This window comes from Desulfitobacterium dichloroeliminans LMG P-21439 (assembly GCF_000243135.2).
Classification (GTDB): Bacteria; Bacillota; Desulfitobacteriia; order Desulfitobacteriales; family Desulfitobacteriaceae; genus Desulfitobacterium; species Desulfitobacterium dichloroeliminans.
This window is the reverse complement of sequence record NC_019903.1, coordinates 1,424,045-1,481,715: the sequence shown is the minus strand read 5'-3', so window position 1 is coordinate 1,481,715 and position 57,671 is coordinate 1,424,045. Positions and strand designations below refer to the sequence as shown.

Below are 57,671 nucleotides of genomic sequence, written 5' to 3'. Positions count from 1 at the left end.
AAGCCAAAATATAGTTCTTGTATTCTGCGGCGTCCATGTTTCCCCTAAGCTCGTTCGCCATCGCCCACAGTTTTGTCGTAATGGTTTGTAGATTATTACTCATGCTGTTATTTTCCTCCTAGACAAACATTTGTTGTAGTAAAGCTTTCTTCTGTTTTTGCAGGTGTTCCAGCTTACGCTGATGAAGGGTGATAAGGTTGTCGAGACTTTCTAAATAAGTTGAAATACGCTCTTGTTCTTCAAACTTTGGAACTAAAATATTAATATTCCGGCAGACTTCCTGATTCAACTTTGGCTGTGCAGTACCAGTATTATATTGAACATAATCAAGTCGTTCCAAAGATTCACATATGAACCCATTGCAATAATTATCTTTGCTTTTTAGGACATGTGCATGGTTGTTAACCCAGTATTTTCCCCGTGCCATGAAGCATACACGATAATTTCTATCTATAATATTTGCACCATCTTCACTAAATAAAATCAATTCTTCATCAAACAAATAATCTTTCACATAGTCGATAATACCAGATGCTCCATAATACGGATATGGGCCTGACTCTCTTAGCCCAGACTCTAATGGTTTTCTTTGCTCATCAAAAAAATTAACAACCTCACTTAACTTACGCTGTTCCCAAGCGTCAGTGAATCCGGGGAAACGAACTTCCGGATAATCTTCGCCATCTTTCGGGAACATTTTTTGAAGCAGTCCAGCCTTCAAATTTTGCACGTTATTTAAGTTACGCTGATGAAGGGTGATGAGGTGGTCAAGGTTTTGGAAAAACCGTCCAATTTGTAGTTGTTCCTTTTCTGAATCTGGGTAAATGATGTCCGTGTTCTGTAGTGCCGACTTTGAGATAGATGAAATTTTTGCACCCTGTATTAGTGGTAATAACTGATCATGATAAGCGCTTGAATTTAAATAATATCCAAGATAACCAGTCGCAAATGTCTTGCTAGGTCTACATGGTAACGTATGTAATCCTGAGACAACACTCATACCATCTACTCCTTTGATTTCACTGCATTTCCCGACAGTTTCATCTTCCGCAGCATCAGCAATTATGACATCTCCGTTCTGTAATAATGATGCACTACTAGTTTTAAATTCATTGTTAGAAATGAACGGTATTTCCTCTGTTTCTACATCCAAAACTTCGCCAAACTTTATCAGCACATCCCCATAATGAATATTTTTTACTAAGCCTCTCTCATAATTTAAATCCGCTCTTGACAATGAATTGTTCTGTAAAAAAATAAAAATTTCAGAGAACTTCCGCTGTTCCCAAGCATCAATAAATCCAGGGAACCTTATCTTAGGCACATTTTCTTTGCTTCCACTCATTTCTGCTCTCCCTGTATCTTCTTAATTACTTTATCAAAATCCGATACTACTTTTTGATGCTTATCGAATTCTTTATATTCACCAATCGCCTTTTTCTTAGCTGTGCTATGGGAAATATGCCCATGCCCTTCCAGAATTTCATAGCGGTTGAACTTCAAGAATTCATCAATACTTGCCGCAAAATCCTGCATCCCCAATAAAGTTTCGTCTTCAAGCAGCCGCTCTACATAGTCAAAGTAAGCGGATACGTTACGCTCCAAACTCCGGATTTCTTTTTCTGATAGGTAATTCTTTGCCACTACAACATCCGACTGTAAGATTCGTCCGTCAGGTGAGTTCTTCCAAGAAGTAAGCCCCATATGTTCTTTGTCTTTATTGGCGCTATCATGAACAATTTCCGCAGCAGTTTTCCCTGTAATGGCATAATGAAACTTGTTTTGAATTGTCGCATAAAACTTCTTGGTGATATCCGAGTTCTTATCATAATCGAATGAAATTTCCGCAAAAACATCGGTTATCTGTTGCCATATCCGTCGTTCGCTTGCTCGAATGGAACGAACGGTCTCAATCAACTCACGGAAGTAATCCTTACCAAAAACAGCATTTCCTTGTTTCATACGTTCAACATCAATCTTAAAACCTTTTTGGATGTATTCTCTTAAGATATCCGTTGCCCAGATACGGAACTTCGTGGCTTTTTGCGAATTTACACGGTAGCCAATTGAGATAATCGCATCTAAGTTGTAATATTTTACTGGCTTTGTTTGTGTTTTTCCTTCCATTGCACCATGTTGAGTGGTATGTGCAATTTCTGCACTAACCACTTTTTCATCGAGCTCACCTGTCTCAAAAACATTTTTCAAATGGCGTGAAATTGATGTTCTATCCACGTCAAACAATTCTGCGATTGATTTTTGGGTCGCCCAAATCGTTTCATCCTGAACAAGAACTTCCACCTTTTCATCGGCATCATACATTAAAAATTGGATCTCGTTCATGATATCCCCCCTGTAATTCCTTCACCGTTTTAACTTTCCGCCAATTCATCGGCTAATTCGTAAATTGCATCACGCAAACCGTTTCGGTATTTTATCTTAGACAATGACTGTACTTCTTTATCATGTGCAAGAGTCTTATAGTCAGAACTTGCTTGAGCGATGATGTCGCGGATTTGGCCAGTATCATCTAAGTCTTGCAAGCCGTAGCGATGGCGACTAAATAACTCTCGCATCTCTGCACTGGTGATAATATCCGTGATTCCCCACTTCACCCGGAAGTCAAGAAACATTCGATCAAGGCTAACATTATTCGCCTGCTGGATGATTTGTTCACTGTCACTCAGTTTTGCAGGATATTTAAAATCAGAACCCGCCGGTGGGAAGTGACCTTTGATGATGGCCACTGCCGCATTCATAATCTTCGTCGCATAGTTGCGATCATCCAACCCATTGGCAAATTGGTTGATTCTCTCTTGGGTCTCTTTGGCCTCAACAGCTTTACCTTCGTGAACTTGGTTCAATAATTGTTCCACCAGTTCTGTAAGATAATCATAATCTACTTTAACATCCTTCACATGGGTCATCCGCAGTTCGATCTGATAAAAGGGGATTTTTTTCTCTTTAGCAATATGTGACTTAAGCTCATTGGTTAAGACTGTTGTCAACATGACTTCTTGCTCTGAGGTCATCCCTAACTTCTCTACTAACTCATCTGGATTTTCGTAGTTAAATCCGATTTTCTCACCCTCAACTTCTTCGGGATCATATTGCTTTAACTTTGCCATTCCTCTGTTATATTCACGAAGCAAATCAAGCATATTGTCCTTTTGTTTTTCAGAGGGTGGTAACTGTTGAAATTCAGTCGTCAAGCTACTCAGTTTACCAACTACTTCTTTCACTTCGCTAAACACATCTTCAAATGGTTTAGCGATGATACCGTCTTTTTGGTTAGACTCACGTTGTTCATCTTCAGATAAAATAGCTGAGTCTTTATTGGCATAAATGGCAAGGGCTTTATTCATCAACTTCTCGTTTTGTGCAGGCCAGCGGTAATTGACCACACGTCCCCAAGGCTTCTCTTGCATATCCGCAATACGGTTCGTTCTTGAATAGGCTTGGATTAACACAGCCCCTTTCAAGGTTCTATCCACATAAAGGGTGTTCAGTTCAGGGGCATCAAAGCCCGTTAATAATTGGTCTACCACAATAACCAAATCCAGGAATCTTCTGTCCGTCGCAGATTTATTTAAGCGTGAAGTCACGTCTTGGGTATATCCCGAAACATCATCCATCCCGAAAGATGTGCCAAATTCAGCATTATAAGCTTTAATGGCATCGTGCAACCCTTGATTTGTGGCAAGCATGCTATCATTATTCGATGTATTTTGACTGAAAGTAACGGCAACTTTTAAAGTCTGCGCGCCCTTCTTCCTATTTACTTCGTTGACACGCTTAAACTCATGAAAATACATCATCGCCATGGGCGTACTTGCTTTACCACCGCCTACATGAGTTGTGAACAGAGCATTATACTTGCCTTCATTAGAACGATTACGCCAATTTTTGAAAACATCTTCCACTACTAGCTTGACGTGATCCAGATTTTCATCATAGAAACTGGGTTCAATAGCATCATCCATATCTTCTTGTGAGAGATGGCTGATCTTCTCGTGAATTTGTTCTTCGCTCCATTTACGATAACGTTCACGGTAAAAGTCAGGAAGATAGTTTTCTTTCATTTGTTTTTCATCTATTGTTGTCTCAAAATCCACTTTGAAGCCCAAAACGTTGCGGTCGGCAATCGCTTCACGAATGGTATATGCGTGTAATAGTGGACCAAAAACTTCTTCTGTTCGCAGCCCAGTGGTTGTTTCATCAAACATGGGGGTTCCAGTATAACCAACCCACGCGGATTTCTTAAAGGCTTTTTGAATAGTTTTGAATGAGTCACCGCCTGTTGAACGGTGGGCTTCATCCACGATAAATACAATATTCTTATCAGGAGCTTTAAAGGATTTACGTTTCACCAAAGTATCCAACTTTTGAACGGAAGTCACAATAATACTATTGTCTTTACTTTTGAGCTTACGGCTCAAATCAGTCGTATTATTAGTGTTTTGAACGCTGCCCAAGGTGTCTTCTGTCGCATCAGGGTCATAGGCTTTGTAATTTTCATTGGTTTGCTTGGTTAAAGCGATCCGATCCACCACAAAGACAACCTTGTCCACTTTAGGCATACGGCTGGCCAGCCATGCGGTTTTAAAACTTGTAATGGTTTTTCCCGAGCCGGTTGTGTGCCAGATGTAACCGACTTTATTCATACCGAATTCAAAATCGACACGCTTAAGACTCTCGATAACATTTTGTGTGGCATACACTTGATAAGGACGCATCACCTTTAACATTTGTTTATTCTTTGTTCCGTCCAAAATCATGTAGTTGGTAGCCATTTGATGCGCCATGGGGATGGAAAGCATAGAATCCGCAAATTCCTTCCAGTTGCGTACAATGGTGTTATCGCTCTTACGTTGCCAGTTAAAAGCGAAGTCCTTATTAAACTTATCTGACGTAGTATTGGCCATATACTTTACGTTGTTTGGTGTGATTGCCACTAAAATTTGCAAGGTTGAAAAAATATCGCGATACTGGTTTTCATCAGCATATTGATGCATTTGATTGAGAGCATCATTGACATCCCGAGTGTCACGCTTTTCCTCAATTTGGATAATCGGCAGACCGTTAATCAAGAGAGTCGTGTCGAAATAGCAATTCCTTTTTCCAGTGATAACCGCTGGTCGATAAATCTGATTGACCACTTGATAAACTGTATCCCCTGCACCTATTTGTTTTTGATCAAAAACAGTAAGAAATACATGACGTCCATCGTCTAAATCAATCTCGATTTGGGATACACCATTTAATCCATACAAGAACTGCCCCGCTTTGTAAGGTGTCTGAATGTCCGAGATGATCTTCTTAACTTGATTAAATTCCACAGCACTTAAAGGATGATCAAGGGTGTTTTGATTGTGTTGTTCCAAGATCGCCTTAAAGTTATCCCAGAGTTGTGCTGTCGTTTTAATATTGGGTTCATATTTCCACAGTTTGGTTTTCACTACATAATCAACATGTGATTCTTTAGTAACAAAGTCACCGATGCCTTCCAGATGCTCCGGTTTGGTAATTGCGCCACTCGTAATGTATTGAATAAGTTCTGTTTCAAATTGATTCTCGTTCATTCACTAACCTCCCTTAGCTTTTCTAATACTATGGTGGTTTCTAAATTTGCCGCTCTATTTCTCAATGCTTCCAGCCGCAGTTGGTTGAAATAAAGTTCACCGATAATCCGCTGCTTTTCTAATGTTGGCAAATCCGGTAATTCAAGTTCTTTCAATTGTTTCAAAGTATATTTTAGAACTTGAGAACCCTGCAATCCCATTTGAAGCTGTTTCTTAATGGATTTATCTTCATTAAGTAAGTACACAAGAAATTTTGAATCGATATTTTTAACCGTTACTAATCTAACGTAGTTTTGCGTGTATAAATACCCTTTATGATTCGCGGCAACTGTAGTGGATTTTCCCGATATCAAACTAAAAACAACATCGCCTTTACATAGCGTATTTACCTTATTAAATGTTCTTACTCGTTTGCTGTCACTACCATTAGAAGCAATACCAACCAAATCTTCTTCAATATCCAGTTGTCCATAATAGGTGTAAAGTGGCGCTTTATCATCAAACGCTTCTTCAATCCTAAATTGCGGCGAACCACTCATGAATTCCACCACATCTTCTAATTTCTTCATGCAGATCCGTGCCTTTCTAAAATTAACCTATCTGCATTTTAGTACGCCTGCCTTAAATAGGCAAGTCTCATTCTTTATGAAATCACAATTGAAACTGTTGCTTATATTTTTATACAAAAATGGGCTATTGCTCAGCGAACTTTTCTGTTCGTTTTGCAATAGCCCCAGCTGCCTCATTTTCTCGATTCTCAACTTCTGAAAATCTTCTCCATTGGCTTGCCTTTTGCCAATTCGTCAACCAGTTTGTCAAGCCATCTGATTTTCTGCATAAGAGGGTCTTCGATTTCCTCGACGCGATGCCCGCAAATCACGCCTGTAATTTTGGTGGCGTTCGGGTTTATCTGCGGGGCTTCCTTAAAGAAGGTTTCGTAATCATTGTTCTTGGCAATTTGTGTTTCCAAACTTGAATCATTATATCCTGTCAACCAGCAAATTACAGCATCAACCTCGGATTTGGTGCGCCCTTTGCGCTCCGCCTTCCATTACTCTCCATCGCACGATGTCGGTGATAAGTTCATAATCAATCGGCTTGCCAAGGGGTAGCTGGATCGCACCCTTACTGGTCTTGTATCCAGCGAGCCGCTCCCCAAAATGGGATGTAGCTTCACCGCCAGGGTACAGCCCGATGTGTTTTTTGAAGGCTGCGAAGTGGATGAGATTCTCACCCTGCCAGAATGTCGGCATCTGCCACGAGATTTTCTCAGTAGCCTCTGGCGCAGCTGCGCGGATGGTTTCGCGAATACTTTGCAACAGAGGTCGCAGATCCTCCTGTTGTGCAGCTATGTATTCGTCAATGTTGTTCGGCTTCCCGCAAAAGTGACCTTGGTCCATGCTTTTGAATACACGACTGCATTTAGGGCATTTCCACATTTCATTCACGCTCCTTGTTATCGTGACGACACATAGCATCAATACTACCTACTATTGCCTTTGGCCGCTAACGTTTTAAAATTCTCCGGTACTTCCGTTTCAAAAAATAGTAATTGATTAGAAAATGGATGCCTAAGTTCCAGTTTGTGTGCATGCAACCCTAATCGCTTCAAGGGATTGGTTTTAGCACCATATTTGGTATCGCCCACGACGGAATGCCCTAGTTCCTTCATATGTACGCGGATTTGATTCTTACGACCTGTTTCCAGCTGTATATTCAACAGCGAATAGTTCGGGGTCTCATCGACTACCTGATAATTTGTAATAGCCTCCAAACCGCCCCCCGCCTTTTGGCTGGAATACACAAGCAGAGTCTTTGTTTCTTTGAGCCAGGAGTGAATTCTCCCGCTTTTTTCTCTTAAGCGTCCCTCCACCATTGCCACATAACCCCGTAGCGAGACAAGGCTTCCCCAATTATCTTGTAACGCCCGTTTTAGCTTTTCATTTTTTGCAAACATCAGCACCCCGGAGGTGTCCCGGTCCAAACGATGAACAATAAAAATACGGGCTTTCGGATTCGTCCGGCGCACATAATCTGTCAGCAGATGGTAAGCGGAAAGCCCATTTTTATGATCAGCTATAGCCAACAAGCCAGCGGGCTTATTGATTACGATCAAATCAGTATCCTCATAGATAATTTGCAGTTGCTCATTCTCTTTTTGCCCCCGAATGACCGAGCGAACAATCCCTACCCTCTGTTTTTCTTTCAGCGGGAAATCGTGCTGGGTAACAACACCCCCATCCACCGTAACCTGTTTGTGGATAAGCAACGACTTTATGTTATTTCTTGATTGATGGATTAATTTAAGTGTTAAAAAATCAAATAGATCGCTGGACTCTGTTACCACAAATTCTGCATTAGCTATCGTTTTACTTTTCTTGTTATCTTCATCTTGTGTCAATTAGCTTGCCAACTTTCTTCTTGAAAAAGTAAGGGGTTTACGAGCGAATGCGCACTACCCTTCATAGTGTTTTCTCTCCTTGTGTCGATAATACAAGTAGCGGTTAATATCTTCTATTCGCTCCTTACCATAATAAGTAATATGAATTACTTGATTATCTAGACGGGCAAAGATCTGTTTACTCTTTTCCCCCAATCAGCCGTTAAGGGGATGAACATCTCATCATGCAATTATTAGGATACCGTCATGATACCTTTCTCGATTCTTTCTCCCCTAAGTGCTCGCTTTATAGGAATGTTCTCGGGAGTAATTTACTTTAGGTTATTTCTTGACTGATTGATTGATCAACTTTAGTGTTTACGCGAGGATTTATAAAGATAAAACTTTAGCTTCCAGATATTCCTTTAAGATAATAGCATGGTTAACTTGAGGATCTTTTGCACCATACAACAGAGTAACCTTATTTTCCTTGCTTTGCAAAATGACCTGCCGGGCGGCTGCTTGCGCCTCGGTAGTGGCATCCAGTTCTTCCTGATAAAGCATGGCGAATTTCTCAAAATTTTCCGCTCTATGACCAAACCATATCCGAAGCTGATGGCTGGGGGCAAGTTCTTTCACCCATCCATCCAGGTGTGCGTTTTCTTTGGTAATACCACGTGGCCACAGACGGTCCACTAGCAAACGCATCCCATCACTTTCCTGAAAAGAATCATAAACCCTCTTTATTTGCAAGGCCATAGAAGTGCTCACCTCACTATCTTCCACAGAGGAACTGCTATGTTAATAGCATTATACCACGATATCTTGTGGAGCCCCGAATCCTCTACTCCGACGACATTGTTTATACCGCGTCAACTTAATCATTTATCACAATTGGCTATTCATTCTGGATATTTTTCTCTTACTAATTTGATAGAGAGTGTAATAAGCTTTTTTAATATTTCCGTATCAATATCTGATAATTTATTAACATAAACACACGATTTACCTTTAGTATGTTTGCCCAACTCATTTAACAATATTTCACTTTCGCGATCCCATAAGTCAAGGTATAAACTAATCTTTGCTTTTCGCGGAGAAAATCCTACAAGAAAAGCGTCTCCCTCATGACCCGAAGCATACTTGTAGTGATAGGAACCAAATCCAATCATGCTATCTCCCCACATTTTAGCTTCTAATCCCGTAGTTTCGGAAAAAACATCTAATAAGCGATATGCATCTTCTCTTTTCTTTGGATTCTCAACTTTTTCAATATATTCACTGACACTATTATCATTTACTTTTGTTTTTGCCTCATACATTGGAAATCCCTCCTTATACTTCTTCCACACCAATGCTTTGCTCTGAATAAACTTTAGTTTTGATCAGCGAATCTCCACCATAATAGAGTCCCTATTAGCCCACCAAAGCTTGTTAATAGTACAATTATAACACTTATATATTCCAACTTTATATTAAAACCACCGGCACTTTGGCTTACAATTGCAGGTATAGACCATGGAAATAAGTGGCCATATCCAGTTGATGCTACGATCTGGGCAATCACTAGGGTAAATATCATAAAGCCAAGGGGCGATAGGTATCCTCGGCCAAAACTTGCAAAGAAGGCTACCGGAGTAGACAGCAGTATTGTAAGCAAAGAACATATAACAAAAATAGTTAAGCCTTGGGATACGATACTAGGTGACCAGCCTGGGATATCAACACTATTACCAACAAGCATCCCAATCATAAATATGAATACCGAGAGTAATGAACACCATAAAAAAACAACAATAAATTTGGATAATACAATAATGTTTCTGGATATGGGCAACGCAAGTAGATCCTTAATCGTTCTATCCGAGTATTCTCTCCCAAAAATCCAGCTGGTTACAAATCCAAAAACGAGTATACCTCCTATAGAAACAGCCTGGGAAAGGAGGCTAAGATAAGATGGCCAATCGGCAGTTCCCATAATTTGTGCCTTTGCAGAAATAATGCCCATTTCTTTCGCGAAATCAGGGTCTTTCAAAATATACATAAAAAATCCACCCATAAAAGGCACCATTAACATTGCCAGTAAAGTTATCAAAGGCACTTTTGAATTAATAAACTTTTTGGTTTCTACTAGAAGAGATGTTACTATTTCCCTCATCCTATCATTCCTCCAGCTTCTTTGATAACTCTTATAAAATAAGTCTCTAAATCTTCTTTTTCAACCTTGAGTAAATTGGGGGGATAGCCTTTATTGACTAATAATGTGACCATCTGTTCAGGGTTTCCGATAACTTCCTCATCTTCGATGCATAAAACAGGTGAGTTTTCAGATTTGTTCTTATCTTTCATTTCTACTTTATAGCCAGCTTTCAATAGAATAGATACCATCGCAGGCCTATCTCTTCCGTTAAGAATCAAAGACTTCTTTAATTCTCTTGCAAGCCCATATCCATCCACTTCTTTAATCAACCTACCCTTATGAATAATTGCAATATTTGTAGCCACCTTAGCAATTTCGTCCAACTTATGGCTTGACACAAGTATCGTCACACCTGAATTTTTCGCCAAATCATGCAGCAGATCACGAACTTCGATAATCCCCTCTGGATCTAACCCATTGGTTGGTTCGTCTAATATCAAGATTTTCGGCTTGTGGATAATTGCCTTTGCAATCCCAAGCCGTTGTGCATTACCTAAAGAAAGGTGTTTTACAGTCTTAGAAGCATACCCATCTAATTGAAGCTTATTAATAATCCATTCTACACATGTTTTATCCTCAACACCTCTCAATCCCCGTACTATTTCCAAATTTTCTCTGACTGTTAGTTCCGGATAAGAATAAGGTGTTTCTACAATATAACCCACCTCACTCCATAAACTTGCATCTCTTGCACTAACCTTTTTTCCCTGTAGATAACATTGACCTGATGTAGGTGAAACCATACCTAGTAACATTCGTATCGTAGTAGTTTTTCCTGCACCGTTCAGTCCTAGGAAGCCCAGTATTTCTCCTTTTTTAACAGATATATTAAGGTTGGATACAGCATGCGCATTATCATAGACTTTTGTTAAATTGATAGTATTTATCGCTTCACACATCCTTGGAACCTCCTTCCAATATCTGTTGAGCAAGACCTCTAATCAGAAGTTTAAGTGCTTTATCAAAATCCTTTTCACCAATCTCCGAAACGTAAAGCATGGTCATAAAAATAGCCCTAAGAGAGGTAGTGGCAACCCCAATATCTATATCTTTTTTGATACTTATATTTTTAAACATATTCTTTGCAATCAAATCATCAAATGAATGATGTTCTATTATTAGCTCTTCCGGCAGTTTCCTGATTAGATATTCGAACTCCTGTTTTTCAATGATGTTCATCATAAAAGATTGTCTCACATTTTGAAAAAGTCCGTAAATCGCTTCCGTAAACCTTTCAGGGGTTACACCATCCATTTGGCTAAATTGAATGTTAACTTCTTCAATAATGGATTTTTGATAATTCTCTAGCACAGTAAAAAATAATATTTCTTTGGATGGATAGAATTTATAAAATGACCCCTTAGATATACCTGACATTTCAGTAATCTGATCAACCGTTGTTTTTCTTACCCCATATTTGCTCAGACACTCCTGAGCAGATTCAATTAGTTTTAGTTTTATAAACTTTATTTCGTTTTCATTAAATGCTGTTGGCATGATCTCACTCCTCGACTGTATGACTGATTTCGTCATTATAGTCACAGAATATCATAACCTCGTATTATTCTCAAGAGCGATTTTCAATGAATCTCGTACTTCGCTTAGAGCCCTATAAAGAGCATAAAAAATTAACGGGTGTCTTCGTTAAAAATTTCATTGGCTCCCTGTTGTGATTCAAATAATGCAACTTGAGGGAGATATTGGGGTGTCATTGTTTCCTTCAATCCAAAATTATTGACAAAGCAAAATCTATCCTATATAATCAAAGACAAATACAGTCTTTAATATCCTTAGGAGGAAAGACAATGAAGTATACTAAAGCAACGAATTATGCTTTGCATATAATGGCCTATTTCGTTAAACAAGAAGGCAAAGACAATTTAAGTCTTCAGCCTTTAGCTAGTCACATGAATATATCACCAACCTACCTGTCTAAGATACTAACTCAATTAGTCAAGGCTGACCTTATTCAATCTACACCTGGAGTAAATGGTGGTTATAGTCTTAGAAAACCTAAGACTGACATCAGCTTCTATGACGTCATTCAAGCCATTGAAGGTAGTGGAGCGCTTTTCACTTGTGAAATGGACGAAAATCGTGGTTGTCATATAGAAAAGGTTATGAGAGATGCCGAAGAGAAAATGGTGAACCACCTTAAAGAAAAATATATTATTGATATTGTTTGAAAAACGAGCAAAAATATTGGCAGTATAAACTGCTCAATTATTTGAGATGATTATAGATAATCACACTCTTCATTATACTTTATAGGAGGTTTTACTATGAATCACATCCATCACCACAACCCATTGGATCAAAAATTATTAAACAAGATTGCCTTTCTAGATAGCAGGCAAAGGGAGCAGCTCATTCCACCTGAAGCACTTATTAGCCAAATGCCCATTCAAAAAAATCATACTTTACTCGATGTCGGTGCCGGCTCAGGTTTCTTTACAATTCCTATGGCAGAAAGCACATCTGGCAAAGTCTATGCTATGGATCCTGATAAACGTATGCTTAGCGTCATACAAGATAAGGCCAAGGAAAAAGGGCTTGCTAATATTGAACTGATTCAAGATTATATTGAAAGCTTGAGTATTCCAAATAGTAGTGTTGATTTTGTTATGGCATCCTTAATACTCCACGAAGTAAGTTCACTGACAAAAGCACTCACAAATATATTTGAGATATTAAAACCAGGAGGGCACTTACTATGTCTGGAGTATGAAAAAGATGACTTAATAATAGAAGGTCCTCCAATGTCCATTCGTATTGGTTCAGAGGAACTCGAAAAAGCATTGTCATCAATTGGCTTTGAAATTGTGAAGAAAACTAAAATTAATGATGCAATATATACTGTTTTAGCAATTAAAAAGGAGCAGTAATTTATGGATTAAGCAACTGCTTCATTCGGTCAATTGTTCCTTCCGATACCACCGAAGAACCACCAAATATATGAAGATGCGTTATCCTTCCCTTCATTCCTTGGAGTAGGGTTTCCTGTTCTGGTGTCAAACCATTGGTAGTGCCTCCTGTGAGGAGTAGCCAACTGTTACTTTGAGCTGCCACTGCTGCCCCAGTCAAGGCATCCGCAAAATCCTTGCCTGTGACTCCGTAGATGGAATCCGTCGTAGGCTGTAGGTTTTTCAAGACCAAGGCGTTGGTCTCATAGCGTGTATCCCCGCCATAGCGCATAGGATTGGGTAAATATCCCTCCAACTCTTTGGGAAGAACACCCTCTCCCCCTATGATAATGGTCTCAGTGATTTTTAACTCCTTGAGGGCTTTATTGGTTGCCTCCGGTAATCCTCTTAGGGTGCTGTCCAGATAGAGAATGGGTATGCCGTGATACCCTGCCCATGAGGAGACGGAGAGAGCATCGGCGAAGGTCTCTTCAGCCTTATCCCCATTTACCAGCACCGCCCGACCACTGGTTCCTTCCAGTCTCTTAGCTATTTCATAGGCTGTATCATAGCGGCTAGCACCATAGACCCGTTCAACTTTATAGCCAGCTTCCTTCAGGATCTCTTCCAACGTTGTTTGGACTGCACCGTGACCACCGATAATGATAATCTGCTTGGCTCCAAGGTCCCTGAGAACAGTCAAAAGGTTCTCCGGTAAGTGATCCGGTGGGGTGAGCAAAAGGGGCGCATTATGCTTTTTGGCCAAGGGGACTGCGGGTAAAGCATCTACGGAGAGATCGCCACGGGCAATAATAACCGTATCTGCCCCTTGCGGGAAATAGGCTTTGGCAATCTCCAGTGCGGTCTCATAGCGATTTTCACCGTAAACTCGTACAGGAACCTCTCCTACTTTCTGCTTTATGAATACATATTGGGAGCAGCGGGATTGGGTCACAGTTGCATAGCCATCTTGGTCTACTGTGACTGTTTGTCTATATTCAAGACTTCCGCTCTGGGGATTGTAATAATGGTACTCCATCCGCTCTCCCTGATACTGGGGCCCGACTAAGATGCGGATTTCAGCCTCACCGGGGAGGTTACCGCTGTGGTTAAAGTTAACAGAGAGGATGAAATTTTCTCCCGCTAAAGTACGAATTGCATCATGATTGGTTCCTTGGTTAAGGCTCAAGCCCAAATCATATTCTCGATTCCCCCGCTCCCCAAGCATTGAGCCTGCTGGGAAGGTAAATGTATATCCATTACCTCTAAGGATTACGGGTTTACTCTGGTTCTGCTCAATCAAGCGATCGATTTGGGTAGTTGAAAAGAGGGAGGTATCTTCTAGCAAGGTTACAACCACTGTATCCGAGTCTATGACGTTGTTGATTTCAGGAACATACTTATTGCTTGGGGGTAGAGTATTGTCAGAAGAACCGCCCGCACCTACTGATGAGCCTTCATCTCCTCCTGAATATATGGGATTTGTAGTCACCACAAGCTTTTCACTGAAATCTGATGCTTCTATTATATCGGTTTGAACGATTCGTTGATATAGGTCGTAGGAAGTGCCTGAGCTTAATCCTTCAAACACTGGATTAGCTTGAAAGGCTCCCTCCAGCGCAAGCAATGCCGTATCACCATTAGCTGGGAGAATGGCGTACTCATAACCACTAACCGTCGCTAAGGTAATCTTTGTGTGAGTTTTAGATACAAGCCTAGGTGCTATCGGGGTAGTACTGTTTTCACGACGCAGTACTGTTTTCCCCTCTGACTGGATTTTGTCCAAATAATGCTTTGCTGTGATACACACCGATAGGATATCGCCTAAATCTCCTTCTATAATCTCATAACTCTCATTCGTCGCCCCACTGATAGGCACATCCCCTCGCATCCACTGATAAGCAAGGGCGCCCGGGTTTTCCGATAGTTCTAAAATGGCGACCGTAAGCGTTTGTCCTATACGGCAGGTGCCAGCTGCCGTTACCCTTCCTACCAAGTCGCCATTGACCTGTACTGCTATGCTTTTGCCTGGTAGGTAGGGAAGGCTTTTCAGTGTAGCTGTGACTGTAATTGTTCCAGTAAAATCTTCAGGCACGGTCAGTACAGAACCAAAGGTGTCTGCATCGATATCAAGGTTGCCTACATTTGTATCCCAAGTCAGTTCAGGCCACGTTGTGTTTTGAAAAGCTCCTGTTGCCCTAAAGATAACCGTCTGTACTTCTGCTGATTTCACCATCACATCGGGGGCGGCAGAGAGTATAATATCCCCTGAGTCTGGCGCAGGGAGATTATATGCGTTACTGCTCATCCTTGGTACATATTCCGGTAGAGCCTTAAGATACGGCAGGCTGTTATCTCCAATACTCCATACAGTTTCATCCAATTCTATAGTTTCTCGCCAGAAGGAACCTCTTAAAAGTGTGGCAATATTTTTATCTGCCCCGTTTAAGTTATTATCTGTACCTGATACTGTATTACCATTAACCTTCATACCGCTGTATGCATAGTTACTAGAAAGGGTGTCTTTGGCCTCCGACGTCACACGTCCCCAGGAAAGACTCCCCTCAATAAAGAGGTTAAGGGCGGCGCAGTTCTTCACCGTTCCGCTCTGACTAAAGCCCACTACTCCACCGGCATGAGTATTGGTTCCACTGATATTACCCAGACTGATACAGCCCTCCACTGTACCACTTTTAACATACCCCACTACTCCACCCACATTAGTATTGGTTCCACTGATATTGCCCGAGCTGATACAGTTCTCCACCCTACCGTTTTCCATATGCCCAACCATGCCACCGATATTGAGACCTGATCCACTGGTAATGCCAGCGCTGATGCAGCTCTGTAGGATTCCTGCTAAATTAAATCCCACCATGCCACCGACATAGCTATTTCCGCTAACACTACCTCCATCCAATGCCACCTTTTGCACTGTACCATTGTCGATATAGCCGAACAACCCAACATAATCTTTATCACTATTATTTATATACAGCCCTTTTATAGTCTTGCCATTGCCGTCAAAGAAACCCCCGAAGGGATGGTCGAAGGAACCTATGGGTGTCCAACCCTTGCCATTATCATATCCTTGACCATAGGTAGAAAGATCGATGTCTTTTTCTAATCGAAAATAGCTATGAGCGTAATCATTATCCATATCACTGTTCACTCTATCTGCCATATCCTTTAAGTCAGCCGCGCTGTATATAAGATAGGGTTCTTCGCTGGTTCCAATTCCTGCAAGCCCCACGATATAAGCAGGAAGTAAATCGCTCTGATAGGGCATATCTATCAAGGTTGGAAGCTTACCCTCAGCAAGAGTCCAAGCACTAATGTCGTACAAGTCTTTTAACAGACCCTCGGTCCCGGTCCATAGGCTTTTGATTTCCTCCACTCCAACACTTACGCCGTTTTTATCGTCTCCAGCTCCATCAGACACGGTATTCTGGTTAAGTTTCATTCCCTTATAAGCACAATTATTCTCCAAATCAACCCCAGGATTTCCTCGAAAACCCACGATTCGACCTGAATCAGTATCTCCCGTAATGATACTATTGAGGGCGACGGAATGTAGTATTATTGAGCTACCTTCTGTCTTTCCTACGATTCCACCAACTTGATCTCTTCCTCGAAGATTTCCTGTATTAATACTTTCATATACAACGTTTGCGGTATAGCCTACTACACCGCCGACCTGGTCTTCAGCACTAATACTTCCTGTATTGATGCTTTTTCCTACTCCGGTTTTGCTATAGCCCACCACACCGCCAGCTTGAATTTTTGCACTAATACTTCCTGTATTAATGCATTGTTCTACTCCTCCTTCATTAAAGCCCACCACACCGCCGACTCGGCCTATGGCACTAATACTTCCTTTATTAACACATTTTTCCACTGGCCCCTTGTTAAATCCTACTATACCACCTACATTATTACTCCCGCTGACACTACCCGAATTAATTAGGTTTTTAGAAATAAGGGCAGTCTCGAGATACCCTATCACACCACCCACATTATTATTTCCGCTAACACTACCTCCATCCAGTGCCACATTTTGCACTGTACCATCGACGATATAGCCAAACAATCCAACATAATCTTCATCACTATTATTTATATATAAACCTGTTATGGTCTTGTCATTGCCGTCAAAGTAACCCTTGAAAGGATTTTCCGAAGAACCTATGGGCGTCCAGCCCTTGCCATTATCGTAGTCTTTGCCATAAGCAGAAAGCTCTATGTTGTTTTCTAATCTAAAACTTATACCACTGTAATCATCCATATCATGATTTACCTTATCTGCCATATCTTTTAAATCATCCGCGCTGTATATAAGAAAGGGTTGATCGATAGTTCCACTTCCTGCAAAGCCTACAAGATGCGTGGGTAGTAAATCGCTCTGATTTGGAATATTCTTCAACACTGGAAGTTTACTCTCAGCAAGATCCCAAACACCAGCGGCATTCCAGCTAGCTTTTAAAACTCCATCGGTCCATAATTTTTTGATTTCTTCTATTCCTACAGATGCACCATCTATAGTATTAGGGTCCACACCTTCTACTGTACTGTTGCCGACTTTCATCTCCCTATAAGCGTAGTTATTGACTAATATAGGGTAGCTCGGATCACCATCGAGCTCACCCACTATACGACCTAAATTAGAATCTCCCATAATGTAGCTGTTAAGAGCAGCGCAATCCTGTATCTTCTGTATTGTGCCGTATTTCAACTTTCCTACAATTCCGCCCACTTGGTTTGTTCCTTTAACTGTACCACTACTGACGCTATTCTGAATAGAGGCGATTTGAGCAAGTCCTGCGATTCCTCCCACTTGCTCTGTTCCACTAACCGCACCGCTACTTATGCTATTCTGCAAGCCTCCAAATTCAACAAACCCAGCTATACCACCCACCCTACTCCTTCCACTGACCACACTACTACTGACGCAATCCTGCAAATTGTTAACATACCCTGCTATTCCGCCTACCTGATCATTTCCACTAACTATGCCGCTACTGACGCAATTTTTTATTTCTCCGCTCCACAAGGCATCCCCTATAATCCCACCTACTTTGACTTTTCCACTGACTGCGCTGCTACTGGCGCAATTCTGTATTGTACTGCCGGGTTCGGTATAGCCTACTATTCCGCCGACCTCCTCATTTCCACTAACAATACCGCTACTGACACAATTATCTACTGTGCTATTCCCACTCAGCCATACCACATGCCCTACCACACATCCTACAAAAAAAGAACCATTAATTACTGCACCTTCGACGATGATATTTTGCAACGTACAACTTTCTACTCTACCAAATAGACCAATATCCATTTCCTCGCTGCGGTCGATGTACAATCCCTTGATTGTCTTATTGTTACCTTCAAATGTACCCTTAAATGGACGGGATTGCTTACCAATGGGTAGCCACCCCTTGCCCTCCTCATAGTCTTTGCCATAAGCTGAAAGGTCAATATTGTTCACCTGTAGTAGGTGAGGATTCTCTGGTATAGATGTTGGAAGGGTCCCGTTGTTCCAACTCCATGCAAAAAAGGCTAACTGTTCAGCTGTTTCAATCTGAAGGGGATTTTCTTTGGTCCCTAGCCCTATCACTTTCGCTTCATCTGAATCGGTGGAAAGTAATGTATAAATTTCTCCCCTTGCCTCAGGAATCAATTCACTATTTTCTCCTATCACTGAAACGGGAGTCATGCCCACAAGCAAAAGGATCGACATGAACATTACGGTAAGCTTATAAAAGCCTTTCTTTTTCATCATATGACCTCCTCCACTTTCTTTTTATCTATCCCTAACAACTATTAGGTATTACTATCTTGATTTGATAACAATCAGATGATATGCTAATTGATACTAACTCTGTTCACTGAATCGGTTTAGTAAACACCCTTAGTATATAAGATTAACATGTAAATTTCTACAGGGGGACACGTCTATGAAAGAAAATAAAACTAATAAAAGAAAGATCCAGGGCGCTGAAACCAAAAAGAAACTTTACGAAATTGCTGCCAATCTGTTTGCTCAGCACGACTATGCTGACGTTAGCGTAGAGGATATTACTGATGCTGCAGGAATCACCAAAGGAGCTTTTTATGTGCATTTTGGGTCTAAGGATGCGCTAATCGCCGAGTTAATTGCGGAGCAAGCTGCCCGTGCCGATATAGACTATAAGAACTTTGTGAATACACTGCCCTCTGATATACCTACTTCAGTAGCAATTCTCGCTTTAACAGAAAAAATAGCCGATGTTCTTATTCACTCCATCGGCCATGAAAATATGAAGAAGGTCTACCAGTTGCTCCTTGAAGGAGCCGTGGACTCCGATTCCGTCAAAGGCTATAACCGAGAACTTTATGCATTATTCTCTAGCATCATCGCCAAAGGCATAAATCAGGGCGAATTTAAAAACACCCTCTCCCCTGAAGCTCTTTCCCAGCATTTTGTAATGACAATTAGAGGTGCTTGTTATGAGTGGTGTATCCGTTTCCCTGCCTATGATTTAAAAGATCAGGCAGTGGAGCATTGTCGTCTTTTAATTGAAGGAATATTAGCTTGACCATGGCTTAAATAGTTGTTCTTAATGCTTTTTAACTAACCTAAGGCACTTTCAAAAATGAAGTGCTGTTAGGTTTCTTTGCATACCCATTTTTAAGAGAACTTGCTGGAACTATTCGGGATCCCCTTTAACCATCACAATTCCCAGTTAATTCTCTCCAGTTTAGCAATAACCCCCCTTTTTATTCCGAGAGTCTATTTCGATTCTTTATAACACTTGTCACACTATGTAAAAAACTAATATTTATATAAAACTAGTATACTGCAACTTGAATGTTCATTTTGTATATTTTTGTCAGAATAATAAAAGCACCTGCCTTTATCCAACAGATGCTCAAAACATGACAAAAAAAGTCCAGCTATAAAGCTGGATTTATTAGTTATTAAATTTCAAACAATGCAATAGAAAGTATTTAGCACAATTTTCCAATATCGATTTTAATTATTTCGGTTTGTTCGCTGGCTCTATTGAAGAAGATATTGAAGAAATAGCCTTAGTCTTTTTTTCAGCCTTCTTTTTCTTTTTTTCCTTGTTCTTAGGACTTTTATCGCCCATAGTAACTACCTCCAATCACTCATTAGCTTAAGTATACTCTCTCACTGACATCAACGCCACCAGCCATATAGCTTAAAAACCTTGCGGATCGCTTAACAGACATTTTAACAATCCCTTACACAACCCTACCTCATTATTGTTACCTATATATGCCGATTTCGGCCACAGCCACAGTGGTTCAAATACTTACCCCCAATATAGCACTACCACACACTCAACGCGACCCGTCTCTGAGACATAAATCTACTCAAAGACTTACAATGAAGTAACACCAACGTGCCTTGAGAATACAAAAGTGATGGCAGATTGTTTTGGTATCCACTTGGCGGTGGGTACGTTCATATCCCAACGCTTAATACCGCTTATCTAAGGTCTATGGCCTTAAGCTATTCTGAATCGTCGTCATTGTGTAATGTGCCAAACAAAATACTCATGTAATTACGCCTTCCGTACAACACGCGGTCTATATGTACATCTAAGCCCATCACCCGGTAAAAGACAATATATTTTCCGCAAACAAGAAACCCATAATCACTTTCAAATTCAGTAATCGAGGACAAAGGTGGCCCTAATTCCGAAAAATCCCGCAGCTTCTCAATGGTGTCCAATGTGTCTGACACAATTTTTTGAGCGGCTGCAGAATTTTGCAATTCGTTATTGATATAGGCCCATATCTCGTCAATGTCATTTAGGGCTTCGGGTGAATAAAGTATTTTATTCATAAATCTTTCCTGCGAAATGCGCTTTCACATCTTCATGCAGAAGCCATCCTTTTTCCTCACCCGATTTGCGTCCCTTAGTAAGCTCGCTCATGAGCTTGATTGTCGCCTGTGTTTTTTCGTAATCAGCAATATCGACGAGGGCATATCGGCCACGACCATTCCTGGTTAAAAAGACAGGCCCACCAACGGAAACATCGCGCAAAACCTCATTATAATTCCTTAAATCTGAAATGGGCTTTATTTTCGGCATCGTAATCAGCTCCTTTCTGCTGATATTATTATATGTATATTAATCGTAAAATTCAACAGCAATCTAGACAAATTCGGACGCCATTTGGATCCTCAATAAAGGCTAAGCTTCCAGCGGTTGTTGGTAATGGCCCCTTGGTGATTTTGATGCCTTTAGATTTAAGCTCTGCCAACGTAGAGGTTAAGTCTTCAACATCCATTCCGATAGAATAAAAGCCCCTCCCATCTGTCATTTTCATTCATTATCTCACACCCACTATGCAGAAATTACGCGAATTATGCCACATAAAAGTTATTCCTCTCCTCACGGATAGGAATACTTTTGAGATTTGCAATTCTTCATTAACACAGTAATGGATTGTTCTTATATTCCCGATATCTGTAATCTTCTGTCGAAAAGGAGGAATACTTTTATTCTCGTTGAAGGAAATCATTTACATAATGTTTAAAGGGGGGTAGCATTCATGGATTTTATTGACCAGTTAAAGCAATTTGCTCAAAGGGTTCAAAAGCTAAAAGATCAGATATCAACAGAAGAGGCAACAAAGACTTCTCTCATATTACCTTTCTTCCAATTACTCGGCTATGATATCTTTGATCCTACTGAATTTGTTCCAGAGTTTACAGCGGATGTGGGTATCAAAAAAGGTGAGAAGGTCGATTATGCAATATTTCAAAACGAAAACCCCACAATATTAATAGAAGCAAAATGGTGTGGAGAATCTCTCGATAAACACGGTTCTCAATTGTTCCGATACTTCGGGACAACTAAGGCGAAGTTCGGCATTTTAACCAATGGCATTATATATAATTTCTACACTGACCTGGAAGAACCAAATAAGATGGATGAAAAACCTTTCATGGAAATTAACCTTTTAGATATTAAAGAGGGCCTCATACCAGAACTCAAGAAATTTCATAAAACAACCTTAGATGTAGATGCAGTATTTAATACTGCTTCAGAGTTGAAGTATTCTAGGTTAATAAAATCTTTGCTTATGAGGCAATTGCAAGATCCAGACGAGCATTTCATCAACTACATTCTTGGTGAAATCTATGAGGGAAAGAGAACCAAGGCTGCAATAGATAAATTTAAAGATGTTGTAAAACGTTCCTATAACCAATTCTTAAACGAAACAATGAATGATCGAATCAAGGCTGCAATTGGTCAAACCGAAAGTAAGCCACTTGAAGCAACTATTGCCAATGATCAAACAGATTTTGATAACCAAGTCCCTGAATCCAAGATTGTAACAACACTTGAGGAAATTGAATATTTCTATGCAATTAAAAGTGTTTTATCAGAAACCGTAGAACCATCAAGAATATTCTACAGAGATACAGAGTCCTATCTCGGTATTCTTCTAGACGATAATAAACTAAAATGGATTTGTCGTGTTTATCTCGGTTCTATCAATAAGAGCATTGCTTTACCAGATGAGAAGAAAAAACAGTTTAAGATCCCAATATCATCAGTAGATGATATTTATAAAGTAGCTCCACAATTACAGGAATCTGTAAAACGCTTACTTTAAGATTAACATAACCAGACGAATAATAAACAAGTCCCGGGGATCACTCCCTGGGACTTGCTACATCTTATACAAAAATTACTTCCACGTCCGCAGTTCAAACTTAATTTCGTATCGCCTCATTTTACTGCCGATTTCGCTCTGGCACACGAATATCTTCATCCGATTACCGGCGAGCTTTTCCTCACGCACGCAGATGATCAGTTCCACGTCGATGACTTGTCCGTTGTAAGCAAATCGTGCCAAACGTCAAAGGCACCGGCAAGTTTCAAGTCGATCTCTCTCCTTGTAACTCAGTCGTCCAATATCAATATTCAAATAATCCTAGAATATTTCTCATATTAAGGTAGGATTTAAACCCGTTCTCATATTCTTGATCTGAGACAAGTATTTCCATTTAACAACTACTATAGTTTAAGAATCTACAGCGTTTGCTTAGCGTCCTTTTTGTCCTCGATTCTAACCATAATCCACCTTATCGTCAGAACAGCAAAGACGATACCACCGGTATATCCGGCATATGTCATAATAATGTTTACAAGAGTTGCGTACGGGATGAACAAGTCCACGATGAATACGACTACACCTGCAAGAACACAAGCAATCTTATATTTGGCGGATTCCTCATCCTTGATGAAAGTGGAAACGCAAGTCCAAAGGATCGGGCAGAAGGTGCTATAGATGGACAGGAGAATGATAATTGCGAATATGGTTCCGAAAATTCCGGAAGCCGCTCCGAACACTTGATTTGCGATGAGGAGGTTAGGAATCGCGGAAGTAGAGGAATCCGCAACATTTCCAAGGTGGACGAGTCCAAGAATTAAAACTGTTACAGAAATTGCAGCAGCGCCTATGCCACAGATGATGGCAGTGTACTTCTTTTTATATTCTCCAAGTTCTCTCCCGATACTGGACATATATGCCGCAACGAGAAGGATTGAGCAGCCGCCAAAGGAAATACCCGCAAACAAAGGATTGGCTCCAGCTTGGAGCACAGTAACTTCACCGGATTGTATGAGTTTGATTCCTTCCGGAATATGAGGGAAGTATTTAAATGCGGAAATTATGCCGAGCAAAAAAAGAAAAGCAACAATAACCGGCCCAACCTTACCAATGATGTTAACGATCCCCTTAAGACCGAGAGACGCCGTTCCTACAGCGAGAACAACGGCAATGGCATATCCGATCCAGAGCGGGAGGTTCCATTGTTGATTAAGAGTATTACCAAATCCGGAAATCATAAAGAATAAAGCGCAAGCATTAAAAATCCATGCAAAGGCTGTAAAGAGTTTTCCTACAGTCTTTCCGACATAGAATTCGCACACGCTTAACAGGTCTGTGGCGCCGTGGCGCCCTGCATAGGTATATGCCATAAATGTGCAGAACATTATAGTAAAGTTTACGATTGCAACAATTAGTGCTCCGCTGACAGAACCCCAACTTGAAAAGTATTGCATGGACTCTTGACCGCTGGCGGTACCGGAACCGATCAGGTATGCCATAAGGGCTCCCGCAAAGGACATCAGAGCACCTACACGCATTGTTTTATTTCCCGTATCTTCCATTATTAATTTCACCTTTCTTCAATTAAAATTCAATCAAAATCAGAAAAGAAAGATCCTTAAGCGAATGCGAGCCCATGCATGGCTTAGGGATTTGCAAATGAGAAATAAAATAATCGTCCACTATAATGGAAATCCTCTTGCTTTATTACACCATATAGTAAAAAAATATAGTTGTCAACAATACTTTTATATCAAAAATAATATAATTTTTATGTTTCAATATGTAATGTATTCTCTCTAAACAAAGAAAAAACCACCTCGAATCGTAGTATAAGGGAAATAGGTCGTTAAATCCCCAAATATCTCCCTTGTACTATATAATTCGATATAACAGGGGTGAATTTCTGCTTTTAGACTGAAAAATCAGGGGGTTTCTGCACCGGAATCATATAATTAAATATCAATACCGGGGTATGAACAGATAATCGACAAAAGGGACGGATAGATTAACAACATTGGTCAATTGAAAAGGTAACTTCCACTTTGTAAAAGTTATTTCCACCCATTTAAGCCTAGAAAGGAATAAAAGGCGTGCGGAAAGTTACGCACCCTTAATTCCACTTGTTTTCTCCTATATATGGGAGTTTTGAGCTGTAATAAGCTAATTTTGGGTACCAGAAACTAAGGTTGAAAACAATAACCGTTTTTTTGAAAAGGTAATTTCCACCCTGCTATTTCTTACGAACACATCTTGAATAATTAAGTTATCAAGCTACTCTGGGGCAAGACTTGACATAGGACCCCACATCGGATGCTTCAATGGGGTCGAGGGCTGTGGCTTCAAAGATGTATTCCTTTTGGGTATGCCCCATCCCTTAATATAGGGTAGCATCCGCTGTCCCCATGTCAAGTCTTAATCTGGGGTCAAAGGAAAAACTAGTGCGATCAAATTTGTAAAACTAAATACCATCCTTTTGTTTGTAAGACTAACTTCCACATCTAAGAGTGATAGGGGTGGAAATAAGTTTTACAATCGACGATTAACAACATTTGAATAGATTTAATATCAAGAGCCTTGATTTAGGTGTGATTTTCATATATAATTTATAATTAAATCAAAAATTGCGGGTGAATTAACACAAAATTCCCGAGAAACTGGTTAGCCATTATGTGGTTGGGCCAACGAATATGATTATTGTATTAAATTAGAAAAGTAGAGGTAAATAGTAAATGAATGATTTTTCAGCATTTGGAGAGAAGCTAAAAGCGATTAGGGATAGTAGGAACTTAAACCTTAGCAATGTTTCTGAACTGACGGGAATCAGCAAGGCTATGCTAAGCAAGATAGAGCGTGGTGAATCCGTTCCGACAATCACAACTGTATGGAAAATTGCCAACGGGCTCAAGGTTACTCTAAATTCACTTGCGGGGGAGGCCGACAGCTCATATATTATTAAGGACATATCTAATACGACTCCGCTGATTGACGAAGGCGGACTTTTTAAGCTATATAATATATTTCCTTTTTCTCCGCTTGACGGAATCCAGGTGTTCTACGGTGTGTTCAAAGCCGGATACCATTACGAACCACCCATGTTTATACACGAGAGTTCTGGCAAAGAATACTGCATAGTATTCAAAGGCGAGCTTGATGTAGTGATAGGTTCTAAGACTTATCATTTGGAAGAAGGCTGTGGTATTGACTTCGATTCCCAGGAGGAGCACGGTTATATAAACGGAGGCAAAGAGGATGCCATTGTTTGCTTCCTCCTCATTTAAGAGGAAAATAAAGAAATAACAGTTAAATGCTTAGACTGCAGTTTTATCTCATATGAGAGAAAAAACTGCAGTTTTTTTTAATAAAATAGAAAATAATAATTGACAAGGAGAAATAAGGGTGATAAATTTATCTTGCATGAGAGAAATATATTTCCGTTTTTCCACTATAGTGCACGTACACAATTTTGCGTATACAGCTAGGGATTCAATTTTACCCCAAGTGTAAGTTATATGGTACACAAAATTGTGTTTTATGCACGGACTTGCCTGCGCGAGGGCGTTATGCAGTCAAAGGAACTTTGCCCACTCCTTAGACTACATCTGGCGCCTACAGCAGATTTATAATCTTAGTCTGATTTGTTCATCGGACCAGAGATTAACGAAAGGAGATTTATCTATGAAAAAGATAGCAGTTCTGGGAACCGGAAATATCGCGCAGACGCTCTCCGTTGATTTTAAAGCCAAGGGTCATGAGGTGCGTTTGTTTGCTCCGACGCACCTCATCTCGAGAATTCAGAAAATCGTTGATACGCATGAAATCGAATGTGTAGGCGCTTTTGAGACAAGGCAAAAAATCGATGTTGTAACATCAGATATCGACGAAGCCATAAAAGGTGCTGATTACATTTGTATATGCGTTCCGGGAAACCGTCATGAAGAGTATGCGAAGATACTTAAGGGACATACAATGGTAGATCAGATTGTTATTACGTTCAACGGCTGCATGGCATCTCTGATTTACAAGAATGTTTGGGGTGATGACAAGACATGCCCGATCTTTGTTGAGTCCACAATTCCCCCGTTCAGCACTAGAAGAATTGAACCTGGCAAGGTACGTATGTACGATCGCCATCTGGCTCCTATCGCTTTCTTCCCTGCTTCTGCATCTGAGAAGTACTTTGATCAGATCAGAGAGGATATCTATGAGTTCCCTGGTGTTTATGCAGACATTTTGGAGTGCGGCTTGAGCCTGGTCAACCCGACGGTACATCCCGGACCGTGTCTTGTTAACCTAAGCAATATTGAAAAGCCCGACTTCACATTTTTCCTGTATGAGCATGGCTTCCAGCCTTCCGGGCTTAAAATCGATGTTCTCCTCAACAAGGAAAGACTCGCAATTGGCAAGGCTTTCGGATACCAGATTCATGCTCTCGAGGATTTTGCGGGCGTAGATAAGATTGATTCCTGGGAAGCGCTTTATGCTATGGGACATGGCAGCCACGCGCTCACTTCCATCGCAGGCCCTAACGATATCAACTATCGTTACCTCACAGAAGATATTCCCATTGCGCTTGTCTGCTGGGCGTCCATAGCCGACCAGCTCGGTATAGACACACCTATCATGGACGCCGTAATCACTTTGACCGGTGTTGCACACGATACAAACTGGTTCGAAAACGGCAGGTCCGCTACAAGACTCGGCCTCGCAGGAAAGAGCGTTGCGGAAATCAAGAACTATGTAAAAGCAGGCTCGTATTAGACAATTGATAAACGAGCCGCTGAAACGGATAGGAAAGGAAATGATTTATTATGAGTATGAGCATTTTTAGAGAACTTCTGGACAAAGAAGCATCCCCGGCATTAGGCTGCACAGAGCCAATGATGTTTGCACTGGCTGGAGCGATTACACGTAAGCACGCAACTGGTACAGTCAAGAGAGTTGACATGGTAGGTTGCGGACTTATGGTCACGGGTGTTCAGGCCGTTGGCATTCCTAACACGGGCGGAAAAACCGGCGCCTACTTGTCCGCCGCTGTTGGTATCATCAACGGTGACGCGGATGCTTGCAAGGAAGTACTGCACAACATTAGGCCTGAGGACGTCGTTGCCGCTGAAGAGCTTGTGAAAAACGCAGAGTTCACACTCGACATGGATAACAGCACAGGTAAGCAGGTATATTTCAAACTCACTCTCACAACCGACCAGCATGTAGCCACAGTTATCTTTGAGGATGAGCACCACACATGGACTTACCTTGAGGTCGATAACAAGGTTGTAGTGGATAACCGCAAGCCTGCCGGCGAGATGCTTATCCCTGCAGACGGTGTCGACTGGAACGAGTTCACGATTGAGAACATCTACAACTGGTGCAAGACTGCAGACATCAGCGAGTTTGGAAGAGCAAGAGAAGCTGTTGCCATGAATACTGCCCTTGCAAAGGACGGAATAGAGAATCCGCGCGGATTACAGACCGCCCGTGTGCTTATGCAGAATATTGAGAGCGGATTTGTCGCGGGTGACGAGCTTACGCATGTACTAATCTGGGCAACTGCGGGTGCCGATGCGCGCATGGGCGGCAGCGATTATCCGGCCATGGTCAGCACCGCCAGCGGTAATCAGGGCGCTATGGTTGTTATGGGACCTTGGGCTTCTGCCGAGTACCGTAAGTGCTCTGAGGAAGAGGGTTATAGAGCAGTTGCATTTGCTCTTCTCCTTAACACCTATCTCAAGTATCTCTCCAGAGAGTTCGTTTACATGCCTCCTACATGCTCCTGCGCAGCAACGAGTGCTCCCGCAGCGGCAGCCGGAGTTGCATTTATTCACGGACTGAATCCTCAGCAGATTAACGATATGCTCTGCACGAGCATGATTCATATGGCCGGAGTCGTTTGCGATGGTGCAAAGCCGTCCTGTGCTTTCAGAATGTTCACTTCCCTGTTCGGATGTATTGAAGCCATGATGATGGCAGAAAAGGGCATTAGAGCAAGTAATGTTGAAGGTTTTGTACACGACGACCTTAAGGTTACTGTTGAGAACCTGTATCGTCTGCAGCATGATGTTCTACACAACAAGGTTGATTCTATTCTATGGGATATCGTAAAAGAGCAGAAGGTTATCCACTAATCTAAGTACATCAGGTTATGAGCTTATTGATCCGTAAATTAGTGGCTGAATCGTAGGCAAGCTAAAAAGGGAGTTCGCAAAACTACTTACCCGAGTAGTTAGCGAACTCCCTTTTCCCTATTGGATAAGATTTTTAATTTAGACCTTATTAAGAGTTTCCAAATATTTTAACCGGTCAACTTCTTCTCATTATAACAAAAAACTCTACGGTGTAGCTTTTTCCATAGTCTACTCCACAGGGTACATTTTTGCATGAACAGCTTTATTTTTAACCTATGGATTTAATGGAATCCTATCATGAGACATGCTCTCTAATAAAGGGAAGTACTTCTGCAGGAGAAATTTTTAAAGCAATAGCAAATTCTTCATAAAGGTTTCTTTCAGCAACTTTCATGATGTCTTCATCTTTCTTCCAGAGCTTTTTGCCCAGACTGGTCCTTTCGACTTTTTCCTCATGTAATAACTTAATTAGTTCTACTAATTGTCCGCACTCATTGCTTCTTAGTGCCTTCATAAAACTATCGGTTCTTGCTTTGTTATTGGAAATCCAAACGGTTTCAGTTTTAGGCATGGCTTCAATGACTGAAACAGCATCTTCTTTGGAAATAACTCCACGCATGAGAACTTTGTCATTCCCTACCGGGATTTTTATGGTCATATTATCTTTAAAGGCAGGCTCTAATACATAGTATTGTATTTTTTCATTTGTAATAAGTTCTTCGGTACGAATATCCACGATTTTATATACTCCCATTGAGTTATATACTATATATTGATTAATTTTAAACATTCATATCCCCCTACTCTCTTTTTAATAGTTTCAGACATCCAAAAAGCAATATAAAAAAGGCAGCACCGACCCAAATGATCATCGATACCACCTTAGTATAACACAAATTTTCATTATACTGCAACTAAACTAGTTTTGCAAGAATAATTTAGCTATGTGTGTTGTTGATTAGCTATGTGTTGTTTAGCTATGATTCGAGGAAATTTTTGCAGAAGTTTCTGCTGACCCATTAAATTTCCCACATCTATAGGTAACCATCGCCTCAGGTTCCAGCAAAATTTTTTATGTTAAGGAACTATTCAGGAAATCGAGAGCAAATTGCACATGTAATGCTGTACCATATTCCAAATAATCTTCATCAATCTTAAATTTCTCATGGTGAGGAAAGTATATAGCTTCTTTTTCTTCATTTTTATAGCCGAGAAATGCATAAACTCCTTTAGCATATTGAAAATAGTAAGGCATAGCCTCTGATCCCATATATTTAGGCAAGTCTATATTTTTACCTTCTCCAAAGACTTTCTTAATACTTTGATCAGCCAGTTTTGATAATTCATCATCATTGTAAAGACTCAGTGCACTTTCCTCTATGATCACGTCAACCTTAAGCTCATAAGCACCTGCGATAGCCTCTGCATGTCTTTTTATGGCGACATGGGCCAGTTAGTTCTCTAACCTTGGAATTAAAGTATCTCATAGAAATGTCGATCTCTGTATATTTAGAAACAATGTTCGCCTTAGTACCTCCAACAACTTTCCCTACAGAAACCACGATTGGCTCCTGAGCATTAATGTTCTTAATGGAAGTTGCTCAATTGTAGGAGCGACCTTTTCCCAGCCGTATCCAAAGATATTAAACGGATAGGTTGTAATCCCATCCATTCTGTGGTTCGCGCCATTCATTATAAACTTAACACCCTCCGCAATTGCACAGAACTTGCCTATTATGAGTTTATCACCTAGGAATTCGTAGTGGTGCTCTATGTTATCATAAAATCTCTCCGGGGAATTTTTATTATCGCTATAATAAGTATAGTCTCCAATCTCAACATTGGGTCTTTTTGGTAGATTACTTATATAGCAGACTGTCTTTATATTTTTATTCGGATAAAGCTTCTTCTTTTCTGGCCCAGTCATAGTATATTCGCTCCCTTCTAACAATCTAAAACAACACATAAAAATGTGAATTCAGATAGCCTATTAATAAATTAACTGACCTGTTTTATCAGACTCCTCAGCAAACCATATTGCACCGTCCGGGCCAAGTACAAGAACAATGAGGCTCCTACCCTATTGTAGGGATTTGATACTCCGTTATCTCTCCACATGATGTAATCCTGCCGATCTGATTGCTCACCCACTCCGAAAACCAAGGGAAACGAACCTGGCGGAGGGTGATTATATTCACTAGTTTCTCCACTAGCTGTAATTCTTCCAATTTTATCATCAAACGACACAGAAACAAATTTGGATTCGATAGCACTGACACGTGCACCGAAGCTCATACGAGTTAGAGTGCTTTGGCCTCGACGAGTCTGAAAAATTAATCGGACATCATCTTCAAAATACTGTAGGAAGTACATCAAATGTCCACTCTCGTTCAAAGAAGCATGTGACCGTCTTTTCAAGTTATTTTTTATCATCAAGGTCGTTCCTGGAAACATATCCTCTTGCGCAATTAAACGGTTATGCCTTAACCTGATACTGTATCTTTATATACTTTCCCTTGCTTTCCCCGCTCTGTACCAATTGTCCGGATATTTTGTCATACCAGTAATATCCTGACCATGCCCATGAAAACATCGTTAATACAAATTTTATTTTTACGCATGAGTAGGATACATCTCCAATAGACACTTCCTCTTCACCTATTTTCTTAGCAGCAAATTCACCAAGACCCATAGCACCGCGATTATCTCCAGTCCCGATAGAGTAGAATAGTATCTCATCCAGACTAGACTGAATAAAGGCCGGCATTGCAAGATCCATCTGCTGATACCACAGACCATCACCAACCTTAAGTTTCTTATCCTGACGCTTTCCTTTAAAAGTACCGGTCATATGAATGAAATTATTTTCCTTAACTGCAGTGATATCTGTATTATCTGGTTCTCTGTGGTAATGCCATTCTAATACGGACAGGTTGGTGTCAAGCGTAAAAATTTCCTTAGACCATTCCAGCCCATCATGAGTAACCGTATGTATAATCTTCTTTTCTGCTACATATCCGGAAACATCAACCTGACGCGTAATCTTCTTATCTGAACTTTCATAGCTGATTGTCTTGACATCATCATGGTATGTGTATCCAGGGAGATCATAAAACTTAATTGGCTTCTGTGAGTACGCTATCTTGCCTTTTAAGAATACCTTGTCAATGAACTGCATGTTGGAAATATTCTCTGCAGGATTCTTTTCCAAGAGAATCAGGTCAGCCTCCATACCAGGCTTAACCATGCCTTTCCTTTCGGCAACACCAAGATGTTCAGCACCATTCTTAGTTGCCAGCATAATCGCCTGCGTAGGGGTAAGCCCGGCTTCAACGTAGTAAGCCAATTCCTTATGCTCTACATCTCCGCCCAACATCTCGAGCATATTGTCCGTTCCCATGGCAATCGGGATCCCGGCATCGTAAAGCACCTTCAGATTATGGATACTATTGACCAGACGCATAGGTTCTTTCTCGTAGGTCATAGCATTAACAGTCGGCACAAAATGAGCACCGCTTTCTTTCCAAAGTCTAATGATATCATCATCCGATTCTATCTGCTCGTCAAGAATACCATGCTCAATACCATATATTCCAGCCTCAAGAAGTTCTCTTACATCCTCTTTATAGAATACATGAGCAGTTGTAAGCATGCCCTTTTCCTTACCCTCGTTGATAATCTGTTTCATTAAAGCCTTATCGAGTTTTTTGATCTGAAGCTTCTCATCAAAATACCAGTAATCACCACCCTGATAAGTGAATTTGAGAAAATCAACTCCTGCTGCCTTTAACTCATCAATGCCGGCACTGACTTCCTCTGATGTTGAAACTTCAAGCGCCATCTCTTTTCTGATCCATGGATTATTTCTGCCCAGGGTATTAGCCGGATGACCATCAGGAGATGTGAAATTAGGCCCCACCACCAACAGTTCCGGACCAATGATTTTTCCTGATTTAATTTGATCACGCAACTTATATATAAAGTGTTTTGGAGCACATAGGTCCTTGATTGTTGTAATACCATAGGGCAGAACACGCTCTGAGAAGATTGTCGGAATCTGTTCTTCTATAAATCTGTCACTATCCTTATCGCTGCGATTATTCAATCCCTGAATATGAATATGGCAGTCAATTAATCCAGGCATCAATGTTTTTCCGGTACCATCAATAATCTGGACCTGCTTAATTTCCAGAGTCTTATCAGTCAATTTTTTAATAATTCCATCTTTAATATAAACATTCTGATGAAACAGTTCACTGCCATCCCCGGCAATTACATGCACATTCTGAATAATATACTCGTTTTCTTTGTTCTCTTTTAGGCGATTAAGATATTTGACCAATATGAAGATAACAATGGCCGCCCCTATTGTCATCTGTATAAATCCAATCAAAGAGATCCCAAATATTGTTGGCATAACTCATATCCTCCGGTTATTATTTCTTTCCGCCAAAAATCGTTTGAAAATACTTGTCAAATGTATTCTTAGGCGGAATAGCGATTCCTTGTTCTTTATCTGCCAGGATAATTAGCGTATCTCCTGGCTGAATATTAAATATTTCTCTGGCTTCCTTAGGAATAACTAATTGACCTTTTGTTCCAACAGTAGCGGTCCATGCATATTTTCCAGTCGAGTTTTCCATATTAACAACTCCTTTGCTTGTTATACAAATCATACTATTCATACCCTTATTTGTCAATAAAACACCTTGCATCGATTAGCAGATGTTTCTATCATTTCATATAACATTTCTGTCAAGTCAATCTAGTGTCGAGTAAAGTAGTACGATTGTCTCAACGTGCCTTGAGTATACAAAAATAATGCCGTTAAAGCCTGGTAGGGCCTTGGCGGCGTTATTTCGTAGCGGGGCTAACACATATCTAGACCAGATTGTTTGATATCCGGGAAGAAATACCTCAACCATAGGTAGGACGACTTCATTCAATAATCATTATAAACAATGGTATTGATGCAATTTTTGCAAGGGTAGCAAGGTGTTGGCATTGGCCTCTTAAAACTGGCTTTTTGAATATCGTATTGTGACAACAAGAACTACTCTCTTTTTAGTTTCAGCAACACGGTATACTACAGTAAAATTACCTACGAATAGCTGGCGGTATCCCTTATTGGCATAAGCACCTATTTTTCTTAACGCTCCACGCTGAGGCATACTTTCTAAGCTGAAAATAGCTTCTTCAAGCGTGTCAACCAATTTTGCAGCGATGCCTGGCTCTATCATCGTTTCAGCAATGTAGGTATATATGCCATCCAAATCACGGTGTGCGCGAGGCAGTAATTTTACAGAATATTTATTTTCCAAAGTGCTTCCTCTTTAAGCTTGACAAAGCTTCCCTTGCATCTATAAGCAGGTCATCAGAAGTATACTCGGCTTCGGCTTCGGCGATAGCTGCGTCGAGTTCACGATCCGCCAACATGGAATCAAAGGTTTCAATGCTCATAACAACCAAATCACCATAGCCGTTTTTTGTTATAAATATAGGTTCTTTCTTAGCATGGGCCAAATCAGAGATTTCGTTGGTATTTCTCAAATCAGTTATCGGTCTTATTTGGGGCATGATCGATGCCTCCCTTCATGTACATTATTATAGCATTATTATATACATCCTGCGAGAATTTGTTCCATGCCACCGCTCTTCAAGACCTTTCATCACATCAAACAAACCCTAAGCTTTATATTCTCTTTAGGTATAGCGGGAATAATCCTGACAGTTTTCATCTACATTCCTTCATCATCTTAAAGTAAGGTAGAGCAAACCCATTATTATTTTGCAAAAGAAAAGACGTGAAAGCACCATCCTTTCACGTCAAAGCATATTTCAACAACAATCCTGCGAATCCGCTTATATCAAGCGTTTTGACGTTGCAACAGGATTGCGGTCTCCACATGCCTTGAGGATACAAAAAAGATGCCGTATCAATTTGGTACCCCCTTGGCGTCAACGTATATTTCAGATATATCGCCTGTGCAGTCTATTTTTTCTTTGAATTGGGTCTGTTTTTTTGCTTTACAATTACAACCCTAGTGAATTGTCAACAATAAAGCCTTCAAATCATTTTAGCTTGAAGGCTTTTGTTTACAATTTTAAAATCTGATTTCTATCACATGGTAAACTGCTGTCCACGGTTTTGTAGTTTCTCTCGCTCCAGCTCCTGTCCATCCAGTTTCATGAGTTGTTCCATGCTGTAATCAATGATTTTTGCCTTTCGCTCTGAAATTATTACAGTATAAAACTCCTTTTGTATTGGAAGCAGTGTCGGTGTTTTATCAATGAGCGTACGTATTTTTCCCATATCAATCCGTGCGGAAACTCTTTTTAGAGCCGCCGTGCAGTCTGGATTTCTCAGGGAAGAGATAAATTCGAAGTAGGAAATCTTTTTTCCGTCTTCCTCAATGGACGAGGCAGGGAAAACATAAACCCGCCTGTCAATCTCATCTTCACTGTTTAGGACATCCCCCATATCCTTGGCTGCAAGCTGCGGGTAGAGGCAGGAGCCACAGTCGTAAACGGGGGCAATTTCAGCCGTCTTAGACTGTTCATCTACAAGAATGCCCCAGTTTCCATTGTGCCTGTCAAAATTACCAAGCAGTGCATCGGCAATAAACATATCCCAAAAGAAATCCCGAAGCTGATCCGGCGGCAGAAGCATCTGCTCATCTATTGCCTGCATGATAGATGAAAGTTCTTTGCCATATCCATTCTGTTCACTGCTAATGCAGGTATTCTTCAGATGCGCAAACTCAATGAGTCTTTTGCCGCCTTCGGTAAAATCTACGCAGGCCACTACCACTTTTTCCTTCCCGCGTGGATCAGTATAGGTACCGAGCAGGGTCTCCTGGGTTTTGAATCCGAGGGATGCAAAGATATGGCAGGCAAGGTATTCACTGATACATCCGTTGGTGTAACTCATGGTTTTCTTGCGACTTGGGACAGGCGGGAATTTAAGCATATAGCTATTGCCCTCATAAAGAATATTGATTTTATTTCCATTTGCCCCACCGTAAGCTCTGAATTTATTTACTTCACACAACGTAAAATCAATCATTAATGCCATCCTCCTTTCCCTCTGTGCCAAGATATTTTACACGCAGATAGCTTGCCTGTTCCTCAGTAATTAAGCCAGCCCAAAAGTCGGCATTAATGGCTCCATATAACTCATTGCACAAGCAGTCAAGATATAGCACCTGCTCCTTTTCGCCTTGCAAATAGTCTTTTATTGCTTTTTGGACGCTCTCCGACAGCCCGGTTTCCAAGTAAGTTTTTATGTTTGGTTTCCCGGCGGCTGTGTTTTTTTCCGGCTCTGCTTCCAGTGCCAACAGTTCCTCAATGGATAGACCAAGTGTTTTAGACAGTTTGGAAAGCGTTCCTGCGCCACATCGGTGCAAATGGGTTTTCCCGGAATAAATATCCGCGAGAGTTGCCCATGGAATCCCACTGATTTTCGATAAACGATAACGGGACATTTGCATATCCTGCAAAAGCTGTTGTATTGTCATTTTCATCACCTAAACTCATTGTATCGGCGTTCCGATATAATGTCAAGGAAAGTTATAACACATGTTATAACACATAATTCAAATGGGGGTATCTCCTTTGCGTTACCTTTCACTTTGCAACGGCACTACAACTTCTGAATGCCTTGACAAAACAAGACATATGCTAATTGCTCAAAGGTGTTCCGTGTATTTCCTGAAAATCTATGTGTCCATTGCATATCCTCTTCAGATTTATACTTATCCGTAGAACGCCTAAGTGAAATACTATAACAAAGCTTGTAACCCCTATCATCCAGATACGGTTGTAGAATATCTTTTCTAATTTTCAAGAATACCCCTGCTGATTTAGGCTTTTGTCGCCTTCTATCCTGATCGAATTCTTCCTGCCATCTTTCGACATACAAAAGGTCTTAATTTATGTATTGTCAAGCATAACTACCTGATTTCAAATCACTTAACGCTTGATCTATTCGATTAATATCTGCTAAACGCCTTCTCTTCGCACTGCTATACAATTTTTTGTACTTGTCTTTATCTTCTCTCTTTTCTGCATCAACAAGGAGATATATAAAAGCATCCGTCAGATCATCTTTGCATTTTTCCAACGCCTGTTCTGCCACCCGGCATGCCCCGTCAAAATTATCATGCTCCTTATAATAATTTATCAGCGCTACATATGTTTCACTTTCCTTTCCCAAATGAGTTTCCAGATAAGAAACATATTTGTCGTCTCTCCCATATTTATGATATAAATGTGCCGCTTCTTTTTTATAATAACCAGAGCCATCCATTATATCTGCAAACGCGAGAAACTCATCTGCCTTCACACACAATTCATTCGACAAATCAACCATTGGGTCATAGCAGCCGTAATCATTATAATAACCGTGCAGAATAATATCGGACAGAATCTTTTTTCTCAATTCCCAATCTTCTTGCCCCAGCTTGCCTGTCTTTAATAATGCATTACAGATATTCCGGATTTCTTCAATTTCCCATTGGTCATCAATATATTGCTCAAACTTGAGCGCATCAAGAAGTTCTCCAATCTGTTTCCATGAAGCTGCAAGAACAGAACCGTTTTGTTGAGACTTTTTTTGTATTTCATCTATACACTTCATCTGAATATTCAACAATATTTCCTTTTGTCTCTTAAGCTTATTCTCATACAGATATTTGTCGTGGGTAAAGACAGTTTTAGAGAATAGATTATTAAAATGTGACTCTGCTTCCAAAATCTGCACATTTAATATTTCAAACATATGAAGAAATAAATCATTTGGGATTTCTTCTCCAATAAGCATACTCGGATTGAGCTTCTTACATATCGGTTGATTGAATATTTCAACCAATCTTTTTGCAAGTTCCGGGCTATCCCATCTGTCCGCCAGCTTAACATATGCCGCTACCCAGTCTTTTCCAATATCGCTGATACTCATAGATAACATGCCTTCTTCAGCAGCATTTACCAATGTGAATGGTGAATCATCTTCAAAATCTTCCGAATCCGGAGATTCAATCACTTTGAATTCCAATTTACAAACCCTGTCCAAAATATCAACCACGGTTTTATACTCATTTAAGAGCAGCAAATCATGGCATCCCCTGAAAACTCTGTTCAGGAAATCCATCGCCTGAAACGGATCATTATGCCATACTTTCCAATCATCCATATATCTGCCGTCATCATCAAACTCGTAATAATGTGTCTCATATTCAAGATAAATGTCACCATGATCTACCTTCTCACATAATTCTTCGATCTCTCCCTGACTTGGCATGTATATAACTTTTTTTTCACCGGAAAGCGACATCAAAAAACTTTGCTGTTCGTTCTCCTCCAGTAATTTTGCCTGAGCCAAAATCCATTCTTCCTTTTCTGCCTCAGACATTTTCCCTAACTGTTCTTTTACCTGTTTTATAAACATTATCATTTCCCCTAAATTTGTTTCATCTATCATAAAAAAATTTGCATTTTAGCAGTTCTCGATTGACATTCAATTTATTGTCTTCGATATAAATCGACAATTATTTCTGTGTGCCTTGAGGATACAAAAAAGATGTCGCATCCCTCTGGTATCCCCTTGGCGGCAGGGTATATTTCTGAAACAGTCGCTTGTGGTGGCATTTTTTTAGCGATTTAACGCCGCTTTTATTGTTTACAATCTAAGTAAATTGTAAACAATAAAACCTTCAAATCATTTTTAACTTGAAGGCTTTATTCGTTACAATTTTTCAACTATATTCTTATCGCTAATCAATTTCTATTATTCTTACTTCTTCTGACTCAACGCACTTATCCGGTAGTAACGAACCCAATTCCTCCGAATCATAAAAATAAACACTAATAAACCATTTGAGGAAAACCATATTATCAAATACATTTTGAGGAATCAGTCTCTCATAATAGTCCTCATAATTATAGCCGTTCTGCTCCAGGCAATCACTGATTTCATACCATGCGCGGTCATAGTCAATTGGTGCATATGTTTCCATGTTGCTCAATCGAACAGGGAATTCAAGTATATAACATTCAGTTTTTGCTTTCATCCAATCATAGCTCATTGTGTAAGCCGATGTACTAAATCCATTTATCCCCGAAACAATCTTATCCAGAGTTTGAAGAATTTCTGGGCACCTTCGTATAGACGAGTATCTTACCATTTCATCTATAGTTGCATGGATAAAAAATTCTACTGTAGCTCCGTATTTATACAGCTTCAATCCGAGATGATCCATATCCTTTCTCGGATCACATTTAAAGTATGCATTACACGGCATTTTTCTTTCCTTAAAACAAAACTCACAAGGCTCACCATAGGACGTAATCGGATATGATTGTTGATTTATAAACATCTTCCGATTATCAACATTTACTGTTATTCCATAAGCCTTTATAAAATCTGATAAAGGTGTTTTCTCTTGAAGCATCTGTTTTAAATTAAGAATGCCACGAATTAGAAAGCTTTCTTTATCGACTTCTGAAGCTGTTGTCATATGGTGGCAGATGATTGATAAGTTATTGCTATCATAATCAGTCAAGTTTATATTTAAATCCTGTGTCAATTTTCTAGGCGTCAACTCATCTGGATTCACTTCATCAAAATAAGAGATGACTGCTTTCTCACTAAGCCGAAAGTAGGCACAGAAAGATTTGAGCCATTCGGTGTGAGTTTCATTAAAAAAATCAAATAATATTTGTGCCATTTTCCACCTTCATTCAATTTCAAATGTCTATTATCTATGCGCAGTATGTTGTTGATGCGCTGTTTGGCTTAAGCCAAAAACCGCTTTACTCGCTCCCAGACTGATAAGACGATACCGGCTGATGGTTTTATGGTTACCTGTTATTTGATTCTAAACTCAACATTTAATACCCGGAAAATTCTGTTTGAACCTCCGTCTTGCCTTGGCATATATATTTGTTAATGCGTCAGTCTCTCCTCGACTTTCCATAAATACAATATCTACACATTCTTCCGGTGTAAAAAGATGTAAAGGCGCACTCAGACGCTTCATCCGGTCAAGCAATGCCGCTTTGAGTTCTTCGTCGGTTAGGTTAAGCTCTTTTTGACAATTCATAACAGCACTTGTGATGCCAGGCGCCATTGTCACCGTCGAGTCTTTATACGGGAAGAAGTGCTCAGCAAAAATATGGAGATACTGTGGATCGTAGTTGTTGCCAAGTCCACTTAAATCGTAAAACACCACTTCTGATAACATGCCCAGCGCATCTATTATTTTCTTCTCTTCCATCAGAAAATTGGACATATGATGTCTGCAGTTTCTATATAAGCCAAAGTTACCAGCTGCGAAGTGTTCCATGCTGCGCTTGTTAAGGTAGCCCCATATTTTATCGCGATATGGCATATACGGGGGCTCATGAATTATTTTATTTAGCGACCATATATCCATATCTTCAAGTGTATGCCGGTGTATATATGGAACATAACTTTCTTCTTCAAGCGCTTGCTTTCCGAGTTCCGTTAACTGATATGTCCTTTTGGTAAAACGGGAGTTAAGCTCTTCATGAGGGATCTCTATCAACAGGCGCTGTACCAGCTCGTCTTTTTTACCGCTCACTTTTAGCCCGTGATTTTTCAATTCATCCTTGAGGACTGCTGCGGTTTCTTTCTCAATGGCGCTCTGCAAATCTCCGACTTGCAGAAATCCTCGGTCAAGCAGGGAACGAAGGCAGTTATCAACATTCCTCACACCATACCTGTACCACCAGAAGCCTTGAAAAGAATTTCCTTCCGTATAATACGAGCCAGCATAATCAAGAACCAGCACTGATAGTGTCAAGAAATGTTCGCAAAAACCATCAGAACCCCTTAAGGCTAAATGTTTTATGTAAAAGCGTAAGTTGGGAAGAGTGTCAAGGGTGATGCGAGGGATACCGGAGGCCGTCAGGCCGAGGATATGCTCGGCATCATCCCATTGACACGTGCACCCTACCAAAACGCTTGAAGACGGCAAAGTCTCTTTCACCCCAAAGAGTAACCCTAAATCAAAGAGAGTTTGCTTGGCTAGCGCCGAGCGTCATGCTTTTCTGAATTAATGATTAAGGCTTACGCAGCTTTTGAACGTTCCTGCTCAATCGAAGTGATGATTTTTGGATTGATATAGGATCGGCCACTGCACCAGTCTTCGCTATACTCAATAAGGTAGCTGGTTACTAGCCGAATATAGGAATCCATACTTGGGAATATCCCAACCACCCGGGTTCTTCTACGTACTTCTCGGTTGAGTCTTTCCAGCAGGTTGGTTGACGCGATCTTTCTTGAATCAATCTCTGCAAAGCTGAAAAACTGTAGTGAGTCTTCCAACCCTTCTTCCAGAGTTTTAATGGCTTCAGGATATTTGGCCTCAAACTCATCCATCAGAGAATTAGCGTATTTCTTTGCACTGCTATAGTCTGGTTGAAGCCAGATTTGCTTTAGTTTATTAGCAAACGCTTGCTTATCTCGACCGGATATATGAGCGAGGATGTTCCGCATAAAATGCACTTTACAGCGTTGCCAGGAACACCCGATAAAGGACTCTTGAACAGCTTTAACTAACCCTTTATGGGCATCTGAGACAACCAGCCAGACTTTCTCTAGTCCTCGTGACTTTAACTTTTCGAAGAGACTGGTGTAGGTTGCTGTGGACTCTTCTGGCATGGGCTCTACGGCCAGAATATCTCGTTTGCCTTCTAGATCAATACCCGTTACAATCAGCACTGCCATATTTTTGACCCTTCGATCATCTCGGATTTTCTCATAGAGAGCATCCACCCAGAGTACGGGATAGACTTTATCGAGACTTCGATTACGAAAGGCTTCAACCTGTTCGTTCAGTTCTTTAGCGATGCTTGATACCTGACTTCGTGACATGGAGTCAATGCCTAAGGACTTAGTGAGTTTCTCTATTTTACGGGTGGATACGCCATTAACATAGGCTTCTTGAATCACATTCATCAAGGCCAATTCAGAACGTTTCTTACCTTCCACAAAGAAAGGGATATAGCCGCCATTTCGCAGTTTGGGTACCATTAAATACAGTGTCCCCATCCGGGTATCGAAACGGCGAACGCGATAGCCTGATCGATACCCTTGACGTTCAGTAGACCGTTCTGATTTTTCAGCACCTAGCTTTGCATCCACTTCTGCTTCCATCAGCCTTTCGCAGAGCCATTTTAACATAGCCTGCATGGGATCTTCTTCGGTTACAAATTTCATTAGCATTTTTTCAAAAGGTACGGTAGAATTTGGGTAAGCCATCGGTTAACAACTCCTTTTTGGTTTGCTTCAGCACTTACCTTTTCGGAGTTACCGATGGCTTTTCCTTTTTTACTTTTGCGAACTTAATTGTACTCTATCTCTTGTACCAATGACGTTGGCAATTGATCACTGATCGTACATTCATCATCGTGTGATAATAATTTTTCATTAGGAACCAATTTTTCTTGTAAATCATATGATTCCTTTTCGGCTACACGCGGAGAAACCGAATGTTCAAATGCTTTGGTAAATATATTAACAGGGCTAGCAACAGATTTCTGTAATTCTTTGGTTGATTCATTACTAAACTTGCGAACTTCCATAATAACTTTAGCTACCCTCCGTGCAATGCCCGGCAACTCTTCAGGCCCAAATAAAATAAGCGCGATAGTCATAATTAAGAAGATTTCAGTAAAGCCCATGTCTTGCCTCCCTTATTTCACGCTTGGCTTTTTTCTCTTTTCCTAATTAGGTACCCAAGCCAGATACTGATTTCATAGAGGAGATACATCGGAGCAGCCATGAGAAATTGTGAGAATAAATCTGGGGTTGGAGAAACAATGGCCGCTAAAATGACAATCGCCAATATCGCCCAGCGCCTCTTTTTTGCTAACGTTTTTGGGGATAATACTCCAATTTTAATTAAGATTAGTAATACTCGAGTTTGACAGCAACAACGAAAATTTTGTTGCTGTTAATTTTTAATTATGGCTTTTCATGCGGATTCAAAGCTAAAAATCCTTCCAAAAAACCGCTGAAACTTTAGATTGTAGTGCCGCACGTTGGCAAATAATTACTGTTATCACCTCGATTTAAGTGGTATAATGGTGTTGCTATGTTTGCACGTATTAAAACAGCCTACAATCGGGACGGCTCGGAACGCCGTTACCTTCAAATCTGTGAGAGCCGTCGTGAAGAGGGTAAGGTTCGTCAAAAAGTCCTTTGTAACTTGGGGAGAGTGGAGGATCTCCAAAATGGGAAACTTGACGACCTGATTCGCTCTCTTGCGAAGTTCTCCGATAAACTTGCTGTGGTGGATGCCGCTGAAGATCTCTTTGCAGACTGGAGTAAAGAGTATGGACCCTCTTTGGTCTTTCGTCGACTCTGGGAAAACCTTGGACTTCATGAAATACTGGCTCAACTCTTTTGCGAGAGAGAATTAAGTGTGGATGTACAAGAAGCCATCTTCTGTATGGTTTTAAATCGCTTAACGGAGCCCACCAGTAAACTGGGAGTCAGCGATTGGAAAGATTCCGTCCATCGCCCAGAGTTAGAGAGTTTGAAGCTTCATCATTTCTATCGAGCGATCGACTTCTTGGATGAAAACAAGGAAATGATTGAAGAGAAACTTTTCTACCATCATACCGACCTATTTACCCGTCAACTGGATCTCGTTTTCTTTGACACGACCTCCACGTATGTGGAAGGAGACGCAGGGGCTTTCGACCTTCTCGAATATGGCCATTCCAAGGACCATCGGCCGGATCGTCTCCAAGTTATGATTGGAATGCTGATGTCGAGGGATGGAATTCCCATTGCTCATCATGTCTTCCCTGGGAATACCCCGGATACAGATGCATTTATTGAAGCGGTCAGTGATTTGAAAAAACGATTTAATATCCAACGTGTTATTGTTGTTGGGGATCGGGGCATGATGGGCAAGCGGACCTTAGAGCTTCTCGAGAAATTGAACCTTCAATACATCCTGGGAGTTCGGATGCGAAATGTTAAAGTTGGCCCTGAAATCGTAGCTTCCCCTGAACCGTATACTCTTGTTAAGGATAACCTCAAGGTAAAAGAAGTTACCCTCGGAGGAGATCGATATATTGTTTGTTTAAACGAAGAAGAGGCTAAACGAGATCAAGCCGTTCGAGAAAAGATTGAGATTAAACTTCGTAGCAAGCTTGAACACGGGAATATTAAGGATTTAATCGGGAACAGCGAATACAAAAAGTACATCAACGTCACACAGGATGCGGCAACGATTAATAAGGAAAAACTAAAACAAGCAGCTCTTTTTGATGGTCTATACATATTGCAAACGAATACTCAGCTTCCTACAGAGGAAGTCGCGACCGCTTATCGAGACTTATGGCAAATTGAACGTGCGTTTCGAAATCTCAAGAGTACGCTCGATTTACGTCCGGTCTACCACTGGACGGAACGGCGGATCTGCGGACACATTATGCTTTGCTTTCTCGCACTCGTAATGCAGATCAAGTTTCAAAAGCTTCTTATGAATTGCGAAAGTGAATACGGCTATACCGAAGTAATTCGTGCGCTAAGGAAAGTCCATGCCGTTAAAATTAAAGTTAAAGATCAGGAACACTTAGTACGAACCGAGGTTCATGGCGCTGCAGCGATCGCATTTAAAGCAGTCGGGGCAAGGATTCCAGAAAGAGTTCAAAAGGTATAGATGAATTCCCACAAACAGGGAATTGTAGTGGTATGCGCAAATCTAAAGTTTGGAAGCCCTTGAAATTCAATAGTTACAGCTTTCGAGGTGTCAAACTCGAGTAATATGATAGGAAGTTGAAACACCAGCCCAAATGTTAACAAGAAGCTCAACAGAAAGCTAATGTATGACGTTTTCGTCACAAATGGTGTGGACTGAACAGCTCCGCTTCCAGCATTAAGAAGAAACTTAATCCCGATAGGTATTATTACATATAAACAGAAAGCGGCCCCTTCCAATAAAAAGAAGTACAGAGGTTGGCACAATAAAGTATAAATACTTACGCTCATTTTGTTTTAGAGCTGGCAATACAAAACTCCAAATTTTCCACATTAGAACAGGGAGTGCAAGAGCGACACCAAAAATCACAGAAACCTTAATCTTAACCAACATTGGTTCCATCGGCGTTGTAGTAATAAACGTGATATCTCCCAGCAAAGATACCGGACGTGCTAAATAGGCAAAGGTAAGATCACTTACAAACCATCCTAATACCGTACCCCCAGCAATGGCGTACGCAGCTACGACAAGCACTTTCCGTAAGTCTCTTAAATGGTCTGTTAACGGCATATTGTCGTCATTACGTTGTCGCCTTCGCACTTCTGCTTTACTTCCTTTTTGCGCTCATTTTAGGTAGTCAACTGCTTAGGCAGGATCTTTTTCGGTTTTAGCGACAATATTATCTTCTGTTTTCTCTTCTTCTGCGGTCGCAGATTTAAATTCTCTAATACCATTACCCAGCGATTTCCCTAATTCCGGCAACTTACCCGGTCCAAAGATGACCAAAGCTGTAACAAGCACAATCCCCATTGTCACTGGTGTTAGATATCCAAATGTTGCAAGCATCATTTATCACCTCCATCATATTAAACAATATTTCATTTTAACCATATTCGAGATGCAAGATATTCTGCGTTAAAACTTACAGTGGACTAGATCTAATAATCTACCCGACCCATTTCAACCAGCTTTCCAGCCATCTCAACAATTTGACCAACTGCACGTGTTACCTCCTCAGTCCCGTCGGCCTGGACTTCGATGACTCTACTAAATTGCCCAATTTCTGTGACTAAGGAGGAAACTGACTTCCTTACTTTCTCTAAATCCTGATCTATTTCTTTTGTTAATAATTTGGTGTTTTCTGAAAGCTTCCGCACTTCATCTGCGACAACTGCAAATCCACGACCGAGTTTGCCCACCCGAGCAGATTCGATCGAAGCATTCAATCCTAAAATGTTTGTCTGCATCGAAATGCTCTTAATCTTGTTAAGAACGACATTTATATGTTCAACATCAGAGTTGACTTGTGCGATTTCACGAGCCATTGCTTTTGTATTCACGAGAATTTCATGTGATTCGTTAGATAAGTTATCCGTTGATGCAGAGATTTCTTGAACCGCGGCCAAAACCCCTTGACCAGCATCCATTAAAGTGTCAAAACGTTCATCGGAAATACCCACCATGACACTGCCAACAATTTTTCCCTCATCATATACTGGTAAGCCTATACCGATGTGAGGAATACCAGCAACTTCTTTCGGGATTTTTTTCACTACTCTTTGCCCAGTTTGCATCGCAATGAGACCGGGCATACCCTCTTTTAGTACATCACCTGCTTTTGCATGAAGCATGAGCTTTTTCCCGTTAAAAACGGCAAGCATCTTTTCGGTATCGCTTACTCCGATAATAACATCTTCATTAAATAAAATAGTTTTTGAATTTCACTCGCTATATCAACAAAGGATTCTAGTTTCAATCTTGATAACACCTTTCACAACAATGTTCGTACCGTTATGCCAATTCTTCACAAGCCATCTGTTGGTGTGCTCTGCTTTCTACTGCTATTTCTACCAGCTTTATAATTATGACGCGATTCGCGGTGGTGGTAATAATCTTAAAAGATAGGATAGATTAACTTGCCAAATTGATTTTTAGCAAATAGTCTATTGTTTTTTTTCGTAAATACGATGCCAGTAAAAAATTGATGTCCATAAACTCTTCGGGGAGTTGACCGTTTTGTCGGCTTTCGTTAATTCGCTTTTCAAGATATTTGATTTCATCCGGAGTAAGATTTATCTCTTCTTTCTCAATAACAGAATTTATCATAAGTTCCCAGAGAATCCTTCTGGATGCCTCTTCCTTACATTCGGCCAGCAATTGGTCTGCGGTTATTTTTCTATGGATCAAATATTCCATAAGTTCCATATCATCAACTATTTTGAGTTCTTCAGTAAATTTCTTATATAAATCTTCAGCAGCTGAATCCAATTCTTCTTCATCAAATTCATACTTACATTGTTTAACTAAAGCTTGAAAAATCAAGAGAATATTTGCCTCCCGTTCCTTCCCCTCTTTTTCGTGAGTGATTTTTAGGGCAAGCATATTTTTTAAGTCTTCCAGGTTTTTTAGATCAGGTTCAACTTTCCTAATTAATTCTTCAGTCAATTCTGGTTTCTTCACCACAAAAACGCTCTTAATCTTAACGGTAAATGTAAACTCGCTTCCCCACCAACGCTGAAATTCTAAGGCATCGGGCTGAATAACAGTCTCAAAGGTCACTGTGTCGCCCATTTTCTTCCCTAGGAGATTTGCACTAACTTCTCGAAATACACCTTCACTGCCGACTATTAATTTTGTATCGATGTTTCTTATAACCGGTACTGTTGCATCCTTTTCATAACCGTCAATATCCACGATTACATAATCGTTTGTTTTAATAGGCTCATTTCTTTTTTCTTCTTCAATTTCATCAAAAGAGCCTATGATATAATCTAAGGCTTGCTGAATCTCCTCTTCTTGGACTGTTGTATCAAAACGCTTGACATTTAGACCCTTATATTGTCCAAGTTCGAACTGCTTCATTATCACGATTCCTCCCTCATTATGTCTACTTGATACGCTACTTTCTCAGGAAAATTTCAACGGTCAGCCCTGAGGATTCCCACTGACTGAAGCATTACAAAAAAATGAGCGATTGCGAAAATAAGGATCAGGAGTGTGAAGACAAGGTCTCTTGTTTTTCCTTTTTTTTGCGCTTCAATCGATCTAATCTCTGTTTCCATATTCTTACCTCCTTATTTCGCCAACGGTTAAGCAAATTGTAAATAAATCCTACCGGACAGAAGAATTTACAATAAAAACGGCTAATAAATAAGCTCATAAACAAGAAGATTGGTAACATCAACCACATTAACCATACCGATTTGAACAGGAAAAGCGCGCCAAAAGGCTGGTAATCCAATGTCCCATAGTCACCCAGTAATGTGCCCAGCAGAAGTGCAACCCATAAAATGGTCGGAGCCACCAGCCTGAGTATTTTAATAGTCTTCTGGGAAATATTCAGAGATTTGAACCCTGCAGCCTTGTTAAGAATCTCTTGTACTGCTCCAAAAGGACAAATCCAAGCGCAATACAGATTTTTTCCCAAAAGGATAATAAATCCGAGAGACCCGGCCATAAGCACATACCATTTCAGGTTAGTTATCCTGGGAATCTGCAACGTAATTGCTGAAAGAAGCAAGCTGCCTGTCACAAACTGATTAACGAGAAAACCAAGCACCACGACACTAACCAGCAGGAATGCCAGACGTATTTTTACGAGCTTCTTGATAAAGGCTGAGGCAAACGCAATTAAAAACATCGCAATCATGGCCATATCCTTCCAGCTAAGCTGGAATAAATCGTAAGGGTTGGCCCATTGGGTGTTAAAAAATTGCCCTGATAAATAAGAATTCCCTTTGTTCACAGCCTCAGCCACAGCATGTGACGACACTGTTGAACCTGTTACCGTGTCAATATAATTATTTGTTTTTATACTACCCAGATATCCCGAATATCCATATGCTCCTCCCAAATAAATAGGCTCCTTGATTGCAAGACCTTGAAAGCCGTCAAAATACTTTTGGTTTGTGAGCCTTTCAAAAAAAACCGGAGTCTCTCCCTGTTTCGTAATAATAACTTTCTCTATAAGGCCCTTTTCGTTGACGATAGTCATAGCCTCAACTTTGGATTGATATCCTATAGCCGAATCACATACTGCATAGAAACGTCCCTGTGCCGTATCGATTTTATAGGCATGCTGATTCCCCATCATTTTTTCTATGGATATAACGCCGAGAACATTTTTTTGGATGATTCCCTTGTAATCAACTGATTGAGGAGCCCAGAACACACCATATAAAATAGCTATTATGGCAGTGAGAAGTAGAGAAAAATGATAATAGTATTCCCATCCTCTTCTATTTTCCAACACTGCTTTATTTTTCTTTGTTTTCACAGTTTTTCAACCTCTTAAAAAATTATGAAGATTATAGAGATGAGCCAGTAAGTATCTGAAGAGACACTTACTGGCCTCATTAACCCTATGGCTTGATACTCTAATTGCTAAGCAGAAATAGAATCCGAACTTTCTCTGATTTTTTTTGCCGGATGGTTAGCCAGCCTGTAAGTAATAATCGCAGGAATAAGTGCCGTGCCTCCGAAGAAGATAAATCCCATGCCAATAGCTTGGTATTCACGCTCCGAAAAGCTGGAATATCCCCAGGCCAAAGCAAATATAAAGAAAAAGTTGGCGAGGAACCCGCAGATTTGAAGAGGTATGGTATCTTTGCCCTTCCCTTTCAGATACCGCCAGATTCCGTATTGGATAAGCAATGCAATCATACCCAGTGCCATCCAAATCAGCACATCATATATATTCATAATACCTTTCACTCCTTATAATAATTTTCTCCTTATGATTAATATATTTGACATTGAAATCACTATTGTTTTATAGACTCAGGATTATTCCAGAAGTCTTTGACCATGTTCTGAACATAACCCGATTCAAGTCTTTCATCAGGGTTTACAGGCCCGCTATAGCCGAACCATTCATCAAACTTGCGGGCTGCATCCTGAAGCAATGGTATTCGAGTGGCTATTCTGGCCACATCGTGGTTCCAGGTCTCGATTTTGTTAAACGAACATACAGCTACACAATTTGCGCAGAGACCACCGTTATAGGCCCAGAAAGAGCCGCAACGGTTGGAATCAACATGCCATTTTTCAGTATATGGATTTTCGGATTCCTCACAATCCCCTGGCTGCAGAACCTTAGGGTCTTTCTCATGGGAGATGGCCTGGGCGGGGCAGGCATCCGCACATTTTTTGCACAGGCGGCAGAACTCGCGTACCCCGAATTTTCTCGGCTTGTCCGGAGCAAGTTCCAGGTCGGTGTAGACTTTGGAGATGCGATGTCTCGGACCGAATTTCTGGGTAATTAAAAGTCCGTTTCTGCCTGCTTCTCCAAGCCCGGCCTGAACGGCCATAGGAACATTCAATCCGGTATTGTTTCCTGACGGCGCTGCATAATAGCCAAGCTTCCTCAGAAAAACCGCGATTTTGTAAGATACTCCTCCCATACTGGAGTAAACTTTCCCCGTCGCGGCATTGGCAATGACTGACGGTGAGGTGCGCAAAGCTTCGTAATCCTCTTCAAGAACGAAGACAATCACACTTTTTGGTTTGAAACCTGCATACTTCTCCCAATCAGGTTCAAATTTTTCATGTCCGAAAACTTCTACTCCCCCGCCTGACAGCACCTTTGGCAAATCCCATGGCATTAATTTGGTTCTGCCGTTGGGCATTTTACAAGGTTTTGGAATCTTCCTGCCCCAGGTAGAATAGGTCCAACGCTCGTCATAGGGTGCGATGCCGACCAGATCGGCTCCCAGGAAACAGGCTGCCTTTTTAACCATTTTACTGGCTTCTTCCTTTGATTTGAATTTCCACTGTTTGCCTTGTTGTCGCACACTTTCAACATCGATATTGTCCCAGTTGTACAAACCGGGTACCATGACAGGCTCATTAGCTATTTCATTGGTCATAGGATTTATGGGATAAGGCGTGATTACAGTTCCCGGACCATTATCTGTTGCGTTAAATCCGTGAAAATCAAATTCTACAGCCCAGACTCCGGCTTGCAAGGCGTCATCCAACAAGGTATTGCCTGTTTCTTTACTGCGCTGGTGTGGCATGACACCCGTATGCTGACCAAAGAAAAGAACGCCTGTTTCTGAATGTGTCGCCGGACGCCCTTTGATCCCAAGTCTTTCCGCATTAAGCGTGGGCAGGTCTTTCCCCGTATCTTTCTTGCCTGTGATTTTGGAAACATCGTCGTTATGAAACTTAATAGGAGTCTTGTTTGCTTCCGGATCGAAAGTCTTTTCAAAGAAGTTCTTCATACAATTGTAACGCTGGTACTTTGCATCCACCTTGTATGGAAATTCTGAGGTTTCCGTGATCGGAGCCACGATGTCCGCAGCATCAGCCACCAAGGGGCTAACCATCCCCTTCACCACAGATGCCGAGGCTACAGCAGCTGCAGCTGCTCCAAGCATCGAGGCTTTTAAAAAATTCCTCCTGTTGATTTCGCCCATTCCAATCTTCCTCCTTTATAATAATTGCATGTCCTTTAAATTATTATAAAACTATTCTATTGATAGTGTCAAGAAATGTTCGCAAAAACCATCAGAACCCCTTAAGGCTAAATGTTTTATGTAAAAGCGTAAGTTGGGAAGAGTGTCAAGGGTGATGCGAGGGATACCGGAGGCCGTCAGGCCGAGGATATGCTCGGCATCATCCCATTGACACGTGCACCCTACCAAAACGCTTGAAGACGGCAAAGTCTCTTTCACCCCAAAGAGTAACCCTAAATCAAAGAGAGTTTGCTTGGCTAGCGCCGAGCGTCATGCTTTTCTGAATTAATGATTAAGGCTTACGCAGCTTTTGAACGTTCCTGCTCAATCGAAGTGATGATTTTTGGATTGATATAGGATCGGCCACTGCACCAGTCTTCGCTATACTCAATAAGGTAGCTGGTTACTAGCCGAATATAGGAATCCATACTTGGGAATATCCCAACCACCCGGGTTCTTCTACGTACTTCTCGGTTGAGTCTTTCCAGCAGGTTGGTTGACGCGATCTTTCTTGAATCAATCTCTGCAAAGCTGAAAAACTGTAGTGAGTCTTCCAACCCTTCTTCCAGAGTTTTAATGGCTTCAGGATATTTGGCCTCAAACTCATCCATCAGAGAATTAGCGTATTTCTTTGCACTGCTATAGTCTGGTTGAAGCCAGATTTGCTTTAGTTTATTAGCAAACGCTTGCTTATCTCGACCGGATATATGAGCGAGGATGTTCCGCATAAAATGCACTTTACAGCGTTGCCAGGAACACCCGATAAAGGACTCTTGAACAGCTTTAACTAACCCTTTATGGGCATCTGAGACAACCAGCCAGACTTTCTCTAGTCCTCGTGACTTTAACTTTTCGAAGAGACTGGTGTAGGTTGCTGTGGACTCTTCTGGCATGGGCTCTACGGCCAGAATATCTCGTTTGCCTTCTAGATCAATACCCGTTACAATCAGCACTGCCATATTTTTGACCCTTCGATCATCTCGGATTTTCTCATAGAGAGCATCCACCCAGAGTACGGGATAGACTTTATCGAGACTTCGATTACGAAAGGCTTCAACCTGTTCGTTCAGTTCTTTAGCGATGCTTGATACCTGACTTCGTGACATGGAGTCAATGCCTAAGGACTTAGTGAGTTTCTCTATTTTACGGGTGGATACGCCATTAACATAGGCTTCTTGAATCACATTCATCAAGGCCAATTCAGAACGTTTCTTACCTTCCACAAAGAAAGGGATATAGCCGCCATTTCGCAGTTTGGGTACCATTAAATACAGTGTCCCCATCCGGGTATCGAAACGGCGAACGCGATAGCCTGATCGATACCCTTGACGTTCAGTAGACCGTTCTGATTTTTCAGCACCTAGCTTTGCATCCACTTCTGCTTCCATCAGCCTTTCGCAGAGCCATTTTAACATAGCCTGCATGGGATCTTCTTCGGTTACAAATTTCATTAGCATTTTTTCAAAAGGTACGGTAGAATTTGGGTAAGCCATCGGTTAACAACTCCTTTTTGGTTTGCTTCAGCACTTACCTTTTCGGAGTTACCGATGGCTTTTCCTTTTTTACTTTTGCGAACTTAATTGTACTCTATCCCAGCACTTCATGGGGATATAATCCGTGCTTGCTTGCAATGGCACTTTTGATTCTTTTTTCGGCCGGAATAACTTCCTCTGCCGCAGATGATATTATTTCCGAAGTCACCTTTACGAATGATGATATACCGGATTTAGTCTGCTTAGATGTTCCGTCGGCTGTTTTATCTAATGCAATAGGCTTCACGCTTTCTACTGGTTTCTTTCTAAAAAGGTCAAAGAATGACATGCTAGCCCTCCCTCTCTATTTATATCGCAATTCTCTGAAAAGCACGAATCACTAATAATTTATTAATCCGTATCCTTTCCAAAGACTTATACTGCTCTAAAAGCAAAGTTGCCAAGAAGTGTTTAGATTTTTTGCCATCAATCCTGACATTTTATCTTTTCTAACCTTCCAATTTTTTTATTGTATCCATGTTAATTTCCTGAATTGCTTCTAATTGACGAATAGCTAATTTATTCAAAAGCTGTAGCCGCTCTGTTTGAGGCTTACCTTGTTCAATCAAGATTGCATTATAGCTTTCCATATTTGCCAAAACCAGCAGTTGATTTAGGGTAGCATAATCTCTAATATTCCCGTTCTTGTCAGGATGTTCGTCGCGCCACTGTTTGGCTGTTATTCCAAACAGTGCAACATTAAGCACGTCGGCCTCACTGGCATAGGTCATGGAAATTTGATATGGCTTCAATTCTGGCGGAATCAAGTTTTCCTTAATAGCATCTGTATGAATTCTGTAGTTTAACTTAGAAATCTCACGGTTCAGATTCCAACTTAAAGAAAGCCGACTGCTTTCATCACTTTTCAGCCTTTTATAGTCTTTAATGATATAGAGTTTAAACTCTGCTGATATCCAGGAGGCAAATTCAAAAGCAATATCGGAATGGGCAAAAGTTCCTCCATAACGACCTGATTTGGAGACAATACCAATTGCATTCGTATTTTCAATCCATTTTTGCGGTGATAATGTAAAAGCATTATATCCTGCTTCTTTTCTAAACCTATCGAATTCGATAGGTTTAAAATTCGGATTATGTAATTGTTCCCATAAACCTAAAAATTCAACAGTGTCTTTTCCCCTCATCCAGTTGTTGATAACAATAAATGGTTCATCACTTTTATATCGTGCAATATCCGTAAGTGAAATAAATTCATTTTGAAAATCTTCAGTATAAATAGCAATATCCATGCCTTTTGCATGAATTGTTTCTTTAATCGTCTTCTTTGCCATCTCAATCCCCCTGCTCCATAAATAATTGACTATAGAATTTTTCCGGATAGTTACCTCTTCCGCTCTCACTAATCTTTAAGCCCAAATTCTATAGCATATTAAACAACCATGGAGTCACCTCAAAAGCAGCCAAATTTATTATTCGTCGTTCAATATCATCAGCAAAGGGGGGAGGTACAATGTTTCCTTTAATGTTCTTAGTAGTGCCATCGTCATATTTCAAAGTACAATACCATTCATATCCATCGCTTACATCAACTGAATAGTCTCTTTCCCAGTCTGTTGTTATTGGTTCTATAAAGTTAAGAAAGTTTCTTGTCCAATATTTATCCGCACAATAGTTATATGTACTAACTGCCTTTTTGCTTTCCCTATTGTAAAGAAAATGTTTTACCTTTCCAGTTTCATTGATATCCACTCTATGTTCCACAATATCAGAAAGTCTTAACGCGACTGATGTTCTATTTACAATCCTTATGGATTTGATTCTTTTAACATCAACACCTGATTTTTTTCTACGGTAATCGGACAAATATCTTTTAAAAGCAAATGCCGTAATCAACTTTTCTGTACAGTCTTTAATTTCAAGTTTATTGTTGGAAGAAACAATGTACTTGCCTAACTTTGCATCATTTATATATTTCTCAACAATTGCCGGGCAAGATTCAATTGATAGATGAAAGTCCACCTGTTCCTGCTCATTTTCAAAATATAAGACAACCTCATCGAATCTTTGTTTGGCAATCCTTGCTTCATCACTATCTTCATTATATATAAATTGTTGGATAGCGTAATCAATGCTATTTTTCAATATATACTTGTACGTATATATTGACTCCGAATATCTAATGGGATCATGAATGAACCCCCAAGTAGGAACAGGCGTTTTATACCTGCCACTATCTAAAATCACTACCTGGAATTGTTTTAAAACAGTTTCCCTACATAAAATATACAAATTAATATAATGAGTACTTTCATTACACTGATTATACGAGTAAAACTCGCGCTTATAATCTCTATGCTCTTCTTGATCCCATTCTTCTTTGATTTTAAAGTCTGGGTTAAATACATTATAATATATATCACCAATTTCTTGCCATTCTGCTTTGTTCCTCATTCTTGAAATAATCTGCTCCAACGGCGGACTTAACAAACCCAACCTTTTCTTCCAGAGCAATTCAATTTGCTGCATAGAACTATTTTCAGATATAGGAGTATTTCTATCGTTTTTTCTGGAGTAAATGTATCCTTCCACAATTGAATGATATTTTCTCGACTTTGACCGAAGGTAAAAGGGTACATTGTAAGAGTTAAACACAGTAAGTACATCAATTTCTTTGCTGCCAATTAATATGGTTTCAACAGAAACCTCTGGTACAAAATCTCCAGCAAACATTGAATTTGATAATAGGTCTAACACAGCTGCCTGATTTTTTCTATTTGGGCTATTTTTATTTAAGCCTATAATATCGCCATTATCTGCAACACCAATTATTAGATAACAGTCTTTATTGTGAACGGTATTTGCAAAACATAATATATCAAGAAGTAGCCGTTCATTATCGCTATGCCATTCTTGTTTGTAATCCCAATAATCGCCCTCAACTCTTTTATTAATAAGCCTGATTATTTCATCATATACTTTCAAATCGAACACCTTCTTCTAGAGTAAGCTAAACCTATGAAAACAGATCGATTTTACATCGTTTTCCATTAGGTAAATTCATTTTCTTATTCTTTATATTCTGCATTCCGAATTTTACAGCTAAATTATATACAGCAAATTGAGAGCCACTCCTATTTGAGTAAAAAGTGAATGCCATCTGTGTTTCCTCATCCCATTTCTCCCATAAGCGTGGACTTAATACGATATTTTCTGAGTATAAGGGTAAAACAAGAGTTATAAAATATTTGATTAAATCTATATCCTTATATTTAAGCTGTTCAGCCAAATTCCCGTAAGTATTTTTGTCTTTTTCCAGATAGCTCATAATAATATATGATTTGTTTTCTTCCGGAAATATTGTTAGAAATACTCTATCCATAATATTATTTTTAATATTTTTTATCTTATGACCCTCTAAATCATAACTAAAGCCAACACATGCAAAATTTGCAAAATCAATTTCTTCAGGTATCTCAACTACTCGTGTTTTCAATCCAATATAATTTTGAGTAATTAAAGCAGTGTCAAAAAATGTTTTTATTTGATCCATTTCTTTTCGCTTTAAAAGTAAATTTCTATATTGTCTTACAGCATCCGCTGACTTTAGCATTGATGGCTTTTCCTTTATATTTTGCCTGAATACATTTTCCAGGACAAGTTCTTTATAATACTCAAAAATAAATGCTTTGTAGGCATATAAAAATTTGTGTTCTTCGTTGTTTATATCAAAGGGTAGGGCATTTTTCTCTATTGGAGCAAAGACTTCATCGTCATGGACATCGCAGAAACATGTTGATGTAGTGGCATGATTAACACCTACTTTATCAATCAGCGTAATTATTTCTGGTTCTTCATTTTCAATTGGAATAATCAGCGGAGGCCTCTTGGTATCCAACATATATACATGCCCATCAACAGCTAATCGTGAAATAATTTTATTATTTTGTAAAGCATGAGCCTCTTTAATATGCTTCGCACATTTGGTCTTGTCTGGATACAGGCAGCACTTAAATAATGCTTTTCTCATTCTTTCCATCGCTTGAACTTCAGGCGGTTTCTTGCTAGAAATAAGAGATTTATCTTTTCTTTCTTTACAACAATATTTATAAAGTTTTTCACTTCCACATGGACATAACTCATCATCATAAATCTTAAAATTTTTAAATAAATGCAACTAATCACTTCCTATGCTATTTATTATTTCTGAATGAGGTCACTCTATGATAGGCCAAGATTGCCTTTTCTAAGTCCGGTATTCATATTAACATTTTCATTTATCGGCATGGGGCTCCCCTTACTCACCAGCATTCTAGCGGCAATAATAAGGCATATAACCATTCAGAGGATCTAAAATCTTTCTGGGATGTTCACACTTTACAACCTCGTCTTTACTAATTGCTCCAATAACTTTAAACCCGCAATTGTATCCATCCCCAGTTTTAATCCTATCATTTAAATCTTCTAGATAACCAGACGGAATCTTTTCAATCGGAATGTCACAGTGAAAAATAGTAGGAATTCCTTTTTTCAAACTATCCTGGCAACGCAGTTCTGCTGCTATGCCGCAAATAAATTCACTGCCATATATCAAGTAATGCCCACAATAGTCAATCAGCTCACTCTTTGTTAGAGTAAACCAAACATATTTATGTGTTTCCGTTAATCTCATCCAGTGGGAATTAAACACCTTGACTATCTCATTTTCACTAATCCTATCATTTTTGAGTAAATATAATGCGCGTCTTAAAGTTTCATTTTTATTAATCGGAACAATTCCATTTTCATAGTAATCATCCAAATTAAGAACACGACATCCGTGATATCCTCTTATATGGCTATATTCGTCCTTAAGATTAATTATTTGGTTTGTATTTATAATAGTTTCATCAAAAACAAACACTCGTTTTTTCATCCCACGAACATCCTTAAAATAGATTTAGCATAACAACTGGTAATATCTTGCTATATGTAATCCTCCGCCTATCAATATAAGCCACACATAACTGCATGGCTCAATTAACAGAATTTTTTATAATTTTGTTATATTAGTTCGCATTATACCATTTTTTAGGACAAAAAAATAGAGTGATTTATAAACTTTCATTTCAACCATTCATTGTACTTCGGAATCAACTTTATATCTGCCAACACTAA

50 protein-coding genes and 4 pseudogenes (1 of these 54 cut by a window edge) are annotated in these 57,671 nt (G+C 40.2%); 8 read left to right on the top strand and 46 right to left on the bottom strand.

Going from position 1 to position 57,671, the window contains the following annotated elements; all coding sequences use genetic code 11:
• The 13 genes and pseudogenes from DESDI_RS07035 to DESDI_RS06975 all read right to left on the bottom strand — a co-directional run.
• On the bottom strand, window positions 1–103 hold the beginning of the coding sequence (locus tag DESDI_RS07035; RefSeq protein WP_015261944.1) for a type I restriction-modification system subunit M. 1,508 nt of this gene lie to the left of the window's left edge; 103 of the gene's 1,611 nt are visible here — the first part of the coding sequence; the start codon lies at window positions 101–103; its stop codon lies off the left edge, out of view.
• A gap of 15 nt (window positions 104–118) precedes the next feature.
• On the bottom strand, window positions 119–1,345 hold the full coding sequence (locus tag DESDI_RS17590; RefSeq protein ID WP_015261943.1) for a restriction endonuclease subunit S: 1,227 nt from the start codon (window positions 1,343–1,345) through the stop codon (window positions 119–121).
• On the bottom strand, window positions 1,342–2,343 hold the full coding sequence (locus DESDI_RS07025; protein ID WP_015261942.1) for a virulence RhuM family protein: 1,002 nt from the start codon (window positions 2,341–2,343) through the stop codon (window positions 1,342–1,344). The genes DESDI_RS17590 and DESDI_RS07025 overlap by 4 nt, the downstream gene beginning before the upstream one ends.
• Before the next feature lie 29 nt (window positions 2,344–2,372).
• The gene (locus tag DESDI_RS07020; RefSeq protein ID WP_015261941.1) at window positions 2,373–5,582 is read right to left on the bottom strand and encodes a type I restriction endonuclease subunit R; all 3,210 of its coding nucleotides are present in this window, start codon (window positions 5,580–5,582) and stop codon (window positions 2,373–2,375) included.
• Window positions 5,579–6,151, bottom strand: a complete 573-nt coding sequence (locus DESDI_RS07015; protein ID WP_015261940.1) for a restriction endonuclease subunit S — start codon at window positions 6,149–6,151, stop codon at window positions 5,579–5,581. The genes DESDI_RS07020 and DESDI_RS07015 overlap by 4 nt, the downstream gene beginning before the upstream one ends.
• A gap of 188 nt (window positions 6,152–6,339) precedes the next feature.
• Window positions 6,340–6,630: pseudogene (locus tag DESDI_RS07010) on the bottom strand (DUF2200 domain-containing protein); the annotation flags it as partial.
• A complete protein-coding gene (locus DESDI_RS07005; RefSeq protein ID WP_051015672.1) occupies window positions 6,593–7,021 on the bottom strand; it encodes an iron chaperone in 429 nt (142 codons plus the stop codon). The pseudogene DESDI_RS07010 and the gene DESDI_RS07005, both read right to left, overlap by 38 nt.
• A gap of 44 nt (window positions 7,022–7,065) precedes the next feature.
• Window positions 7,066–7,983, bottom strand: coding sequence for an RluA family pseudouridine synthase (locus tag DESDI_RS07000; RefSeq protein ID WP_015261938.1), 918 nt, complete (start codon window positions 7,981–7,983; stop codon window positions 7,066–7,068).
• Window positions 7,984–8,352: 369 nt separating this feature from the next.
• Window positions 8,353–8,721 (bottom strand): DUF488 domain-containing protein, encoded by a 369-nt coding sequence (locus tag DESDI_RS06995; RefSeq protein ID WP_015261937.1) that lies wholly within the window; start codon window positions 8,719–8,721, stop codon window positions 8,353–8,355.
• A gap of 143 nt (window positions 8,722–8,864) precedes the next feature.
• Entirely contained in the window at window positions 8,865–9,284 is a 420-nt protein-coding gene (locus tag DESDI_RS06990) for a DUF1801 domain-containing protein (protein WP_015261936.1), read from the bottom strand.
• A gap of 53 nt (window positions 9,285–9,337) precedes the next feature.
• Window positions 9,338–10,120 (bottom strand): ABC transporter permease, encoded by a 783-nt coding sequence (locus DESDI_RS06985; RefSeq protein ID WP_015261935.1) that lies wholly within the window; start codon window positions 10,118–10,120, stop codon window positions 9,338–9,340.
• Entirely contained in the window at window positions 10,117–11,061 is a 945-nt protein-coding gene (locus DESDI_RS06980; RefSeq protein ID WP_015261934.1) for an ABC transporter ATP-binding protein, read from the bottom strand. The genes DESDI_RS06985 and DESDI_RS06980 overlap by 4 nt, the downstream gene beginning before the upstream one ends.
• A complete protein-coding gene (locus tag DESDI_RS06975; protein WP_015261933.1) occupies window positions 11,054–11,659 on the bottom strand; it encodes a TetR/AcrR family transcriptional regulator in 606 nt (201 codons plus the stop codon). Before DESDI_RS06975 ends, DESDI_RS06980 begins: the two co-directional genes overlap by 8 nt.
• A 308-nt stretch (window positions 11,660–11,967) precedes the next feature.
• Between DESDI_RS06975 and DESDI_RS06970 the strand changes: the two genes are divergently transcribed.
• Together DESDI_RS06970 and DESDI_RS06965 are read left to right on the top strand one after the other, a co-directional pair.
• Window positions 11,968–12,348: an RrF2 family transcriptional regulator gene (locus tag DESDI_RS06970; RefSeq protein ID WP_015261932.1), complete on the top strand. Its 381-nt coding sequence runs from the start codon at window positions 11,968–11,970 to the stop codon at window positions 12,346–12,348.
• 96 nt (window positions 12,349–12,444) lie between these two features.
• Window positions 12,445–13,047 carry a class I SAM-dependent methyltransferase gene (locus DESDI_RS06965; RefSeq protein ID WP_015261931.1) on the top strand — a complete coding sequence of 201 codons (603 nt, stop codon included), beginning with the start codon at window positions 12,445–12,447 and terminating at the stop codon, window positions 13,045–13,047.
• A 1-nt stretch (window position 13,048) separates the two neighbouring features.
• Here the strand turns inward: DESDI_RS06965 and DESDI_RS06960 are convergent, their stop codons facing one another.
• The gene (locus DESDI_RS06960; protein WP_083879847.1) at window positions 13,049–18,847 is read right to left on the bottom strand and encodes a cell wall-binding repeat-containing protein; all 5,799 of its coding nucleotides are present in this window, start codon (window positions 18,845–18,847) and stop codon (window positions 13,049–13,051) included.
• A gap of 175 nt (window positions 18,848–19,022) precedes the next feature.
• On the opposite strand from DESDI_RS06960, the gene DESDI_RS18405 reads away from it, so the two are divergent.
• Window positions 19,023–19,643, top strand: coding sequence for a TetR/AcrR family transcriptional regulator (locus DESDI_RS18405; protein ID WP_015261929.1), 621 nt, complete (start codon window positions 19,023–19,025; stop codon window positions 19,641–19,643).
• A 941-nt stretch (window positions 19,644–20,584) separates the two neighbouring features.
• Here DESDI_RS18405 and DESDI_RS06950 read toward each other — a convergent pair.
• The 3 genes from DESDI_RS06950 to DESDI_RS18540 are packed head-to-tail and all read right to left on the bottom strand — an operon-like array spanning window position 20,585 to window position 21,402.
• Window positions 20,585–20,920 carry a type II toxin-antitoxin system RelE/ParE family toxin gene (locus DESDI_RS06950; protein ID WP_015261928.1) on the bottom strand — a complete coding sequence of 112 codons (336 nt, stop codon included), beginning with the start codon at window positions 20,918–20,920 and terminating at the stop codon, window positions 20,585–20,587.
• Window positions 20,913–21,170, bottom strand: coding sequence for a type II toxin-antitoxin system prevent-host-death family antitoxin (locus tag DESDI_RS06945; protein ID WP_015261927.1), 258 nt, complete (start codon window positions 21,168–21,170; stop codon window positions 20,913–20,915). The genes DESDI_RS06950 and DESDI_RS06945 overlap by 8 nt, the downstream gene beginning before the upstream one ends.
• Window positions 21,171–21,222: 52 nt before the next feature.
• The gene (locus DESDI_RS18540) at window positions 21,223–21,402 is read right to left on the bottom strand and encodes a VOC family protein (protein ID WP_427846168.1); all 180 of its coding nucleotides are present in this window, start codon (window positions 21,400–21,402) and stop codon (window positions 21,223–21,225) included.
• A 231-nt stretch (window positions 21,403–21,633) separates the two neighbouring features.
• Between DESDI_RS18540 and DESDI_RS06935 the strand changes: the two genes are divergently transcribed.
• On the top strand, window positions 21,634–22,704 hold the full coding sequence (locus DESDI_RS06935) for a type I restriction endonuclease (RefSeq protein WP_015261926.1): 1,071 nt from the start codon (window positions 21,634–21,636) through the stop codon (window positions 22,702–22,704).
• Window positions 22,705–23,123: 419 nt separating this feature from the next.
• Here the strand turns inward: DESDI_RS06935 and DESDI_RS06930 are convergent, their stop codons facing one another.
• The gene (locus DESDI_RS06930) at window positions 23,124–24,266 is read right to left on the bottom strand and encodes a hypothetical protein (RefSeq protein ID WP_015261925.1); all 1,143 of its coding nucleotides are present in this window, start codon (window positions 24,264–24,266) and stop codon (window positions 23,124–23,126) included.
• Between the two features lie 1,170 nt (window positions 24,267–25,436).
• Between DESDI_RS06930 and DESDI_RS06925 the strand changes: the two genes are divergently transcribed.
• From DESDI_RS06925 to DESDI_RS06915, 3 genes are all read left to right on the top strand, one after another.
• Entirely contained in the window at window positions 25,437–25,985 is a 549-nt protein-coding gene (locus DESDI_RS06925) for a helix-turn-helix domain-containing protein (RefSeq protein ID WP_015261924.1), read from the top strand.
• A gap of 397 nt (window positions 25,986–26,382) precedes the next feature.
• Window positions 26,383–27,465, top strand: a complete 1,083-nt coding sequence (locus tag DESDI_RS06920) for an NAD/NADP-dependent octopine/nopaline dehydrogenase family protein (RefSeq protein ID WP_015261923.1) — start codon at window positions 26,383–26,385, stop codon at window positions 27,463–27,465.
• A 50-nt stretch (window positions 27,466–27,515) separates the two neighbouring features.
• Window positions 27,516–28,829 carry an L-serine ammonia-lyase, iron-sulfur-dependent, subunit alpha gene (locus tag DESDI_RS06915; protein WP_015261922.1) on the top strand — a complete coding sequence of 438 codons (1,314 nt, stop codon included), beginning with the start codon at window positions 27,516–27,518 and terminating at the stop codon, window positions 28,827–28,829.
• A 295-nt stretch (window positions 28,830–29,124) separates the two neighbouring features.
• Here DESDI_RS06915 and DESDI_RS06910 read toward each other — a convergent pair whose 3' ends face one another.
• The 15 genes and pseudogenes from DESDI_RS06910 to DESDI_RS17585 all read right to left on the bottom strand — a co-directional run.
• The gene (locus DESDI_RS06910) at window positions 29,125–29,619 is read right to left on the bottom strand and encodes a CarD family transcriptional regulator (RefSeq protein WP_015261921.1); all 495 of its coding nucleotides are present in this window, start codon (window positions 29,617–29,619) and stop codon (window positions 29,125–29,127) included.
• Window positions 29,620–29,901: 282 nt separating this feature from the next.
• Window positions 29,902–30,216, bottom strand: a complete 315-nt coding sequence (locus DESDI_RS18255) for a M20/M25/M40 family metallo-hydrolase (RefSeq protein ID WP_242825450.1) — start codon at window positions 30,214–30,216, stop codon at window positions 29,902–29,904.
• Between the two features lie 198 nt (window positions 30,217–30,414).
• Window positions 30,415–30,756: pseudogene (locus DESDI_RS06900) on the bottom strand (LbetaH domain-containing protein); the annotation flags it as partial.
• Window positions 30,757–31,305: 549 nt separating this feature from the next.
• Window positions 31,306–33,246 (bottom strand): amidohydrolase family protein, encoded by a 1,941-nt coding sequence (locus DESDI_RS06890; RefSeq protein WP_015261920.1) that lies wholly within the window; start codon window positions 33,244–33,246, stop codon window positions 31,306–31,308.
• 19 nt (window positions 33,247–33,265) lie between these two features.
• On the bottom strand, window positions 33,266–33,472 hold the full coding sequence (locus DESDI_RS06885) for an AbrB/MazE/SpoVT family DNA-binding domain-containing protein (RefSeq protein WP_015261919.1): 207 nt from the start codon (window positions 33,470–33,472) through the stop codon (window positions 33,266–33,268).
• A gap of 369 nt (window positions 33,473–33,841) precedes the next feature.
• A complete protein-coding gene (locus tag DESDI_RS06880; protein ID WP_015261918.1) occupies window positions 33,842–34,150 on the bottom strand; it encodes a type II toxin-antitoxin system RelE/ParE family toxin in 309 nt (102 codons plus the stop codon).
• Window positions 34,140–34,406 carry a type II toxin-antitoxin system Phd/YefM family antitoxin gene (locus DESDI_RS06875; protein WP_015261917.1) on the bottom strand — a complete coding sequence of 89 codons (267 nt, stop codon included), beginning with the start codon at window positions 34,404–34,406 and terminating at the stop codon, window positions 34,140–34,142. Before DESDI_RS06875 ends, DESDI_RS06880 begins: the two co-directional genes overlap by 11 nt.
• A 544-nt stretch (window positions 34,407–34,950) precedes the next feature.
• Window positions 34,951–35,895, bottom strand: coding sequence for a HipA domain-containing protein (locus DESDI_RS06870; RefSeq protein ID WP_015261916.1), 945 nt, complete (start codon window positions 35,893–35,895; stop codon window positions 34,951–34,953).
• On the bottom strand, window positions 35,888–36,346 hold the full coding sequence (locus DESDI_RS06865; protein WP_015261915.1) for a helix-turn-helix domain-containing protein: 459 nt from the start codon (window positions 36,344–36,346) through the stop codon (window positions 35,888–35,890). Before DESDI_RS06865 ends, DESDI_RS06870 begins: the two co-directional genes overlap by 8 nt.
• Window positions 36,347–36,771: 425 nt before the next feature.
• A complete protein-coding gene (locus tag DESDI_RS06860; protein WP_202950019.1) occupies window positions 36,772–38,307 on the bottom strand; it encodes a hypothetical protein in 1,536 nt (511 codons plus the stop codon).
• 292 nt (window positions 38,308–38,599) lie between these two features.
• On the bottom strand, window positions 38,600–39,553 hold the full coding sequence (locus DESDI_RS06855) for a hypothetical protein (protein WP_015261912.1): 954 nt from the start codon (window positions 39,551–39,553) through the stop codon (window positions 38,600–38,602).
• Window positions 39,554–39,709: 156 nt separating this feature from the next.
• On the bottom strand, window positions 39,710–40,837 hold the full coding sequence (locus DESDI_RS06850) for an SAP domain-containing protein (protein ID WP_015261911.1): 1,128 nt from the start codon (window positions 40,835–40,837) through the stop codon (window positions 39,710–39,712).
• 80 nt (window positions 40,838–40,917) lie between these two features.
• Window positions 40,918–42,111, bottom strand: a complete 1,194-nt coding sequence (locus DESDI_RS06845) for an IS256-like element ISDha1 family transposase (protein ID WP_011459365.1) — start codon at window positions 42,109–42,111, stop codon at window positions 40,918–40,920.
• 83 nt (window positions 42,112–42,194) lie between these two features.
• Window positions 42,195–42,533: a Sec-independent protein translocase subunit TatA/TatB gene (locus tag DESDI_RS06840; protein ID WP_015261910.1), complete on the bottom strand. Its 339-nt coding sequence runs from the start codon at window positions 42,531–42,533 to the stop codon at window positions 42,195–42,197.
• 17 nt (window positions 42,534–42,550) lie between these two features.
• Window positions 42,551–42,769: pseudogene (locus tag DESDI_RS17585) on the bottom strand (twin-arginine translocase subunit TatC); the annotation flags it as partial.
• 177 nt (window positions 42,770–42,946) lie between these two features.
• Between DESDI_RS17585 and DESDI_RS06835 the strand changes: the two are divergent.
• On the top strand, window positions 42,947–44,527 hold the full coding sequence (locus DESDI_RS06835) for an IS1634-like element ISDha15 family transposase (RefSeq protein ID WP_015261909.1): 1,581 nt from the start codon (window positions 42,947–42,949) through the stop codon (window positions 44,525–44,527).
• Here the strand turns inward: DESDI_RS06835 and tatC are convergent.
• The 13 genes and pseudogenes from tatC to DESDI_RS06770 all read right to left on the bottom strand — a co-directional run bounded on the left by tatC (window position 44,515) and on the right by DESDI_RS06770 (window position 57,429).
• Window positions 44,515–45,166, bottom strand: a pseudogene (gene tatC, locus DESDI_RS06830) (twin-arginine translocase subunit TatC). The gene DESDI_RS06835 and the pseudogene tatC sit on opposite strands and share 13 nt — an antisense overlap.
• 45 nt (window positions 45,167–45,211) lie before the next feature.
• Window positions 45,212–45,412, bottom strand: coding sequence for a twin-arginine translocase TatA/TatE family subunit (gene tatA, locus DESDI_RS06825; protein WP_041219801.1), 201 nt, complete (start codon window positions 45,410–45,412; stop codon window positions 45,212–45,214).
• A gap of 92 nt (window positions 45,413–45,504) precedes the next feature.
• Window positions 45,505–46,227 carry a methyl-accepting chemotaxis protein gene (locus tag DESDI_RS18400; RefSeq protein ID WP_015261907.1) on the bottom strand — a complete coding sequence of 241 codons (723 nt, stop codon included), beginning with the start codon at window positions 46,225–46,227 and terminating at the stop codon, window positions 45,505–45,507.
• 250 nt (window positions 46,228–46,477) lie between these two features.
• Window positions 46,478–47,428, bottom strand: a complete 951-nt coding sequence (locus tag DESDI_RS06815) for a trigger factor (protein WP_015261906.1) — start codon at window positions 47,426–47,428, stop codon at window positions 46,478–46,480.
• A gap of 127 nt (window positions 47,429–47,555) precedes the next feature.
• Window positions 47,556–48,842, bottom strand: a complete 1,287-nt coding sequence (locus DESDI_RS06810) for a 4Fe-4S binding protein (protein ID WP_015261905.1) — start codon at window positions 48,840–48,842, stop codon at window positions 47,556–47,558.
• Window positions 48,843–48,949: 107 nt separating this feature from the next.
• A complete protein-coding gene (locus DESDI_RS06805) occupies window positions 48,950–49,267 on the bottom strand; it encodes a hypothetical protein (protein ID WP_015043729.1) in 318 nt (105 codons plus the stop codon).
• Between the two features lie 62 nt (window positions 49,268–49,329).
• A complete protein-coding gene (locus DESDI_RS06800; RefSeq protein WP_015261904.1) occupies window positions 49,330–50,985 on the bottom strand; it encodes a reductive dehalogenase in 1,656 nt (551 codons plus the stop codon).
• A gap of 338 nt (window positions 50,986–51,323) precedes the next feature.
• A complete protein-coding gene (locus DESDI_RS06795) occupies window positions 51,324–52,517 on the bottom strand; it encodes an IS256-like element ISDha1 family transposase (RefSeq protein WP_011459365.1) in 1,194 nt (397 codons plus the stop codon).
• A gap of 94 nt (window positions 52,518–52,611) precedes the next feature.
• On the bottom strand, window positions 52,612–52,845 hold the full coding sequence (locus DESDI_RS06790) for a hypothetical protein (RefSeq protein WP_015261903.1): 234 nt from the start codon (window positions 52,843–52,845) through the stop codon (window positions 52,612–52,614).
• Between the two features lie 160 nt (window positions 52,846–53,005).
• Window positions 53,006–53,848 (bottom strand): KilA-N domain-containing protein, encoded by an 843-nt coding sequence (locus DESDI_RS06785; protein ID WP_015261902.1) that lies wholly within the window; start codon window positions 53,846–53,848, stop codon window positions 53,006–53,008.
• A gap of 88 nt (window positions 53,849–53,936) precedes the next feature.
• Complete coding sequence (locus DESDI_RS06780) at window positions 53,937–55,508, bottom strand: ATP-binding protein (protein ID WP_041219333.1); 1,572 nt, start codon at window positions 55,506–55,508, stop codon at window positions 53,937–53,939.
• A gap of 22 nt (window positions 55,509–55,530) precedes the next feature.
• The gene (locus DESDI_RS06775; protein WP_015261900.1) at window positions 55,531–56,691 is read right to left on the bottom strand and encodes an SEC-C metal-binding domain-containing protein; all 1,161 of its coding nucleotides are present in this window, start codon (window positions 56,689–56,691) and stop codon (window positions 55,531–55,533) included.
• Between the two features lie 135 nt (window positions 56,692–56,826).
• Window positions 56,827–57,429, bottom strand: a complete 603-nt coding sequence (locus tag DESDI_RS06770) for a hypothetical protein (RefSeq protein ID WP_015261899.1) — start codon at window positions 57,427–57,429, stop codon at window positions 56,827–56,829.
• Window positions 57,430–57,671: the final 242 nt, after the last annotated feature.

What these genes read in the sequence shown, in the direction of transcription:
- DESDI_RS17590 (WP_015261943.1), bottom strand. Translation starts at nt 1,345, where the DNA reads ATGAGTGGAAGCAAAGAAAATGTGCCTAAGATAAGGTTCCCTGGATTT.
- DESDI_RS07025 (WP_015261942.1), bottom strand. Translation starts at nt 2,343, where the DNA reads ATGAACGAGATCCAATTTTTAATGTATGATGCCGATGAAAAGGTGGAA.
- DESDI_RS07020 (WP_015261941.1), bottom strand. Translation starts at nt 5,582, where the DNA reads ATGAACGAGAATCAATTTGAAACAGAACTTATTCAATACATTACGAGT.
- DESDI_RS07015 (WP_015261940.1), bottom strand. Translation starts at nt 6,151, where the DNA reads ATGAAGAAATTAGAAGATGTGGTGGAATTCATGAGTGGTTCGCCGCAA.
- DESDI_RS07005 (WP_051015672.1), bottom strand. Translation starts at nt 7,021, where the DNA reads ATGTGGAAATGCCCTAAATGCAGTCGTGTATTCAAAAGCATGGACCAA.
- DESDI_RS06995 (WP_015261937.1), bottom strand. Translation starts at nt 8,721, where the DNA reads ATGGCCTTGCAAATAAAGAGGGTTTATGATTCTTTTCAGGAAAGTGAT.
- DESDI_RS06990 (WP_015261936.1), bottom strand. Translation starts at nt 9,284, where the DNA reads ATGTATGAGGCAAAAACAAAAGTAAATGATAATAGTGTCAGTGAATAT.
- DESDI_RS06985 (WP_015261935.1), bottom strand. Translation starts at nt 10,120, where the DNA reads ATGAGGGAAATAGTAACATCTCTTCTAGTAGAAACCAAAAAGTTTATT.
- DESDI_RS06980 (WP_015261934.1), bottom strand. Translation starts at nt 11,061, where the DNA reads ATGTGTGAAGCGATAAATACTATCAATTTAACAAAAGTCTATGATAAT.
- DESDI_RS06975 (WP_015261933.1), bottom strand. Translation starts at nt 11,659, where the DNA reads ATGCCAACAGCATTTAATGAAAACGAAATAAAGTTTATAAAACTAAAA.
- DESDI_RS06970 (WP_015261932.1), top strand. Translation starts at nt 11,968, where the DNA reads ATGAAGTATACTAAAGCAACGAATTATGCTTTGCATATAATGGCCTAT.
- DESDI_RS06965 (WP_015261931.1), top strand. Translation starts at nt 12,445, where the DNA reads ATGAATCACATCCATCACCACAACCCATTGGATCAAAAATTATTAAAC.
- DESDI_RS06960 (WP_083879847.1), bottom strand. Translation starts at nt 18,847, where the DNA reads ATGATGAAAAAGAAAGGCTTTTATAAGCTTACCGTAATGTTCATGTCG.
- DESDI_RS18405 (WP_015261929.1), top strand. Translation starts at nt 19,023, where the DNA reads ATGAAAGAAAATAAAACTAATAAAAGAAAGATCCAGGGCGCTGAAACC.
- DESDI_RS06950 (WP_015261928.1), bottom strand. Translation starts at nt 20,920, where the DNA reads ATGAATAAAATACTTTATTCACCCGAAGCCCTAAATGACATTGACGAG.
- DESDI_RS06945 (WP_015261927.1), bottom strand. Translation starts at nt 21,170, where the DNA reads ATGCCGAAAATAAAGCCCATTTCAGATTTAAGGAATTATAATGAGGTT.
- DESDI_RS18540 (WP_427846168.1), bottom strand. Translation starts at nt 21,402, where the DNA reads ATGACAGATGGGAGGGGCTTTTATTCTATCGGAATGGATGTTGAAGAC.
- DESDI_RS06935 (WP_015261926.1), top strand. Translation starts at nt 21,634, where the DNA reads ATGGATTTTATTGACCAGTTAAAGCAATTTGCTCAAAGGGTTCAAAAG.
- DESDI_RS06930 (WP_015261925.1), bottom strand. Translation starts at nt 24,266, where the DNA reads ATGGAAGATACGGGAAATAAAACAATGCGTGTAGGTGCTCTGATGTCC.
- DESDI_RS06925 (WP_015261924.1), top strand. Translation starts at nt 25,437, where the DNA reads ATGAATGATTTTTCAGCATTTGGAGAGAAGCTAAAAGCGATTAGGGAT.
- DESDI_RS06920 (WP_015261923.1), top strand. Translation starts at nt 26,383, where the DNA reads ATGAAAAAGATAGCAGTTCTGGGAACCGGAAATATCGCGCAGACGCTC.
- DESDI_RS06915 (WP_015261922.1), top strand. Translation starts at nt 27,516, where the DNA reads ATGAGTATGAGCATTTTTAGAGAACTTCTGGACAAAGAAGCATCCCCG.
- DESDI_RS06910 (WP_015261921.1), bottom strand. Translation starts at nt 29,619, where the DNA reads ATGTTTAAAATTAATCAATATATAGTATATAACTCAATGGGAGTATAT.
- DESDI_RS06890 (WP_015261920.1), bottom strand. Translation starts at nt 33,246, where the DNA reads ATGCCAACAATATTTGGGATCTCTTTGATTGGATTTATACAGATGACA.
- DESDI_RS06885 (WP_015261919.1), bottom strand. Translation starts at nt 33,472, where the DNA reads ATGGAAAACTCGACTGGAAAATATGCATGGACCGCTACTGTTGGAACA.
- DESDI_RS06875 (WP_015261917.1), bottom strand. Translation starts at nt 34,406, where the DNA reads ATGCCCCAAATAAGACCGATAACTGATTTGAGAAATACCAACGAAATC.
- DESDI_RS06870 (WP_015261916.1), bottom strand. Translation starts at nt 35,895, where the DNA reads ATGATTGATTTTACGTTGTGTGAAGTAAATAAATTCAGAGCTTACGGT.
- DESDI_RS06865 (WP_015261915.1), bottom strand. Translation starts at nt 36,346, where the DNA reads ATGACAATACAACAGCTTTTGCAGGATATGCAAATGTCCCGTTATCGT.
- DESDI_RS06860 (WP_202950019.1), bottom strand. Translation starts at nt 38,307, where the DNA reads ATGATAGATGAAACAAATTTAGGGGAAATGATAATGTTTATAAAACAG.
- DESDI_RS06855 (WP_015261912.1), bottom strand. Translation starts at nt 39,553, where the DNA reads ATGGCACAAATATTATTTGATTTTTTTAATGAAACTCACACCGAATGG.
- DESDI_RS06845 (WP_011459365.1), bottom strand. Translation starts at nt 42,111, where the DNA reads ATGGCTTACCCAAATTCTACCGTACCTTTTGAAAAAATGCTAATGAAA.
- DESDI_RS06840 (WP_015261910.1), bottom strand. Translation starts at nt 42,533, where the DNA reads ATGGGCTTTACTGAAATCTTCTTAATTATGACTATCGCGCTTATTTTA.
- DESDI_RS06835 (WP_015261909.1), top strand. Translation starts at nt 42,947, where the DNA reads ATGTTTGCACGTATTAAAACAGCCTACAATCGGGACGGCTCGGAACGC.
- tatA (WP_041219801.1), bottom strand. Translation starts at nt 45,412, where the DNA reads ATGCTTGCAACATTTGGATATCTAACACCAGTGACAATGGGGATTGTG.
- DESDI_RS18400 (WP_015261907.1), bottom strand. Translation starts at nt 46,227, where the DNA reads ATGCTTGCCGTTTTTAACGGGAAAAAGCTCATGCTTCATGCAAAAGCA.
- DESDI_RS06815 (WP_015261906.1), bottom strand. Translation starts at nt 47,428, where the DNA reads ATGAAGCAGTTCGAACTTGGACAATATAAGGGTCTAAATGTCAAGCGT.
- DESDI_RS06805 (WP_015043729.1), bottom strand. Translation starts at nt 49,267, where the DNA reads ATGAATATATATGATGTGCTGATTTGGATGGCACTGGGTATGATTGCA.
- DESDI_RS06800 (WP_015261904.1), bottom strand. Translation starts at nt 50,985, where the DNA reads ATGGGCGAAATCAACAGGAGGAATTTTTTAAAAGCCTCGATGCTTGGA.
- DESDI_RS06795 (WP_011459365.1), bottom strand. Translation starts at nt 52,517, where the DNA reads ATGGCTTACCCAAATTCTACCGTACCTTTTGAAAAAATGCTAATGAAA.
- DESDI_RS06790 (WP_015261903.1), bottom strand. Translation starts at nt 52,845, where the DNA reads ATGTCATTCTTTGACCTTTTTAGAAAGAAACCAGTAGAAAGCGTGAAG.
- DESDI_RS06785 (WP_015261902.1), bottom strand. Translation starts at nt 53,848, where the DNA reads ATGGCAAAGAAGACGATTAAAGAAACAATTCATGCAAAAGGCATGGAT.
- DESDI_RS06770 (WP_015261899.1), bottom strand. Translation starts at nt 57,429, where the DNA reads ATGAAAAAACGAGTGTTTGTTTTTGATGAAACTATTATAAATACAAAC.